Consider the following 57,671-nt stretch of genomic DNA (forward strand, 5'->3'; position numbering starts at 1 on the left):
ATATTACCACAATCATTCAAAAGTACAATTCTGTCAGACGAAATGGTTGAAAGCATGCTCAAGAAATGGCAAAGGAATCCTATGCTGATTCCTTTCATATCTAAAGTCACTATAAATATATCGGTAGGAGCGGCTCAAGAGAGATTAGATAAAGCTACTATACTATTAGAACGGTTAACCAATAGAAAACCAAGCATAAGGAGAGCAAAGAAAACAATAAAGAGTTTTGGTATAAGTAAGAAACAGCCTATAGCTGCAGTAGTAACTCTACGAGGGACTGAGGCCTATAGATTCTTACGTGATGCACTTATAGCAATAAATAATACTCTTAGCGAGAAAAGTTTTGATCCTTATGGAAATGTTGCATTTGGAATAAAAGAACATTTATTGTTTCCTGGTTCAAGATATGATCCAAACATAGGTATATTTGGTATGGATGTAGCAGTCACAATTGAACGAAAAGGTTACAGAGTTGCCCGAAGAAGGTTGAAAAGAGGAATTATGCCTAGAAGGCATAGGGTAACAAAAGAAGAAGGAATGCTTCTTATGGAACTTTTATTTGGTGTAAAGATAACTAGAGCTTAGGTGATGCTCATGAGTAAGTTTAGACCTAAAGCTGAAAGAAGACATGGTAGAGGTACTCAAGTATGTAAGCGTTGTGGTAATAGTGATGCAGTTATACAAAAGTACAACATGTATCTATGTCGGCAATGCTTTAGAGAAGTAGCTCTAGCTATAGGATTTAGGAAATATAACTAATGTTTAGGCGAGACAACATGGTTGTACTTGATACTCTTGCAAATGCCCTTACAACACTAGTAAATGCTGAAATGAGAAGAAAAAGTGAGGCTATCATATGGCCCACATCAAAACTCATAATACGTGTATTAAGGGTTATGCAGAAATACGGCTATATCGGTGAATTCGAATACGTCGATGATGGTAGATGGGGCAAAATAGTCGTCCAGCTACTAGGTAGAATAAATAAAGCTGGTGCAATTAAGCCTAGATGGTCTGTTAGATATAGAGAATTGATGGAGATGCCGCAATGGTTGCAGAAATATCTACCTTCAAGAGACATTGGTATACTTATAATCTCGACATCACAAGGGGTTATATCTCATAGAGAAGCAATAGAACAGAAAATAGGAGGAGTATTACTTGCATATGTATACTAAATAAGATATTGGAGTAGAATACTGAGGTGAATGATATGAATAAAGTTGTACATCTTTGTGAGAAAATAACTATCCCCGATAATGTAAAGATCGAGATAAATGATAAAAAAGTGAGGATATCCGGACCTAAAGGTTCTATTGAGCGTGACTTCAGATATGCACACGGTATTATTATGAGAATTGAAGAAAATAAGATTGTTCTTGAGACCTTTTTTGCCAATAGTAGGAGAAAAGCTCTTCTATACTCTATAGCATCTCATATAGAGAACATGATCGTAGGTGTTACGAAGGGTTGGCGCTATAAATTAAAGATCGTTACATCTCACTTTCCAGCTACAGTTAAAGTCTCTAGTAATGAAGTTATAGTTGAAAACTTTCTCGGTGAGAGAAGCCCTAGAAAAGCCAAAATACTAGAAGGTGTTAAAGTCAAAGTTGATGGTAAAGATATTGTAGTTGAAGGATTAGATATCGAGAAGGTTTCACAAACAGCTGCAAACATAGAACTTGCCACACGTATTAAGGATAAGGATAGAAGAATTTTTGTCGACGGTATCTACATATATGAAAAAGGTGTTGCAGAATGAGTGCTGAAACAAGTCTGAAAGATATTCTCGATAAAAGAAAAAATATATTGAAGCAGTTGAGAGCTAGAAGAAAGAGTATTAAAAAAGCTGTAAGCATTAGAGTTGATAGACCTAAATTTCTACGAAACATATGGTGGAAGTTTAAGAAATTTGAGAATAACTTAAAGTGGAGGAAACCACGTGGCAAAGATAACCCAATGAGACTTTCATTAAAGGGGTACCCACCAGTAGTTAAATCTGGATATGGTACGCCACTAAGTTTTAGATACCTTCATCCATCAGGACTGGAACCTGTAGTAATAAGTAATTCTAAAGTCCTTCTTAATCTAGATCCAAAAAAGCATATAGTGTACATAGCATCATCTGTAAGCTTAAAAAAGAGACTGGAAATTATCTCGGTAGCTAAATCTAGAGGGTTTAAAATAGCAAATGCCTAGGTGAGTATCATGGATCTGAGCTATCAACGAAGATTAGCCGCAGAAATTCTAGGTGTTGGCGAGTCTCGAATAGCCTTCAACATGGAGCAAATAGATAAAATAGTGAACGCTACAACAAAGGATGATATAAGAAGCCTTATTAAGGACGGTATTATATATGCTGAACTCTCTAGGAGGAATAGCAGGGGTAGATGGAAAATCTTTCATGAGGCTAGAAAAGAAGGAAGACATAGAGGAGCAGGTAGAAGAAAAGGAAAGGCTGGGGCTAGAACCGATCATAAGTATAAATGGGTTTACAGAATCAGGAAGATAAGAGCTTTCCTAAAATGGTTAAGAGACAATAATATTATAGACAGTAGAACTTATAGAATACTTTATAGAAAGGCCAAAGGTGGTACATTCGATAGCTTATCTTCTCTTAAGAGGTATATGAAAGATCATGGTCTCCTTCCACAGAACTTTAAGTAATAATTTAGGTGTATAGACTATGGCTATAGGAGCTAATTACAAAGTTCCAAAGAGGAGGAGAAGAGAAGGTAAAACTGATTATTATAGACGCTACGAAATAATTAAAAGTAGAAAGATTAGAGCAGTTGTAAGGAAAACGAATAAATACATAATTGTACAGTTTGTTTATCCTACACCTATAGGTGATTACACTATCGCTTCAGCTCATAGCTATGAACTTGTTGAATTGTTTGGATGGAAAGCTGGAACAAAGAATACGCCAGCCGCATATCTAACAGGACTTTTAGCGGGACTTAGAGCCAAAAAACTTGGTATAGATTATGCTATACCTGACATAGGTCTTCATAGACCTGTAAAAGGCTCTAAAATATTTGCTGCAATAAAAGGTATAGAAGATGCGGACATTATGATAGATTGCTCGGAAGAGGTACTTCCATCAGAGGATAGAATTACTGGTAAAGTTATAGCGGACTATGCTAAGATGCTTAGTGAATCATCGCCAGAAAAGTTTCAGAGACAGTTCAGTGCTATCTTGAGAAATGGTTTGGATCCAAGAGAGTTGCCAATACATTTTGAAGCTCTTCGTAACAAAATTATGTCCATTTATGACCATATACAAGAATCAAGTATAGCAAAAGATTTGATTAAACAACTTACAATAGGTGTTGGATTATGAGTCTTGAGTCATGGATGCCTCGAACCTATATAGGAAGACTTGTGAAAGAGGGTAAGATAACATCCATAGATCAAATATTCGCTATGAATGCAATAATTATGGAGCCTGAAATAATTGATATGTTACTTCCTAACTTGAAGCAAGAGATACTTGATGTTGTGCTTGTACAGAAGATGACAGATGCTGGAAGAATTTCTAGGTTCAGAGTTGTCGTAGCTGTTGGTAATGAAAATGGGTATCTAGGGCTTGGCATAGGCAAGGCACGACAACTTAGAGCAGCAATAGAGAAAGCTATCATAGATGCTAAACTCAATATAGTGCCTGTTAGAAGAGGTTGCGGAAGCTGGGAATGTAGATGCAGTATACCTCATTCAGTTCCCTATAAAGTTGCAGGAAAGGCTGGCAGTGTTGAGATAGAATTCATACCAGCACCTTTAGGCACGGGTCTTGTTGCAGGTGAAATAGCTAAAAAACTTCTATCGTTAGCAGGTATAAAAGATGTATGGTGTTTTACTAGTGGTGAAACAAGAACTACATTAAACTTTGCTAAAGCAACCTATATAGCTCTCAGAAATACGAATGGATTTGTTACACCTCTCGACTGGGGTAAGAAGGTATGGGAGTAAATGTAGAGCCCTACAAGGTATATGCAATTATAAGAATTCGTGGTACAGTTGGAATACCCTATGATGTAGAATACACGCTAATGCTACTACGACTGATAAGGAAGTATAGCTGTGTCATATATCCGAAGACACCATCTATAGAAGGTATGCTTAATGTGGTTAAGGACTGGATAACATGGGGAGAAATAGATGAAAAAATCTTGATAGAACTTCTTAGGAAACGAGGTAGAGTTATAGGAAATAAGCCTTTGACAGATGAATACGTAAAACAAAATATAGGTTTAGAATCAATAGATACCTTAGCAAAAGCTATAATTGGGGGACAAATATTGTATCACCAACTTGAAGATAAAGGTATTAAACCAGTATTCAGGTTGCATCCCCCCAAGAAAGGTTTTAAAAGAAGTATAAGGAGACCCTACAAAGATGGCGGTGAGTTAGGGTATAGGGGAAAAGAAATAAACGAACTTCTTCTGAGGATGATATAAATGGTTGTTAGAAGTAAAAAAAAGAGTAGAAAGATGCATGGATACAGAAACCGTGGATGGGGTAGCATAGGACAGCATAGAAAATCTGGATCTAGAGGTGGAAGAGGCGCTGTTGGTATGCATAAACATAAATGGTCATGGACTATTAAATACTTTAGAGATTGGTATGGTAAAGAGGGATTTACACCCAGAAGCCCTGAACATATTGTGGAAACAAACATAATAAATCTAAAACAGCTCGATGAACTTGCAACAAAACTTATTACAAGTAATAAAGCCGTATACGAGAATGGGCAAATAATTGTTGATTTAAGTAGTATGGGTATTACAAAAATTGTTGGTACAGGCAAAATAAATCATCCAGTAAAGGTAATAGTCTACAAATCTTCAGAAAATGCTAAGAAAAAAATAATAAAGGCTGGAGGAACAGTAGTACAACTTTATGGAGATTCCTAGATTTATTGATATACTGATATATAATTAAATATATGTTAACCTAAGTCCATAATTCTTAACCAGTATAGAGTTCATTAAGTATGGTATTTATTATTATAAATATACCGGAATTAAGAATTCGTATTGCATAAACTTGCAATTTTGCACGAACTAGAAGAACGTGTTAGATAAAGGTTTTTGGACTCAGATTTGATGCTAAATATGGTGTAGCTAGATCTGGATAAACTAGATGTATAAGGGTAAGTTCAAGAGAATCTTTATCTAAGCACATATAATATCTATACACCTTCACAACGCACCCGGATGCATAATACCATCTGAGTCGAGTACTTGTTTAAGTTTTTAATCAAGCTCCCTATATTTTGGTATTATGCCAATTTCACCAGTTCTTCTATGGTTGTGTATGAAAATATTACAGAGAATTGCTAAGAGGAAATACTCGAAGGAAACTATATTGGCATAGGAGAATGAGTATAGAGATAGAGTAAGGAAGATGTTTAAAGAAATAAAGTCATATAGTGATACAAACAAGCTAAAAAACTTAAGTTAAGCCTAACCAACGCTTCTCACAACCTCGGCGTCTATCTAGGGTTTGTCTCTTTAATTATTCTAGGATCCGTTGGATGACCAGCTATCATTAATTCGAACATTGTGTAATGTCGGCTCTGTATTGGATAAACAATAGCCCCCTCTTGTATTTTGGATCAGCTTCGTCAGGATCTCCAAGCACAGGATCCGTTAGAATATAGTAGTGAAACTAGCTTATAATATCTCAGATATTCATATAATTGAGCTACAATCATTCCTGGAGTTATATGTCAACTAAATTGATTGAGATCTCAACTTACATCCAAATTTAAGATATGTAGCATCATCTCTAGAATAGGCTACAAGAAGTGCTGAATCTCCGCAACCAATTCTGGTCCCGAATCTTTGTTAAAATCTTTTTAACCATTTCAATTGCATCATAATCAATTAACTGTATATTTCGTATACTCATACTATCACAATCGTTCAAGAGCTGTATCCAGAAACTCGATAATATCTATGATCTATGATCTCTAGATTATACTCTGAAGCTACTTTACAAAATACTCCTACACAATATGGACCGATATAATAAGCTTCTTTACTCCTATACTAGTCGCTTCCTCGAGACGTCTTCTAGAGTTAAGAGCTAACTGTGGAAATGTAAATATAATACCTCCTCCTGAACCACAACAATATGTATTAAGCTTATTTCTAGGCATTTCTACTATTTCTGTTCCAACAGCCTCAAATAACTCACGAGGCTGATTCTGAATGTGAAAAGACATTAATGCATCGTGTAATGTTGCAAGGATCATTATATGAGACCTTAACCCTTAACTTCTTTAACCTGCCCTTTTAATCCTCTCGATAATAGGTTCTATGAACTCTAAGTAATGTGTTGCCTCAAATGAATAATTAAGATCTTCTTCAGATACCTTTTTCTTGAATGTTCTATAATCATGAGGATCTAGAAACACTACAGTCTTTATGCCCAGAATCTTCTAAAGCTTTAATATTTCGAGTTAGAAACTCCTCACCCCTACCACGTAGTCCTGCTCTAAACATTTTTAAGGTATCAGAATATAGTAAGATTAATTATAATGGTTTTCAGTAGAGGAAAACAATCTGATAATAATGTTGTAGGTATTGTTAAATATTCGTCATGATTAATAATATTTGTTGCAAAGGTTATAGCGATAAGAAGTCTTCTGGTCTTGGTGGTTCAGGTTTTAGTCCTTTTCTTTGTCTTATTTTTTTCACTATGTCTAGCAACATGGAATCTGGAACAGGTAACCATCCGCTAAACTCTGTGCCCCAAAATGCTTTACCGGCACTAGAGCTACGGAGTTCGTTAGCTAAATCAGCTGATTCTGCAACAGGTACTTCGCAAATCATTTTTACGATATTACCTACAGTGTGTATTACATTTAGTATCTTACCTCTTTTCCTTGTTATAACGCTAGAAACAGGTCCCATAAAGTCTAGTGGGAACTTTATTTCAATTTTTTGTATAGGTTCTAGTAAAGTTGGTCTCGACAATAATATCCCTGCAAATATAGGATTTCTTACTGCTGGATATATCTGTGCTGGACCTCTATGTGCAGGGTCTTCATGTATTAATGCATCATGTAACACAACCTTAATTCCTCTAACAGGTTCAGCAGCAAGTGGTCCCTCCCTCATGGCTAACCTAAATCCTTGGATAATAGTGTCTCTAACTTCTCTAAGATACTGTATACCTGACGTTTTATCTACGAATACGTTAATGTTTTCATCTATGGCCCATATTCTACGAGCTTCATCGTAATCCCAGTTGGCTTCGTCATGCAAGATTCTGGCACGTTTATGTGAATCCATATCCTCAGATACTGTGCCCTGCTGTATTAGTTGGAGTGTTTCGTTGTTTAAAGGTTCAACACTTATATAAAATCTATTATGCTTATTTGGCGATTTACCTTCAACAACTTGACTATTAGCGCGTATGGTCTCTCTGTACACTACTGTCGGAGGTGATGTATCCACCTCTAAATCAAATCTATCCTTGAGTAGCGTTAGAACAATTTCAAGATGTAAATGTCCCATACCTGACACAAGGTATTCTCCAGTTTCTTCATTAATTTTAACAACTAAATTAGGATCTTCAATACTCATTTTCCTTAAAGCATCAATAAGCTTCGTTATATCGGTCGTCTTCTTGGGCTCAATGGCCATAGTGACAACAGGTTCAGATACGTATCTTAATCTCTCAAACGGTGTTGTAATGTCTTTTATTTTGGGTTCTATTATTGTTTCTCCAGCTCTAGCTAGATCTGGACCCAAGACGGCTGCTACATTTCCTGCAGGAATCCTGTCTACTACCTCTCTATAGGGCCCCATGTATAGACTTACTTGAAGTATTTTTTGTGTAGTTCTTGCATTTAATAGATATGCTTCCTGACCATTGTATACTGTACCCGAAAATACTCTACCAGTTGCTACAAATCCTGCATGAGGATCCCATCTAATATCACATACAAAGAATATTAATGGCCCTTCTGGATCTGCTTCCATGAGCGCTTTACCCAATTCCGTATCGATCTCACCTTTCCAAATCTTTGGAATTCTATACTTTTGTGCTTCTTTAGGATTAGGAACGAATTTAACAACCATATCTAATAGTGCCTCATGTAGTGGCATCTTCTTCTTAAGTTCTTCCAAAACTTCTTTATCTCCAGATCTATAAGCTTCTATAAGATCATCTATCTTTACTCCTTTCTTTCTGCTCATTGGTACGGTTAACCCTATAGCATCTTTAGCGCACCCAAAGGCAACCATACCTTGTGCTGGATCTAAAATCCATTTCTTTTTAAATTCTGGATCGGCGTAAGTCTCAATCAATGAATTAACATCCTTTATGATTTCGATAAATCGTTGTTTAATTTCATCAGAACTCATACGCAACTCTTTAATAAGTCTATCAATTTTGTTTATGAACAACAGGGGTCTAACTCTTTCTTCTAGAGCTTGTCTCAATACTGTTTCAGTTTGTGTCATAACGCCTTCAACAGCATCTACAACAACTATAGCTCCATCAATCATTCTTAGACTTCTTGTGACCTTGCCCGTAAAATCGACGTGACCTGGTGTATCAACAAGATTTATTACGTAAGGCTTTCCTTCATATTCATGGTATAAACTTATATTAGCGGCTTTTACTGTCATTTGTCTTTTTTGCTCTATATCAAGGAAGTCCATGGCAAGCACTTGACCTGCTAGTCTTGATGAAATTATTCCAGCAGCTGCAAGAAGGCTATCTGTTGTTGTTGTCTTGCCGTGATCCACATGGGCTATGATACCTACATTTCTAACTTGTTCTACATTATTCATTATCTTGAGTATTTGTTCAACTGTTTTAACGTATCTCATTTTACCACCAACCTTACCTACATCACTATCCTCTAGCGTTTATTAATCTTGATGAATATATAAAAAGTACATCAGTAGTGCCTCAGCTAAAATTATGATACTTCTTTTGATCTCTTTGATCCATTCATTTCTAAATAATCAATTATTCTTTTTTTGTGCTCCGAACCAACTTTCTCTATGTAATCTTTGTATATAGCATGAATTATCTGATACAGTTCCCCAGCTTTCTTATCACTTAATCCTTCTATACGTGTAAGCTCTTGAATAGATGCGTTACAGAAATTATGTATAGATCCAAAGGTCTCTAGTACTCTCTGAGCTATTTTTGGGCCTATATATGGAAAGCATTGAATAATATACCTCTGCCACTCAGCCACGGTACTGATTTTAGGTTTATGGACTGTTGTTAAAGGCTTAACTGGTTTCGGTTTATGAAATGCTATACGTTTTATTACTTCAGCTGTTTCTTCCTCATTTCGTGTGGTTATAATGTAAGCCTCCATATCGAACAATATCGATATATAAGATCCTATAATAGCATTCCTATGTACATTTCTGTTTCTGATTTCTTTATGTATATCTCCCTCAATTATTAACAACGTTTTCTCGTAAATTTTTTTTAATCTGTTCAACTGATCAAAGAGCCTTCCATCGATTAGGGAGTTTAAGTAATCATTAGCACTCTTCCTTTCAATTCCTATATAATTAGAAATCACATAATCTCCAGCTTCAAGCATTTTAAATACTATTGTTAATCCTTTTGAAATTAGAATGTTTGGAACCCTAGAATTTTTCTCCCTTTCATCTACATAGATCGTTACCATGATTATTACACCTCAATACATCATCTCACTAAAGAACCTTACTTTCCACTAATTCTACAAACCTATTTCCAGCTAACTCATTGATAATTTCTATCACTTCTCTAAAGATTGTTGAAGCCTTTGGTACACCTATGACAACTGCACCAGCAGCTCTATGCCCTCCTCCTCCACCACCAAGTTTTTGTACTACTTTCTTAAGTATATCGTTATATACATCTATGATCTGTAGTACAGTATTATCATCACGAACTCTGTACACAACTCTAGTAGCTTTAATTTCTTCTTCTTCTGAAGCAACAATAGCTATGTCGTATCCTATATTTATCAATGCTGTAGCACAATCTGATTCATAGGCCCCCACTTCTGATATCGCCATATATAGATCCGTTGATCCTAGCGAGATTTTATATCCTCGATGTCTTAAAACACATTTTATTTTAGCCGTTTTTGTATAGTAAGGTTTTGTTAGTGTAATCAATTGTTGTGTTTTTTGATAATCAGCACCAAATTCTAGAAGTTTAGCCACACATTCAAATGTTTCAGCAGATGCTCTAAGAAATCTCCTGGTATCCCAAATTATTCCTGCTAAAATCATTTCCAGTAGATCTTTAGGTAATGATAGATTAAAGAAACTGAGTATGCGAAAAATAATCTCTGATGTAGATGAAGCTTTAGAGTCTATAAAGGTTAGCATGTGCTGGTCTTCTGTTAGATTGAGTCCATAATTATGAAAATCATGGTGATCTATTACAATAATATATCCACATCTATTAAAATATTCAGCTAAGATTTTTACCTGCTCAATAGATGCAACATCAACTAGAAAACATAGGCTGTTCTTATATAATACTTCATTGGCAACATCTATCCTTTTTTTAATTAGTAATATAGGTACACCATATTTACCACATATTTCAGCTATTTTCTTACTTTCCATACCTATACCTTCGGGAATAAGTACCTTTACTACCGCGCTGTTATTCATGTACTTAATCGCATATGCTAATGTGCATGCTGCTGCTAGTGCATCAGGGTCGGCATTTGCATGAGGAACTATAGCTACGTTGGTGTTATTTGTTATCATTCTCTTTATACTTTCTAAATCTTGATAGGTATGTCCTAACTTTTGTAAAGGCATAATTAAGTACCCTATCTAGTATACTTTCTAGATTCGTGTGGGGTGGTATGTAAGCTTCAACTTCTAGATCTACTGAAATATTAATAACCTTATCAGCTATTTCGGTGCCAATAGTTACTACTAAATTAATTAATCTTTGATTCAAGATCTTCATTAATTCATTTCTTATACAATGCTCAATGAGTTCTGCTAACTCTACTAAATTGTCTTGAGTAATACGTTCAGTATCTATATTCAATTCCTCTACATATCTATACAATTGTTTCATAGATAAAACCTAGCTCTCAGAGAAAAACTGTATACATTACAAAGTCTTTTTATACGATGAAGACATATACTGACTTAACTTGGTTTGAATTTCTGATAATTGTTGACGTAATAGAGATTCTTGTCTATTTAATGTCTTTATTCTCAGCTCCAACAATTCTTTTCTTTCATTAAGCTCCTTTTCAGCATTTTCCTTAGTCACCCTTATTAAGAGATGTCCAGCCAATTTATAGATATCAGTGTTATCTGACACATTCTTTAATACTTCAAGAGCCCGTTCCACCTCTCTCAATTCTTGTTCTAATACACTTTTTTCAGCTATTAATTGATTTAACTGAGCCTGTATTTGTTGATATTTTATTGCTTGTTGTTGTACCTCTGGAGGTAATCTTTCGGCCATGCTATAATACCCAAATACTACTACAGTTTAGCACTTATTATAAGTATCCATGAAAATAAATTATAGTACTTTTTACTATTTCTAGATACAGCAATATCCTAGGTTGCAGCTTGTAACTAAACTTAATAACAAGAACATAACATCCTAGTATCTTAAAAGCGAAAAACTCAATAAATCCAATCATTTGTTATTTTATTTAATTAAGCATAGAAGTACATGATTATAGAAAGTTCATAATATATTATTTTTAAATGATCAAACAATAAGTTACTGCTAGACTTTTGATTACCAGCTTTTATTGATAATTTAATCCAAACCCAATGAATCTAGTTCTGCAGGAGAAATATTGTACAAATATATCGTTGAATGCTGGTCCAGAGATTTATGGGTAGAATAAGAAGATGTCTTGTCTTGAGTTAGTGCTTAGAATGTTAGTCAAGGAATTTATTTTCCTTAAAGTCATACACACCATACTAATTGTTAAGCATAAATGTAGATGTACTATAAAGCCAACCTGATAATTTTTAATAAAATAGTTTATAGACCATAATCATAATACAAAACTACCTTAACCTTATTTCTACAAGAAACGTGAAGAGAGGTGTAATGTTTATTCTTTTTGATAACCTAATAAGCATTTTCATGGAAATATATTTTGTGTTAATATTGGCTACATGAAATATTTGAATCATAGAATATAATATTAATAGAAGCGTAAATTTTATGAAGATTTATCAATTCTATTTCAAGATTATTGTTTGCACACTTGTTGACAACTTGATAGAACCAAGCATAATGAATTCTGGAGAATTGACATAATCATATTATAGAATATTATTTTGATGATAATAGTTACTGACTATTTTAACTGTATAAAGTAGGGTATGTATTAAATACATTACTGAATTAACTACAGCTCTAAGCTGACTTAACGACTCAGAACATATTGTTATCATCAAACATCGATCTTCTTCATTAATGTCTACTCCAACATATGTTTTTGAACCACCTATAGGGTTAATTAGTTCTACATATAGACTTTCAACAACTGTACGGAATAGTGATTGGTCATTGTTATTAAAACACATAGTTATTGAGGCTTTGTGAATATTTTTGCATTGCATATTCTGATCACTGGACCGAGAACCCTTTCCTCCATATTTTTAAACATTATTTCATAAAAAGGTCTCCTGGAATTTTTCGATACTCTCTTTATGTCTATGGTTATTGTATCGCTACTGCAGATAGATACACCATTTCTTAAATCGTTACAGACTTTTACATTAAACCCTATTAAAAGACATTCAACTATCGACTCATTATCAATGTTGCTTAAAGCATTAATATTAACAACAATTCTCTTTGGTTTAAATTGCTGTACACTATTCTTATATACAGATCTTGGTATTGAATAACCACAAATATACAATGTACAGAACTTGGTTAATTTTAATTCTGGTTTGATTTCATTCACGATATATACGTCTATATATCCAGGATTTCCTTTTTTATTTCGTACTACCAGAAGTTTATCGGAACCTACATCTAATGCTTGAAGAGCTAGCATGTTAAATGATAGCTTTCCTCTTGATATTCTAATAGAATTTGGTAAAATCATTAGGAGACTCTTTATAAAACGTCGTGTAGTAGGTGTAGGGCGTCTTGATGAAGTAATTATTACCTTTGCCACCAAGTTACATCCTATTAAATGATCTCTAGGTATTCATTAGCTTTTTAGAGACCAGGGAGTGTATGCCGCTCCTGCCCATACAGTTTTACATTTTGGGCATTGCCATATACCAAATGCTAAACGTTCCATTACAACATTATTTGAGCAATATGGACATTGATAGACATTATATCTACGCTCCATTATCTCTCTCCATTTCTTTCTCAAACTTGAACCATATCTAGCTCCAAACCTTCCTGCTATACCAATACTTTTTGTTCTACCCATAGTTATATCACTTGATGTAGGATTAAGTTAGTTACGTTGTTTAGTATTCAATAACTAATGTGCCACCTTATAAGGTTAACTTCACATCTCTAGATTTCTTTAGAATACTGAAAAGTTCATCAGATTTTGTCAAAGCTATGGAGATAGCTTCATCTAGCTCTTTCTCTGAAAGAGCTCCGAGACCCATTTTTTGTAATCCTACAATATTTTTCTCTTCATCAATAGCTATAGCGAGTCTATAAGTTGTTAACGATTCTTCTTCAGCAGTAGGATCCACGACTAAGGCTTCGCCTATCTTACTTATAGTTACAGTTACAACATGTTTATTTATAGGCATACTACTGTGCTTCTTAGACTTATCTATCTTGACTAGACCTTGTACCTCATCAACTTCGTAATAAGGTATATAGGTATTCAATAAAGCTGCCATAGAAGCTAGCATAGAGGCATCAACTAAATTACCATCATAGTCAAGTATGTATATGTCGAGCCATATAATCCACACTTTCTTTCCAGGAATTATACATAGTTTATCGAGAGCTACCGCCCTAGACTCCCTCAACGACCTATCGATAATTCTGGCCAGCTCTATCGCATTCTCGTCTGGAGGACCTGGTTCAAATGAAGGTGAAGCTGCTGGGATGTATTCAGCATTTACTATTATAGCTCCCTCGTTAGGTGTATCTGGATAAGGTTGCCCTACCTCAAGTTTTACTCCAACAAGTACCTGTGTGTTCCCTAGTTTTACTAGTGCTGAACCTTCAGCTTTGGGTGAAATACCATATGTAATCTCAATAGATCTATAGCTTGTTAAAGATCTTTTGTCTATGTGGAAGCCTCGCGATATAACACTTAGTATCGCACTATACTTTATTTTTGGAATTACAGGTTGTTCTGGTGTCTTAGACATAGATCACTCACCTAATTCAATATACTTTTTCCTGAGAGCTTCTTTTTGAAGCTCATAGATTTTATTAATACCCTTTATAGCAAGCAATAAAGCTTCTCTGAATTCTGTAGCTGACAGAACTCCGTTCAATTGTATCATTGTTATTCTATTTAATGAAGGCATAATAGCTATAGGCATATCAGCCTCACCATACATATCTTCGAGCTCATTTAAGTCCAATACTATTACACCATCGATTTTGCCTACAGCTATTGCTGTAACTAAGTCAACTATAGGTATTCCAGCATCAGCTATCGCTAATGATGCAGCAGTTATCCCTGCGGTTCTCGTACCTCCATCAGCGTTTATGACCTCAATGAAGATATCTACGGCTGTTCGTGGATAATAGCTCGATAATATTGCAGGTTCTAAAGCTTCTCTAATCACTTTCGATAATTCTATTTCTCTTCTGCTTGGTGCAGGACTTTTTCTTTCAGATGTCGAGAACGAAAGCATCCTGTACCTACATCTTATTATCGCTCTATCTGCAAGTTCCTCATGTCTTGGAACTACTTCTCTAGGTCCATAAACTGCTGCTAGTATTTTCGTATTTCCTAACTCGATGTAAGCGGAGCCATCAGCGTTTTTTAGTACCCCTACCTCAATTCTCAATGGACGTATTTCATCTGGTTTTCTACCATCAATTCTATTTCCATCCTCACCTATTAACTTAGGTTTGTTCAACTTCATGTCTAATTAGACCTCTTTTCACTTTTTCCTCTATAATAAATGATCTTATTCTCTCGGTTAGTCCAGGTATATGTGCCTCTTGTTCGATCTTTTTTATTGCTAGTATAGCTATATACTCGTATTCTGGATCAGGACATTTGAGTAAAATCCTTCCATTATTTCCAATAACTATATTGCATTTGGTTTGCTCTTCCAACATCATTAACATTGACTTTTTCTTACCTATGACTCTTGCAACTTTCGATGGTTCTATTTCAACCAGAGAACCTTCTATAACTTTACCTAAGTCTTTATCCTGAGTTGTTAGTATTGGGTTTCTAGATCTGTCAAATTGTGCTATTTTTGCTAGAATTACATCTCCTACATCTAAATACTTACGAATGTTGTCCGATGCAGGACTAAAAGACCTACCTAAGTAATCTGCTGCATTAAGAATGGCATAATATGGCGCATTAATATCGATTATCCATGAAGATAGTGCTACATCTCTAACAATACCAATGATAATATCTTCTTCTTTTGGTAGATATCTGCCTTTCAATGGAATTAATCTAATCTTCTTTTTATTTTCAGATTCCTCTATATCAAGTAATGAAATCACCGTAGTAATCAATCTATTATCTTCTTTATATAGGTAGTGGCCTTGCTCTATTTCTCCTTCAATAGCAATTATGTCCCCAGGTACAACTATGAAACGTTTTGATGAAATTTGAGACATTGAGCCTTTAGACAATAGTTACCACCTTAATATTTGCAGATCCTTTTGTCAACCTATTTATTTGATCTATTACTTCATTCTGCATACCGGCTGGTATTTCCATTTCAACGGATAGTGATCCATCTTGTAGCCATACAGATTTCTTTACTTCTCCAAGTTTCATTATCTGACCCACTACCTTATTAGCATACTCGGTTGGTATAGTTACACCTATTAAGGCTTTGGCTATTCTTATGGGTAATACTTTTGATATTGCCTTAACTATGTTTGGAACTTGTTCTTCAATGGATTTGTATAAATCTATAGCAACTTTAACCTCTTCCAGAGCCTTTTCAATTCTAGAAGGTGGTATTGGTGTCTTGGTTTTTGGATCTATTGCGGATTTCGATATATGGTACACTATTTGTTTCTTCTTCATTTCAATCATTTGTTTTCTTTGTTCTGAAGTAAGTTGTAGCTCTCCCTCTTTCAAAATCCTCTCTGAAATTTTATATACATCAGTTGTATCAAAGGTTTTTACGAGTTCTTCAGGAGATGCTTTAAGCCCTTTTCTAACATCTTTATATACGTAATCACTAATGACTATGTCCGTTATCGGTATACTTTTACCTTCTCTAAACAGGTAAGCTTTCACCGGATCAACTAATATCTCGAATTTCTCTCCTTTCACATTCAACCTGGCAATAACATATTCTTTTTTGCTCAAACATTGACACCTGCTTTTTCAAGCAGCATTCCTATCTCCTCTGAAGTAAGTTTTCTAAATGTTTTAGTATCTATATCTGTATAACCTATCTCAACTTTATCTATGGTTAATGGCTCTTGGAGAGCCGCCCTTAGAGCTCTTAGACCCAGGATAATTATTTCATCCATAGATAGCTTCGTGTGATAGTATTTTTCGATATAGCTGAGAGCCGTTTGTTCCCCTGCTCCTGCAACTGTAGCATAGTATTTAAAGTATAGCCCACTAGGTTCCGTCTTTATTAACTCTACATCACCTCTATCAATACCTCCAAATATAATTGATACTCCAAATGGTCTTACGCCCCCTTGTTGTGTGTAAAGCTGTTTTATATCACATATGGTTCTTGCAAGTAATTCAATATCTATAGCTTCGTCAAATGTGAGTCTGTGTCTTACAGCAATCAATCTTGCATAATCTATCAGTACTCTACCATCATGACCTAACCCAGAGAATGTAGCACCCACGTGAGTATCAACTATGAATACCTTTTCAAGATCTAGAACATCGTGCAAAGGTGCTACCTTTCTTTTTTCAGCAATAAGCACAACTCCGTGCTCTGATTTTATACCAAGTGAGGTCCAGCCTCTCCTGACAGCTTCAGCAGCATATTCGACCTGGTATAGCTTGCCATCTGGTGAAAATATTGTTAAAGCTCTATCATACCCCATTGCGGCAGGCATGAATGACATGAACTTCACACCTTCTGAGACTTACCATAATGTCTAACACAGTAAAAAGCAGTATTGAACTTAAGAATTTTGTTGAGGAAATGAATTATCAGCGGGTAGTCTTCACCAAATCATTATTGTCATATTAGCCGAGGGACTCATCATTTTAAGACTAATACTTTTTTAGCTATTTATAAACTTTTGTTATAAGGAGAGCTAATATTTAGAGTAATTAAATAAGAAGAGTGAAAGTTTCGGCCGAGTTCGTAACGTTTTTAGCTAGGTTAGCAAAGTACAGAATTAAGGTGCTTAGAATAGTGGGTATAAGTATATGAATAGTAATGATGTTATAGTAAGTGTTTTCAAGAAAATTAGTGTCTTTAAGAATATAGAGACCTTGTATCCTGAATATATTCCTGAAAATCTACCTCGTAGAGAGATCCAACTAAGGCAACTTGCTGAAATTTTTAAACCTATGATGATATCTCCCGGAGGTGTATTCGTAAGGACAATGATAGTAGGGGGAGTAGGTGTAGGTAAGACAGCCATGGCAAAAGTTTTTGGTAGAGAAATCAGGAAATTTGCATCAGAAAGAGGATTCGACTTACGCTATGTTCATATTAATTGTCATAGAGATAGAACTTTATACGAAGTGGTTTCTGAAATAATTAGGCAAATAGGTGCGCCAATACCAATAAGAGGTCTATCACCAAGAGAAATGATGCTAGCGCTTTTGAATTATATAGAGAAGCATGATATCTATCTTCTCGTTACTTTAGATGAATTTGATTACTTTATATCAACAGAAGGTAATGATGCTGTGTATTTTTTAATAAGGGTATATGACGAATATTCTGATACTAAAAAAAGGATAAACTATATATTCATTTCACGGAATATATCATCATTAAGCAAGTTAGATCCTACAACGGAAAGCTACATACTTAGACACATGGTTAAGCTGGATCCCTACACGTCTGGTGAACTTTTTGATATACTGAGTTACAGAAGAGATTTAGCGTTCTATGAAGGAACAATAGACGATGAATTGTTGAAATTCATAGCCGATAGCAAAGGTGTTGATAAAGGTGGTGAAGGTAATGCGAGATCTGCTCTTGAAGCATTATTGTTGGCAGGGCAAGCAGCTGATCATGAAGGTGTTCAGAAAGTTACCATAGAACATGTAAGAAAAGCTTTAGGCATTGTTCACTCAGAAATTGTACGCATCTCAGATGATATAAACTTTCTACAACTTCATGAACTTTTATTATTAAAGGCAATCATAAGGAGCCTAAAGAAGAAGAAGACAGTCTTTGTTAAAATCGGTGAGGTTGAAGATGAATATAGCTACATATGCCAATTATTTGGTGTTAAACCTCGCAGACATACACAAGTTTATGAATATGTTAATACTCTTAAACATATGGGAATAATTGAAGCTAAAGTTTCTAGCAAGGGTTTCAGGGGACGAACAACACTAATATCGATAGCCGTTCCATTAAATGAACTTGAAATGAAAGTTGATGAAGCCATCAATACAAAGAAAGAACTTGCGGATACTTCTTAATCATACTACTCCTTCCTTTTAAATATTCTTTACCAATAATGGGGCAAATAGATGAAAATGTTTATTGATGAATTAACCCATTATAATATGTTGAAAAATAGGGTTTCAATTGTTGGAAAACCCTGTATATGGGCTGTATTATCCGTGCTTATAGAAACAGAAAACAACACACTTAATATTACAGCACTAATATCTAAATTGAACAGCAATTATACCACTATATCTAAATGTATAGATCATATGAAAAGACTTCAGCTTATTGAGGAAATAAAAATAGGGAAACTAAGGCTAATAAGGCTGACAAATAATGATATGGCAAAGCTTATGATTAATATTATAAAAAGTCTTGATGAACTTTCAACTATTTCTTCGTAAATGATAGAAGATCTCTTGAGATTTTTTCTGACTTTTTTGTTTTTTCTTCATCATTTCTCTGCTTCTTATTATTTAATTCGCTTAATGATCCGTTCTCTATTTTCTTCTTGATTTGACGATACTGCTCTAACACTTGTTGTTTATATGGCCCTGCTAGAAACTCTATGATTTTTTCTGAAAATCCCATACTATATGCTATTTTTGCTGCAAATAAAGTATTAGAAGCGAACATTGATCTTAGAAATGGTATTACTTCGTTTTTTGCTGTTGATATTGATATGTGCAATCTTATGGCTATAATTTTAGCTAGATCATCAAATATCTCGCGAACCTCCTTTAACTTAGATAGGAGTGTAATCCTTTGAGGAAAGGAGTATTTGGTCCATTTGTATTTGTCTTTAGGGTTGTTCTTAGCAGAAAAAGCTATACCAGCTGTCATTAAGTCTATAGCATATGAAAGTAGATCCCAATCGCCTGTTCTGATAATCCTTCCCATATATACATCAGCTCTACTTAAAGCCTCATAAGCTCTTGAAAGATCTTCTGTATTCTGATACTGATAGGGGATATTCTCTTCAAGCCATAATTTAAGTTGTTCATAATCAAGTTGTGACTGATTTAGTGCCATTTTGGCTTGCCATGAAAAGTTCGCAGAAAATATCATACGTAGTGTTTCAAAAGGGTCACGTTCCTTATCACGTGGTCTAAGCAGTAACTTAACCATATCAACAGTTATTCTGTTTTGACCTTCACCTACTGCTTGTAAATCATTTATTGCTGCACGCATATCACCCTCAGATCTATCTACTATATAATCTAGTGCATCTTCTTCACATTCAAGACCCTCATTTACGCATATTTTTTGTAGAAACTTTTTCATATCAGTTTTTGATAGTTTTTTGAATTGAATCATTTCACAATGTTCTCTTAGTTCCCTTAGTTTTGGATCCCAAGGATTATTAGCTATCATTATTATAGGAATAGATGAAGATTCTATGAGAGCTTTTACTGCTTCGAGACCTCCTACATCATCTTTTACAGCTATACCGTCTATTTCGTCTAATAATACTAGCTTGTTTTTGTATCCTTTTAGTGACTTTGTCAAAGATGTTTTTGTAGCTATCTTTTCTATATCGGTTTTTCTTCTATTATCACTAGCATTTAGTTCAACTAATTCATATCCTAGATCATTGGCTATAGCTTCGATAAGCGATGTCTTTCCAACACCTGGAGGACCATATAATAGAAGAGCTTTTTTATCTACATTAGGCCATTTCTTTATCCACTCCAAGATCTTCTTCTTAGCTTCATCCTGATCAACTACGTCATTAATGCTTTTAGGTCTGTACTTTATAGTCCAAGGAACCTTTCTATTCATATTCCGTACCTATGTCTACCTTATGCTTGTTCTTTGACCTAAGAGTGCCATCCTAGCTAAAAGCGCTGTCAACTGTATTTCTTCATCAGAACCTTCTATTACCCTAAAATGTATTTCGCCGATAAAGTCTGCCAATGTTATCCTTACGTCTTCTGGTATCTTTAGATCAGCCGAAAATATCTCTCGGTGCATCTGTCTTAAAACATCATTACCGCTTAATCCGTAAATTATCATTAAATTCCTAAGTTTATCTCTAGCTTCTATAAATTTACCAGATAGAGCTAAATTTATGATATCCCTTATTTCTTTGGGATGTGCTAGTCCAACGACCTTGTATACCGATGATACTGTAACTTCACCTAATGCAACTGCACCTTGTAGAATATTTATTGCTTTTCTCATATCACCTTCGCTAACTTCATATATAACCTCAAGACCGTCATCTTTACATGAAACATTTTCTTTGCTACATATCCATTTAAGTCTGTATACCACGTCCTCTTTCTTTAATGGCAAAAATCTGAAGGAAGCACATCGAGACTGTATCGGGTCTATTATCTTGGTAGGGTAGTTCGCTATGAGTATAAATCTCGTTGTTTCAACATACATTTCCATAATTCTCCTCAAGGCTTGCTGTGCATCAGCTGTCATGTTATCAGCTTCATCAAGTATAACTATTTTGAATGGAATTTCTCCGGGAAGCCTGCTTCGTGCAAATTCTTTCACCTTACTTCTTATTACAGTAATCCCTCTTTCATCGCTTGCATTTAGTTCTAACACATATTTTCGCCATTCATCACCATAGAGGTCGTGAGCTAATGCTAATGCTGCTGTAGTCTTTCCCGTTCCTGGAGGACCAGCAAAAAGGAGATGCGGCATATTTCTTTCTTCAACGAATTTCAGTAGTCTTCTGACAACTTCTTCTTGATTCACTATATCTCTTAATGATCTAGGTCTATATTTTTCAACCCATAAAAGTTCTTCTAATGTTTTTTGACTCATTTGATTTTTCCCTCATCCACTACACTATATTATTCTTGACTGCTTCAAAAAGTAATAATCTTTTAGATTTAAACATAAAACGTTAAAAAGTTTCAAATATCTAATCAAATTGACCTAGATACGAGATAGCTAACTGCATTTAAACTGTTAAAGCTTACAAACCTTACTGTGAGAAGGAGACAGCAAAATGATACTGAGATTATTGAAGTTAATGTATGAATTGCAACCTGTAAAAACTACAATGCTAAAGAGCTGCAAAAAAATTCCGGTAATTGATAGCTCGTTACAAAAAGGGTCTCAAGTACCACTTCCAAGAGTGTTAGCAAAGATCTTAGAAAACAACGGATTAGCCGAAATAACTGAAGGTATAATGTCACAACAAGACTTGGCAAGAGCTAGATTCTCGCATATGCAGCAAAAAGGTTCATTGCTAAAAATAGATGATTTCTTCTATGTAAAGGCTAAGGAAAGCATAAGAATGATTATGGCTAAGGCAAAGACAGAGGGCGATATAGTTACACTAAGAACTTCAGAAAAGATGCGCGAAGATTTTACAGATATAGCTAATGTAAGGCTCTCGGGAATACTTAGAGCGTTACAATTAGGTGGAATAGATATTATTGAAAAGAACTGTACCATAGAAGAGAAAATACTTATAAATATTATACATAATATCTATAAACAATGGATTAAAGAGTTCGTAGAACTTAATGATAGGTGAAAGTTATGGAAGAATTAGATAGAGCCGTTTCTTCACACATTATTGATTATCTATCTATGATTGAAGAATTCATTAAGTATTATAAAGATGGTGATGGAAAACCTAAATATGTGAATTCTTTAAAGAGAATTTTAGTAGAAAACAAATCTAGTATTGAGGTTAGCTTTACTGATATACTTAGTTTCTCTACAGAACTTGCAGATTACATTTCTAGAAATCCTGAACAATCACTAAACAAACTTAGTGAGATTTTTAGAAAAATAATTGAATTAGAAATACCAGAATATCTAGACAAGATACATTACATTGTGCCCAGACTTGTAGATATACCTTCATCATTAGTAGTGAAGATAAGAGATTTACGAAGCGTATATATAGGAAAACTGATAGCCATTGAAGGTATCGTAGTTAGAGCTACACCGCCAATTCAGAAGATAGTGAAAGCCATATTTAGACATGAATGTGGTAACGAGGTTGTGGAGCAGGTTATTGGAGAAGTAATTGAAAAACCAATACAATGTCCATATTGCAGAAAAACTGGTGGTAGTTGGAGATTAATTGTAGAAAAATCACAGTATAGAGATTTTCAACGTCTTGTTATTCAAGAACGCCCAGAAGAGATGCCCGCAGGTAGAATGCCTAGATCTATTGAAGTTGATGTATATGATGATCTTGTCGATGTAGCACGACCTGGTGATAGGGTAACAGTTATTGGTATACCAAAGATAAGGACTCCAGAGAGCAAAAGAACGAGAAGTATCTATGCCATGTTCATAGATGCCAACAATATAATAGTATCTCAGAGAATGTTAGAAGAGATAGAGATAACGAAAGAAGATGAAGAGAAGATTCTATATTTGGCACATGATCCGTTAATCAGAAGAAAAATTATAGCATCTATAGCTCCAGCCATATATGGTATGTGGGATATTAAGGAGGCTATAGCGTTAATGCTTTTCGGTGGTAATCTAAAACAGTTGAAAGATGGTACACGAATTAGGGGCGATATTCATGTTCTGGTAATAGGTGATCCTGGCACAGCAAAATCTCAATTACTTCAATATGTTGCACGTATTGCTCCAAGAGCAATATATACAACAGGTAAAGGGGCTACAGCTGCAGGACTTACAGCAGCAGTTATTAGAGATAAACAGACAGGAGAGTTTTATCTTGAAGCTGGTGCCTTGGTAATAGCTGACGGTGGTGTTGCGTGTATTGATGAAATAGATAAAATGAGGGAAGAAGATAGAGTTGCAATACATGAAGCAATGGAACAGCAAACGATATCTATAGCTAAAGCGGGTATTGTAGCTAGATTGAACTCTCGTACTTCTGTATTGGCTGCAGGTAACCCACGATACGGTAGGTATCTGCCGAATAGATCGATATCAGATAATGTTAACTTACCTCCAACAATACTCTCAAGATTTGACTTGATATTCGTTATTAAGGATATACCAACCGCAAATAGGGACCTAAAACTTGCAAGACATATAACTGTTACACATAGCGAATATGAAGAAATAAAACCATTAATAGATGTAGAACTATTGAGGAAGTATATAGCTTATGCGAGAAAATATGTGAGACCTGAATTAACAGAAGAAGCTAGGAGAATTATAGAGAACTTCTTTGTTGAAATGAGGAAGAAGAGTTTAGAGGTACCGGAATCACCTATAGCTATAACAGCTAGACAACTTGAAGCACTAATACGATTAGCTGAAGCTCATGCTAAAATGGCTTTAAAACACGAGGTAACAGAAGAAGATGCAGCTGAAGCCATAAGACTTATGAAGAGTATGCTTGAAAGTGTTGGAATTGATGTAGAGAGGGGAGAAGTCGACATAGATGTCATAATGACCGGGCAACCCAAATCTCAGAGAGAGAGAATGTTAATAGTAGAAGAAATAATAAGAGATCTATCAAAATCCGATGGATGCGCCAAAATACGTGATATAGTTGTAAAGGCTAAGGAGAGAAACATTGATGAAAGACTTGTTGAGGAGACTTTAAGTAGAATGCGTAGAGAAGGTATAGTTTATAAAGCTAGGGAAGAATGTTATGCGCTCACTTTATGATCTTACACATGATCAAGAACGTTTTTAACGTTTCTCTAAGGCTTATATATATTGGTTAAAATCATATCTCAAGTTATAACATTATGTACTTCAAAAAACAATGGTGTACAATAAATGAGTATATGTCGTAAGTACGTAGTAAAAGTTGGTGATAAAGAAATAAATTTAGATGAAAAAATTGTTAAAATATTGAATACCTATGTACGAACAGAAACAAGCCTAGAAAAGTTAGCGGAAGAACTTGGATTAGATGATTGGGACGAAGCCTACGAATTCATAAAGAAGGTGCCAGCATGGATTATGTGGACTCCTTCAATTTTATGGAAAAAAGAGATGGAAAAATGCTCTTCAGCTGCTGAAATAAAGATCGTAAAGATATAACTGGCTATATAATTTTGACATAATAAAAATTAATATCCTAATTTTTTGGTGACTAACTTTAGGAATCAACCTGTGTGGGGCCGTCGTCTAGCCTGGCTAGGATGCCAGCCTGGGGTGTTTCCCGCCCGGATCGCTGGTGGTCCCGGGTTCAAATCCCGGCGGCCCCACTATCTATCCTTAGATACTGTTCTAATATTACGAATAGTCTATTCTAAATGATATTACTAAATTGCTTTTCAGCAATATAGTAATTAGTGTACCCCGGGTCTCACCGTCAATTTGATTTTAAAAATCTGAATGAAGTATTTCATCCATAACTTAATTTGGGTATTATCTGAGTATTACTTGGGTCCAGGTATAAATATCAAACCCCTCTTAATCTTCTTAAGAGAAGTTTCGGTGTGGTCTCTCATGCCAGTAGTCTATAGATGTACAAAATGTGGTGCAATTATATACACCTTTTTGAGGGCCGGACAGGATTATTATGGAGTTCCTTCACCTTCAGAGCTTATTGTACGAATAGCTAGTACATGTCCTAGTTGTGGTAAAATTCTAGAAAAAATGGTCGATATATCAAGAATTGAGATCAAGATCTTCAAGTAATCTCATAATTTTTTTGATGGAGCTTCCTTCCAGAAACTCCTTCAGCCATTTCTTGAAATCAGGATCCACTATCTGCAGGGTTTCTCTGTTTCCTAGGTCTAGGAGCTTTGTTGGTCTCAAGCTTGTTGGCGAAGATCTCGAGACTGTATCCATGATTATCTTCTCTATGTTTGTGTCGATCATTCTGAAGGTATAGAGCCTTCCATCGTCGTCGATCCAGGAAACCATCCCTGTGCTCTTGTTCTTGACCAGAAACTCTAGAGCGTTATGGGTATCATATGCATAGGGACCCCTATGTAATGCGTACCTCTTGTTGCAGAAGATTACCTCTACAACTGTTATAGCCTTCGTTAAGGCTCTATTGATCCACGAATCCACCCGCACCGATTCGCCTATTCCCTGGGACCTAAGGGTATTCGCTATAGTTTTGCGTAACCTATTCAACTGACCCCACACAACATCTGGAATGGGCTTCACCACATCGAACTCTAGTCCGTATAGACAGCTTCTGTAGCTCTCTAAATGTATACGGACAACATCTTCGGCAGGAACACCGCTACACACCTCTATCTCACTGGCCCGGAAGAACATACGCGATGGACTCTCTATGAACAGCCTCGCTAGGAGCTTAAATAAGGCAAAGTTCTTCAACGATAAAGCAGACGCGGCATTCCTGTTGGAGTCCACGGGATCTACTACGACCAGCACATCGTTTCTGAACCTCTTTAGACACTCCCCCTGGGTTCTATAATGGTTTTCTATATCTATGCATGTTCTGTAGGCTCTCCAACTGGTACAGCTCTTCAACAGGTTGAGGAATGTGCCGTACGCTATTACTAGCAGCTCCACCAGGTAGCCCGAAAAACCCTTGGTAGAGGCTTCAGCTCCATAGAGACTCCACTGCTTGAGGAAATACTTCAGAACCCTCACCTCATCTCTCTGCTCCATAGAGAGACGGTTCCTAACGTATTCAGTGTGAAACGGGGTTCTATCAACAGCGCTAACTATCTTGCTGGGGCTCTCAATCCTAAAAGCAGGTACTATATTCACCTCCACATCATCAACATACAGTGTAACATATGGATGAGAAGTGTAGTTCAGTGTATACTTGTAGTCTCTGAAACAGCCTATAACGGCGGGAACTAGGACCCCCTTGAACCACTCATAACCTGTACCGCTACGTGGCTGAAACAGCAGGAACACATCGATGTCTGATTGACCCCTGAGAAAGGTGTCCTTAGCTAAAGATCCCTGCAACGTTACCACCATCTCTCTATCCAAGCACCGTGACAAACATATCTCCAGTATAAACTTTATGCGTTCGTATATCTCCATAAGCCTCCTTCTCTCCTGATCAGAGGGTCTTATTTCCTCAGCAACCTCGCGGATAATACTGTTCACATCGGGCATTATTATATCATGCATCATTATATCATCTTACCTTAGACTAACGATAAATACGTCGCGATATATAGGTCCCTGAGGTCTGAGTATACTTTGTTTTAACTTAATTTTAGTAACAGATGATACTCCAAACAAATAATCATTATAGTGCTTATAGAAATCGTAAAATGACTCTATATTTCTAAGACTTTTTACACGTGCTAATGTGATATGTGGATGGAACTCTTGTTCATCTTTATGAATATCATATAATTTATTCTTTGATATTTCATGATCAATTATTTTCCTTATCTGATATAATTCTTCAACACCTTTTCCAATACCAACCCAAATCACTCTAGGATTAACAATTGATGGAAAGGCTCCTAGACCTCTGATCTCAATTTCAAATCTATTAATTGTCTGACTAAAGCTTGATAACATTTCCTTTACGACTTCAAAACTATTCTGCGATATACCGCCCAGAAATCTTAATGTTAAGTGTATATTTTCATCTTCAACTGGTTTTATATCTAGACCTCTTATCGATAGTTCTTCTTTAACCTTTATAATCTCTCTAAGTACTTCATCATTCTCGATTTCTATAGCTATAAAGCATCTAATACTCATAAAGATCACAATAAGTCTTCAGTATTTTCACCAATTCACTTATCCGTGAAGTTAATTTTATTGTTTGTGTCTTAATAAAGCTTAAAATTTCTAGACACTTAAATGCATTGTAGACCTCTACCTATGTTAACTCCAGCGACTGTAGGAGGTAACCAAGGTATGGTATGCAAGAATGAGGTAAAAGTTAAAGATCCTACATCCCATACGGTGATCACAATAGCTCCTAATAAAGTATACGTAATTAGAAATCACAGAGGTAAGGAAATTAAGATAGGGTTGTTCATAAGCCCTAGAACATCTAAATACTTCAGGGCTTTACTACCCTATACATATTCATGTGAATAATTTTAATTAAATCATGAAAATGGTATTTGATAGTAGAAGACTGTGCAACTGATTCTTTAATGTTAAAATAAGCTTCCATATGTAAGTTCATTTTATCTAATCTTTAATATAGTCATGATTCCAATCTTTCATTGACTTAGACATACATCTACCTTTATCATATTTATCATTTCTATTTTTGTCCAATCAATTAAATGAACTGTATTCTTGACATCGATTATCCTCTAAACGGTATGTGACATCATTATCACTGGACCTCTACAATTATCTTTTATTTACAATACGAACAATTGCTGTTTAATTTCATGTTCTTGACTTTAAACGAACTTCATTATTTTATTTTAGAGAATTTAATATGAACTATATATTATTAAATTAAGGTCAAGATGCCTATAGCTTTTAGTGTTGCTGATGTCTCATAAGGTACATTAGAACAATTACACTACTTAAAGATTGAAATAATGTTATATTTGAGTTTCCTTTGTTATCTTGCTTTACGTAATGTAACTATATGACTTTATTTTATTATTTTTGAAGAATTTAAATTATTACTAAAACATCTTTGTATACTTAATTTACTAAAACTAATCGATTAGTATGTCTAAGGTGGATAAATGTGTATTAACATACTTTAATGATTATAGTACTATACTAACGTGGGTTACCAATAGTAGATATAGCTACTTTGAATTATAAATGTTATAAAGTAATTATACAATCATATATTTGAGGTAAGCATTATCTCTCATATATTTAAACAATAGCACAGTAAAGTAATTATGGTAATACTAAAGTGTTCAGCATAAAATATGCCGTCCTACACATAGAGACTTATTTATTCTTGAAGGTTTTCTTCTGGCGGTAATGGTGCTTCCCTCATCCTTTCCTCAACTTCTTCAGCGAGCTCTGAAAGCAATATTTTAATTTCCTTAACCATAGGTTTGGCAAGCTTCTTTATACCTCTATGACCAGGCATATACACGGCTCTAACGATATTTGCTTCTTCAAGTCTTCTTACATGGGTACTGATATTTGCTTTGCTTTGATTAAGTTTTTCAGCTAAATCTTCTATTCCTACATCTTCCTTAAATATCAGTCCAAGAATTCTTAGTCTTGTCAAAGACGCCAAAGCACTTGCTACTTTCTCTATAAACTCTTCGCCAGCTACATACATGGTATCTCCTTCAATCCATATGCCTCGTTTAATCTTTGGAACATTCTTTTCATTTGAGCTCATAGTTTCATGCCCAAAATACACTATACTATTTGCTTTATATAGTTTATGTGTTATAAAAGTTGTACATCTTTTTATCTTGTCATCAGTAATACATTAAAAGTTCATTATCCACAAATTTACTATCTTGTTTTTATTCATCTCATAATGTATGTTATGTATTATTTTATTTTAAGATATTGGAGATTACTTTATTAGCTTCGTATTTGTAAATCAATTAAGCCATTCTTGAGGAAGTTTAAGTTGTTCTACGATATACTTACTAGCTCTATTCCACCATTCTTTTACAGAGTTCTCTCGATCTGTGTTGAATTTAGAGATCCAGTTAACGGAGTTCGTTTCGAGAGCGAGCGTTACGAATATATCTTTAACCTTCTCACTTTCAATATATCTTGGTTTAGCACCAGATCTTATGTTGTATAAAGCCATCTTGATGTACAGCTCGTTTGCGTACTTATCAAGGTCTATATCTATTCCTAAGAGCTTATAGAGATCAGACGCATTCTTTTCGAACCAGCCTCTGTGAAATCTACACAATCCCGTATTTTCAATTATCATTTCCTTTAGTATCCTTATTGCTACTGTTTTGGCAAATTCTTCTGGTTCAGAGAATGTTGGTGTGTAATTAGTCAAGTACTTTCCTGCAATAACTAGAGGTAACACAACACCCGGAGACCAGTAAAACGTTGGCGTCATATACCCATCCTCACCATAGGGTACATACACTACAATGTCTTCAAATCTGGTACGAATCTTTTCAACTCTATCTTTAAACATGTTATCTAATTCTTTAGCTGCAGCTCTAATACCTTTTTCCGCAACAAGTTTCAATACATCTGTTTTCTTTTCTAATATATTCAAGATAATCTTTTCAGCTAACCTAATATTCTTTGACCACAAGCTGATATTTAATGCTGAAGGGTCTAGTGAAGGAATATCATCAATGCCTACCTCTTCCGGCTTTAGTAGTCCTTTGTATACAGCTTCAAGAAGCCATGCAACGATATGACCTAGTGTTATTAGGTCATATCCAAGTTGATCGCCTATGTCTACTGCTTTTGTCACTAGCTCTAGATCTAAAACACCTATGAAAGGTCCTAAAGCGTTGAAAGGTTCGTAGTCAACTTTCTTACCTCTCCATATCTTTTTACATGCTGCGGGACATGGTTCACCACACGTTTCCCAAGATTTACTTTTTACAAAAGTTTCTTCAACAAATGGTAACCAGAAATTCTCTAACAACATATCAACTAATTTTTTCTTTATATGCTTAGGTACGTACATAGTGTTATAGTTGAATAACGGTAGGAGCTCTCTATAATGAGGATAATTTACACCAAACGTTCCTCCAGCGCCAATAGATTGATCATACCGATACTTTACTGTAGATTTAGTTACAGTAGAGACAAAATCCGTTCCTGTAATCTTTTTATATAATTCGTTCAAATTAGATATATTATTTAATTCTTCAGGTAACTTAGGTTTCCAGGTTCCACCAGCTATTATAGCAACAACATTATGAGCCTGAGCTAGAACAGAACCTCCACCACCTCTAGCAGCATAATCTTCTCTTCCATGTATCAACAACTTCTTGCTAGGATCTATATCGACAGATACTATAGCACCATATACAGTCCTTAATGCAGCTGGACCTACTACTATGGGTCTAGCATTTAGTGTTTGTATAGTTTCTAGGTACCTATCTAATAGATAACGTATAAGCGCAAAAGCTCCAATATATCCTTCGTATCCTCTGTATATTCTTTCAAGCTCCTCTAGTTCAATATAATCTAACTTAACTTTTACGATACCCTCGGTATTTCCTTCTATTGTAATAACTATGGGCTTTGAACCCATACCCTCTATTGAAACTGCATGAACTCCGCATCCAATAAACTTATACGCTACCCCACCCATAGCGGAGAAGTGTATTCCTTTACTTTCAGGGCTCCTAAATAACGCTATAAGTCTATGTGAACCAAATAGCTTACCTCCAGCAAATGGACCTGCCCCTAAAATTAAGGCATTATTAGGGCTGAATACGTCATATTTCCATGATTCAAGTTCTTCATGTATCTTCAAGCCTACATCTATAGGACCTAATACTTCGCTAATATTGTACTCCTTTATAGTGTAGCTTCCACTACTAACATTTATCCTAGCAACTCTGTACATAAATTCCATACCCAATGCCTAAAGCTAAGAGAAGAATATATTCGTTACTATTATAATTATTATAATGAGTGAACCTATATCTAATAATCAATACATTGTGTGTACATCAGAATCTAGTCTTGTAGAATATGACCTAATAAAATCATTTACGCATTTATATCTTGTAGAATATTGCAAGATAGATATAAAAGATAGCTGCACATAATAATCAAGGAGATTATGTGTGAAAATCAAAGAGGCAATAAATAGGATCATCTGGAAACATAGAGATTCTCTGGAGGAATTTCTAATAGTGATAATTGATAGAATGACGACAACTGGATACAGATATATACCGTTTAGTTGTATAAAGAATGCGGACAACAACTACATATATGTAAGTAACGAAGTCAATGAATTCATAGCTATTCCAATTCACAGAGTTATTAGAATAGAGAAAAAGAATGGTGAAATAGTATGGAAGAGATGATCCTAGCCATTATGAATTACCTAATGTTGTTTTCCTTACTAATCCTCAGAGCTAAAAACCATACTATATAGAGTAATGAATTATACGAACATACCTTATACGAACATAGTCAGAGTATAGAACATTGCTGCCGCTAAGAACATAACAATAAAAACGTAATTAGCAACACAGTAATGAGCCCATTAATGACTAATAATGTTCTTAACCCTGTAATAGTAAAAAGCAGTAGGGAAATAATCAATGATAATAACATTAGGAAAAGTGATGATAGTGTATGTTGTGGTAAGATATTATTAGGATTAGATAGAGAATTCATGTATCCATAAAGATACGATAGATGTAATACATACATAAAGGCTAAGAATGAGATATTGCCTGAATTGACGAATATATACGCCATGATTGGAGGAAGAGTTACTTGGAGAGGAAATCTTTTCAAGAATGTAAAGAGAGTTAGCAATGACAATATAAGTATTAATGCTGCATTCTCCAATCTAAAGTCATAAATATGGTTAACATATACTGATAACAATAACATAAAGCTTGAGGCATCTGAAATGGTCGTTATAGATTTTTTGGACATTATAGAATCTAATTTTGTAGATAGTGCTTGTAGAACTAATGGTAACGCAAGTATAAACATACTTGTTTTAATCAAGCTAAAACCTATATCCTTTGCCAGCTTTATTAGGATATAATTGTACATTACTGATATCGTGAAAAGGTGTATCTTCAACATCCTTAGAATGACTACTCTATCATTATTTAAGGAAAAGAAGTTAACAATGAAACTATATATCTTTGTGTACATGTAACTAACAAACATGATAAAGATCTTTAAATAAACATTCGTTTCTATGAGTAAGCAAAATGTTGTTGTTAACGCTATGATAGATGATAAACGTATGTTGCGATTTTGTATCAATCTATTCAAAGTTATTCACTATTATAGTTTTCAGCGTTTACTTCTATAGGGCTTGGTAAAATACTTAGGAAACTTGAACCTATGTTATTCTTGTTCACTACGACAACTACAACAAGAGAATCACCTACATCTACCGTGTATGCATAACCACTATTTACCGATTTATAGATATCATATTCCTCACTCCGCATATTTTTATCACCTTTACTACTTTTGTCCTTGAATGCCATACGATTTCTTAGCTTGAGATTCAAAGCTAGAATAGCCATCGATGAAGTAAGAAATGTTGTAGCTATTAATGTTGTAAATAATAGTTCCATTGGACTTCCCAATATTATTGTACAAAAGTATTATGTAAATAAGGAAAGGGGCGACATATTAGGGTATAGCGGGAAGAGTACCAGAGTATAACATATAGGCCTTTAAATTCTTGGATTACTTAAATATAAGGTGATCTAATAAGGATTAGCATTGCGTGTTACTGTTTCTAATGAATGAAAGGATGTTCCTATGCATCTAGTGGAGATATCTGGAATACTTTCGCCGATCTTCAAACATTCTTAGCCATGATAAATAGTTTCTCAAGAACAATAGAGTAAAAATGCATTATCCATGTAAAGTATAAATATTATCTTATCAAAATTGTTCAAAATTGTTACTGACATCCTAATCATTATTGAATAACACTGAATTTGAATATTAAGCATACTGTTTAAAGTATTCAACATACTTTAACTTTTTATTTGTGTACATATAACGTAACTATCACCTTAGGTTCAGAGAGTAAGAGAACATGACTAAGTACATCTTTATAACAGGAGGTGTTTTGAGCGGAGTTGGTAAAGGTGTTACATCAGCATCAATAGCTATGTTACTTCAGTCTATGGGATATAATGTGACTGCCATAAAAATAGATCCGTATATTAATGTTGATGCCGGAACTATGAATCCTTATGCTCATGGAGAGGTTTTTGTAACAGATGACGGAGGTGAAACAGATCTAGACATAGGTCATTATGAAAGATTCTTAGGTAAAAATCTCAGTAAGAAAAACAATATAACGACGGGGCAAGTGTACCTTTCTGTTATAACTAAGGAGAGAAAAGGTGTATACCTAGGTTCAACAGTACAGATAATTCCACATATAACTAATGAGATAAAGAATTCAATCATGGAGGTAACTAGAGAACAGGCTGCTGATATAGCACTTGTTGAAATTGGCGGTACTGTTGGTGATATCGAGGGCTTGCCATTTCTTGAGGCTATAAGGCAAATGAGGTTAGAAAATGGATATAGAAACACATTCTTCATTCACGTGGCACTAGTGCCAACACTAAGGACTACTGGAGAACAAAAGACTAAACCTATTCAACACAGTGTTCAAGAGTTACGAAGAATAGGAATACAACCTGATATGATTGTTGCCAGATGTGAGAAGCCGTTGAGTGATGAAGCTCGGAGAAAAATAGCCCTCTACGGTAATGTCCCTGAAGAATATGTCATATCTAATCATGATGTGGAAACAATATACGAAGTCCCCTTAATATTGTATAGGCAACGAGTTCCGTTACTTATAGCCCAAAGACTTGAACTACTGTATAGAGAACCGGATATATCGTTATGGTTAGACTTTGTGGAAAAACTTAAGAAAGCTGATATAAAATTACGTATAGCAATGATGGGTAAATATACTAAGTTACAAGATAGCTATATAAGTATAATTGAAGCTATTAAGCATTCTTCTGCACATTTAGGCATAAAACCAGTATTTCATTGGATAGAATCTTCAGAACTTGAAAACCATGACAATTATAGTGTGGAAGAACTTATAGGAAAAGTGGATTGTGCAGTAATACTTCCAGGATTTGGTAAAAGAGGTAGTATGGGTAAGATCAAGGCCATAAAATATTTAAGAGAAAATAACATACCAACATTAGGTATATGCTTTGGTTTCCAGTTAATGGTAGTTGAATTCGCTAGAAACATACTTAATCTACATGATGCTGATAGTAGCGAGCTTAATCCATTAACTCCTCACCCTGTCATAGATCTGTTACCTATGCAACGTAATATAGATTTTCTAGGAGGAACTATGCGTTTGGGTTCTAAGCCTATTAGGCTTATAAAAGGGACGAAAGTTTTTGAAGCCTACGGAAGAGATATTGTAGTAGAGAGACATAGACATAGATATGGTGTCAACAATAAGTACGTTGAATTGCTTGAAAAGAATGGATTCATAATTAGTGGCATAAGTAGTGATGAGGAGATCATAGAGTTTATGGAGCTGAAGAATCATAATTTCTTTATAGGTACTCAGGCTCATCCTGAATTTCGAAGCAAACCTCTAGAGCCATCACCTATCTACATGTATTTCTTGAAAACGACATTATCAAATAAAGAGCGTTAATTTAAGTTAATAATTATAATTAATTTAATCTTGATCAAATAATGTAACCTTAATTTTTTAGTTTAAGTAAAACTTTTGTGTCCCCCTAACTACATTAGCGGGTGGGCATAAAGAGTTTCATAAGGATGATGAAGCTTACAAGGAGTGAAAAATGAACGTAGAACCCGCGACTGAAGGTAATGGCATAACTTATAGTAAAATTCTAAAAGAAATTAAAATAGAGAACATAAATAGAGATGTAAATGAACTCGCTAGAAAATATGGTTATTTGCCTTACATTGTGCAGAGATATATAGATATGATTGGTTTTGAAGAAACAATAGAATTGCTTGATACTTTCGAAAATTATGAATATAGGCCAGCAATTCTGTGTAACATATTGAGAACTAAATGCGACATACTAATTGAAAGACTGAAAATGTTAGGCTATTCTATAACTACAATCAATTGGTGTAGCAACGGTTTTCTAGTAACAAAAGATATTAAAAAACCTTCGTTGGGTTCGCTCCATGAATATCTAAAGGGTTTTTACTATGTCTATAGAGATCAAGCATCATTAATACCGCCTCTAGTACTACACCCTAAACCAGGTTCTAAAACTTTAGATATGTGTGCTGCACCAGGAGGCAAGAGTATACATATGCTGATTTTGATGAAAGATAAAGGGTTGCTTGTAGCAAATGATGTATCAAAACATAGAATTAGATCTCTAATAGCAAACATGTTTAGAATGGGATTTAAATCGTATATGATTACACTAGAGAATGGAATTCGAATTCCTAAAAAGATTGAGAGGGATTTCGATTATGTGCTTCTTGATGCTCCATGCAGTGCCGAAGGAGCTATAATGTTTGATAAATCAAGAAAAATGAAAACGACACAAGAAAATTTAGCTAAGTTAGTATTTCGTGAAATTATGTTGTTAAAATCTGCAATAAATTTGACTAAACCCGGAGGTAGAATAGTTTATACAACATGTAGTATAGCACCCGAAGAAAATGAATATGTTATTACTAAAGTTATCGACGTTATGAAAGATAAGGTTATTATTGAAGAGGCGAATATAGGTATAGGATCAGATGGAATAAATTGGTACAGAGGTATGAAATTTTATGATGATGTAAGGAAGTGCATAAGAATATGGCCACATAAACATAAAATGGAAGGATATTTTGTCTGCATCCTTAGAAAAAATACATAAAGCATATTGATAGAGCAAATTATTAGAATATTTTACAAGATTTAAATACCGTGTATATCAACAATGATTTTAAAGTGTGAGTAATAATGAAGTATGATGTAATTGTGGTTGGAGCAGGGGTTGCAGGACTTTTTGCATCGTTTACATTAGCTAAGAATGGATTTAAAGTAGCTTTTGTGGACATAAAGAACGAGAACAACATTGGCGATAAAGTATGTGGAGATGCTATAGGTGAACATCATTTTGTGGAATTGGGATTAGATCCACCTAAGATGTACGATGAAGCAACTAATGTTTATCGTGGTGTAAGGCTAGTCTCGCCCGATGAACAACATATGATGGATGTACATGGTAAAGGATATTCTCTAAATAGACAAAAGTTTGGGTATAGACTGTATACAATGGCTGTAAATGCCGGTGCTGAACCATATCTTGAACATTATTTCATAAACCCTCTTATTGAAGGATCTTGGGTCAAGGGTGTTTTAATTAAAGACAAGTCGGGTAATACAAAGGTTATGAGGGCTAGTATTGTTATTGATGCTACAGGTGTACCAGCAGCCGTAAGAAGTAAACTACCTAAAGAGTGGTGGGTCTCGGAACCTATACCTAAAGAAGATTTCAATATTACCTACAGAGAGATAATAGAAGGTGATATCAGAGATCTAGAAGAGGATTTAGCGTACATATACATAAATACTGACATAGCTCCTGGAGGTTATTGGTGGTTGTTTCCAAAAGGAGGAGGTATGTATAATGTAGGCTTGGGTGTCCAGTGGAGAAATGGTGCTCGAAATCCAAAGCAGAACTATGACAAATACATAAGACCTAGAATACAAAGATCTGTAACTAAGATATTGAATTCCGGAGGTGGATTAGTACCTACACGTAGGCCTATACCTTGTATGGTATGGAGTGGATTTGTTGCTATAGGTGATGCTGCAGCTACAGCCAATCCTGTACATGGAGGAGGTATAGGATCTGCAATGATTAGTGCACACACTGCAGCAAAAGTAGTAACAAAAGTGTTATCCCAAGGAGAGCCCGCCATGGATAATCTATGGGAGTATCATATAGAGTACCATAAATCATACGGAGCTAAACAAGCTTCCCTAGATATACTCAGAATATTTATTCAACATCTAAGCAATAACGATTTCAATTTCATATTTAAGTCAAAACTGGTTATTGGTGATGAAGTATACAACATTGGTTATAAGGGAGAGTTATCAGTTTCCATACTTAATCGTCTGAAAATGTTTGTATCGCTAGTCTCTAAACCGTCTTTCTTAACAAAACTCTACAAATTAAAGCAATACATGGATCAAGCCTATGCACTATATCTATCGTATCCTTCGTCACCTATAGAGTATCTAAAGTGGAGATCGAGAGAGATAGAACTATTTAGTGACTTTAGGAAATGGATACAATCTATATAGACATATAACGTAAGTTGGTAGGGGAATTGAAAGCTCTCCTTGTGGTACTATAAGGTAGATACTATGTCGAGGTATTCGAGAATTCTGAAATCATGGTTCTCACTTATTAGAATAGGTAACGCGATCGCCTTAGGTTATGCCGCTATTGTCGGATATGTACTAGGTATTCCAAGACACATTGATGCTTTAGTAACGATCAAGCTTTTTACAGTAGCATTTCTTATTGGTAGCGGAAGCAATGCCATAAACGATTACTATGATAGATATATTGATCAGCTAAATAAACCCTGGAGACCTATACCTTCTGGATTAATAGATGCTACTACAGCATATGTCGTAGCTATAGCCCTTCTAGCTATAGGTGTAGCGCTCTCTTTCTCAGTGTCATTATTGAACACACTAATAGCGTTAGTTGCATCCATACTTTCTTACCTCTATTCACAAAGATTGAAAAAGATTATACTCTTAGGTAATATTATTGTGGCTTTCTTGACAAGTCTTGCAATAATCTATGGAGGGTCGGCATCAAACATCACAATTCATGTATGTATAGCTAGTCTGTATGCATTTCTATTAAACATTGGAAGAGAATTTCTCAAAGGAATAGAAGATGTAGAAGGTGATAAGAAATATGGGGTGAAAACCTTAGCTACAGTGCTAGGTTCAAAAAACGCGTTCATTATTTCTATGAGCATCTTTCTTAGCTTAATCATGTTAAGCTTTATACCATACTTCGATTCCAGATTTAATTACTCTATCATGTACTTGATCATTACCGTAACTGGAGTAGATACCATAATAGTAATAGCCCTGATAAAGGCTTCGTCGTTGAACCCTAAAGATGCGTTAAAAGCAACAAAACTACTCAAGATCGCTGTCTTCTGCGGAATATCTGTATTCTTTTTTGAGGCTTTAAGAATCATCTACGGTATATCAATCTAAACGTTCGAAATCTATTCCTCTAATCGCATCAACATACAATGCATAAACATACAAAAGATCGGAAAGTCTATTTAAGTAGACATAGATGTTCCTGTTAATCAAACCGTTTCTCAATAAAGCAACAGCTCTACGCTCAACAGATCTACATAAAGTTCTAGCAAAATGGAGCAATGAAGACTCTAGACTACTTCCAGGCACAACAAAACAATGATTAACATTGACTATTTTGCTAAACGTAATAATTTCTTTTTCGACATCCTCAACATACTTACTAAAGAGATCACTATATCTATGATCTCCTGCTGCTATTCCTGCTACCTTCATTAAAGTTAACTGTATACTCTTAATTTTTGTTGCTATTTCTCTTAAGGCTTCGTTTTCACTTATAGTAGATCTTATGATACCGAGAAAGGATACAAGCTCATCTACACTTCCTATGAATTCTATTATGTATGAATCTTTAGGAATGCGAGCACCTATGATGTCTGTATATCCGTTGTCTCCTCTATGAACAATCTTCATTCCGTATCCCACTTGTAATATATTTTGAAGTCTAATTTATCTTTCTCATTTAACCGTTGATAATCAACTCAGTTTACATTTTTAGCTGTACCTCTATGAGGGTGTATCAGTTTATTAGTCGTGTGATAGATAAAATAACGTGATCGATATCATCAAATAATGTTTAAATAGATAATGATGAATGGTGACGGAGAGGACCACAAGGGATGATAGCAAGACGCCTAACTGAACATATAGTATTTAAAATTTGGGTAAAGATAATAATGTATAAAGCTTTGTCCTGGCGAATGGTTATGAAATGTCTAGCAATTAAGATAGTGAGTTTTAAAAATATTGGAGAGAAAACTTTAGAAATATGCTCAGAAAGTAGAGAAGTTTCAACTATTTTGAATATTATTAAAAAACAAATAGACATTGAGATGGTTCAAGAGGAGTTAATGGTTGTATGTGATAATAAACAACTTTACCTAGATGAAGAGGTTCCGGAAGAATGCAAGGTATTAATGTTGTTTCCATTAGCACTTGGTGGAACCATATAGATATGATGTTGTGCTCTAGTCTGAGGGATGATGAATTCGAACCTCACTGATTATATATTCATATACTTCATCAGATGAGGATATTCTATATCAACTGTTATCTATAACCAAGCTTATTTTGTCAAAAATTGCTATTCGTTTTATTAAATTAATCCATAGTCTATCATTACTTATAGAGCCTTTTTCTGAAAAATTGTTTATAGGACTTATAATCAATAGCTTTTTAACTTTTATAATATCTCTAGAACCATTGTATAAATATGGCAAAAATTGTGTTGAAGGCAATGGTATCCATAAATAGTAAAAACAGTTAAGATATTGTTCTAATACTGTAACATATGATGATAAAAATTCTATTATTAGAACATTCGAATTACAATTATCACCTATTGATATGAATTTAAATCGTCTATCGTAGTCTATAGATATTCTACAATTACTATTAAACTCACTAAATGGATCTGAACAAAGGAAAGGATTGTATGTACTAATTACCTCATAATTTCTAATATATCTTAACGTATTTTCAATTATCTCTTTTCTACTCCATATACCTAGTAGGATGTTCATACCATCTATTGAAATGATGCCTTCATGGTGAGCTAATTGTGAGAAGCAGATATGTGCATGTTTATTAACATCTGATTTATTTATTATTATTGTAGGTATGTATTTTGCTGATACGTGGGGCATAGACATAGGATCGTAAACAAATATTAAGTCAAGGTCTTTCTTTGAAACTAGATTGAATCTCTGTAACCATATCTTTGAATCCTTTATAAATGATGCAAAGTCTAAAGGATCAGTTAATGTGGGTCTTCTGAGTAGCAATAGTGCTCCACCAGGTAACAGAATGTAATCATTAAAGTAATTTTTAATGGTATGATAATTACAGGATATAGGTAGCATAATTGTTTTAGATGTTGTATCCTTCATAAACATTCTGTAAGCCTTTTGAAAGTATCTAACAATATTATTGAGTTCATCTCCATAATTTATCACAAAAACCTTACGTAACAACTTTGAGGGAACCTTAATCAATTTGGCTAGTAGCACATTTGATGCCATATATAGTAGTCGATAGAACATAAATTGCCCTAAATATAAGAATAAATATATAGTGATGAAACGGCTGTGAACTGAAACAATAATGAAGAACCGTGTTTAATCTGAAGTTGTATAATAGTCTTTGGAGACTTACTAAAGGATTACGATCAACCTGATAATGTTTATAGATTATAAAGCTGATGTCGAGATAAAAGTAGATAAAGATTATTTATTCTAAATAACACTTGCATAAAGATAGATAACTCGTGTGGTAATACTATGAGTGTAGAAATAGATATGGCTGATCATAAACCTCTAGGTAATACTGGTGAAAAAGTTCCAGCCATAGGACTAGGTACTAAGGGTATACAGAATTATAGATGGGCTGAAGAAGCCCTTTTCCACGCACTTAATCTTGGATTAAGACTTATTGAAACATCAGATCAATATGGGGAAGGTCTTGCTGAAGAAGTTATTGGAAGAACAATCAAGAAATTTAAGCGTGATGAAATATTTATTGTGCTTAGAATTGATTCATATCGACTTTCAGATATAGAGAATGCTATAAAAGTTTTATCTAATAGCTTAAAACGTATGTCTATTTCCTATGTAGATATCCTGTTAGTTGATGGACCTGGCGATGTTGTACCAATAGATTTGCAGATGAATGTTTTAGAGAATATCGCTCAAAAGGGTTTGACAAGATATATAGGATTAAGCGGATTTAAAGTTAAGGACATCTTAAAGGCTCTTGAAGCTCTCTCAAAGTATAGTATCGTAATGATTCAAAATAAGTATAGTATTTTAGATAAGCGTGTAGAAAAAGACATTCTGAAAATAGCTACCGAAAATAAAATGACTTTACAAGCATGCTCACCTCTTGAAAGGGGTTCCGTGAAGCGTAATCCAATGATTATTCATGTGGCAAATAAATACGGTAAAACACCTATACAGGTTGCCCTTAATTATATTATTTCAAAACCATACGTAACCGCTATACCTAAATCCGAGAGAAAAACACATATAGACGAAATTGCTGGAGCCCTTGGGTGGAGATTGGGTAGTGAAGATATAAAGTTTCTAGAGAAACTTTAGAATTAGGTACATGATTTGATGAAGGTATATATCCATGGGATATGAAGTTAGAGATTCTCAGGCTGGTATATGGGGATTCTATCCAATAAACAAGGATAAGTTAATAAAAGAAATAGAAAAGGCATTTGTAGATAGAGAGCTGGGACCTGGCGAGCTACCTAAAAGGTATATCAATGAGGTTAATGTTGTAGGAGGTGTAGTGCCTCATGCAGGGTACCAATATTCTGGTGCATGTGCCAGTTGGTTTTACAAGAAATTAGCTGAAAATGAACCTAAAATAGATACAGTCATAATTCTAGGTACAAATCATAGTGGATTTGGAGGACATATAACCACAACAACTTACTTTAGTAGATGGTCAACTCCTCTAGGTGACATAGAAGTCGATATTGAGCTAATAAAAACACTTAAAGAAAATTATAAAGAGCTAACCGATGATCCACTAGCCCATATAAGAGAACATTCTATCGAAGTACAGCTACCGTTTCTCCAATATATTTACAAAGACTTTAGATTAGTACCAATTGTAGTAAGAGAGATAGATTACGAAGAAGCACAATTATTTGCAAAAGCACTATATGAAACTATCGTTAAAAGCAATAAGAGATGTATAGTTATAGCATCATCTGATTTTACGCATCATGGAGCGATATATAATTATATACTATTTACAAGTAACGTAGGTAATAAAGTTAGAGAACTCGATATGATGTTCATTGATAGAATAATTAATCTAGATACTAAAGGTTTCTTAGAGCTTATTCAAAAATATGATGCAACAATATGTGGTTATGGAGCTATAGCAATAATTATTGAGTACGTTAAACTGTTAAATGGAAAGGCTGAGTTACTAAAGTATTACCATTCAGGAGATGTCACGAGTGATGAAGACATAATTGTGGGATATGCCGCAATAGTGTTTCAGAAAGAGCGTTACAAATAATTAATTATGGTTACCTACCACTATAACATCTATTTGTATAAATTTTCAGATTCAAAAAGTCAATATAGCGGTCTATATCTAGTATGAAATCACGAAATTTGTATAATGAAACTATAGGTACACCTTTAAATACTTTAATTTGTAAATCGTGTAGTGTTACAATAACAGGAAGAATGTTCATTACATGTCTAAGCTTGCTAAGTTTAAGACAGACCCATTCACAATTTCTTAAATATTTTTCAATCCTCTTTATATGATTATCTATTATATCTTCTAGATTCGTATAGAAACTAGACATTCTTTTCCAATGCTTACATTCAATAAATAAAGATAAATTTATAGAGTGATTTAACGCTATTATGTCTATTTGAAATCTTTCAACTCTATCATGTCTATAATTTAAATATGTATCCCAGCCGAATTCTATAAGTAATCTAGTTATGAATTCCTCAAATTCGTGCCATTCTATATACATACTTAATCTACTTGGATCGATACCATACAAGGGTAGATATGTTAAGAATTCGACAGCATCTACGAGTTTTATGTTGTTACCTATCTTTTCCATTATACCTCTCTCAATACATGATTCAATTAGAGAATTAACTTTATCTCTCTCTTTGTATTCTACTAAATTAATAAATTCAATTTCTATATTTCTATCCCTTGTTAATCGTTCAAGAAACTCATATAGAGATGTTCGACCCATTATTATCACAATTTTGCATAGTTGAGTACATAACTCACGTCATTTAGATAACTACCTATAACACTCATGAGTGCTGACACTGTTCTTAGGATAGATCTTGACATCATTTCACCTTGCTCCTTGTGGTCAAAATAATTTCTCCATGATACACAGGCTTTAAGAACATCATGATACCCCTACTTTTGTCTTCACTCGATTCTTCTATATGAAGGATTTAAACCACCTCCTATTCAAAATGATTTCTTTACTATATAATATTAATCTACTTATAGTGTCCGAGAATTATATTATCTATAATGTTATGTACATTCATATCTTCATTTAATTATATACTTAACTGACAATATGCATTACTGATTAATTCAGTTGATAGCTAGCCAAGTATTATTATAAATGTGTTTATGTTTTATTATCTTGCTCGTACATACGTTAATATGTGATACCATAAACAATATCAGTTAATTACAAGCTTCTATACTAACGATACACCATCCTTACATAGTCCCTTACTTATTACTCTGGCCCCTAAGGATTCAGCAACTGAAGCTAGTTCATCTAGTTCGCTTGTTGATCGCGCTAAAGCTAAAAAGGCACCTCCACTTCCTGCACCACTGGTTTTTGCACCTATAGCTCCGGCATTTCGTAACACATGAAGCAATGTGTCATGTGTCATATCTACTATACCTAGGGATTGAAGGATACCATGATTTATGTTCATAAGCACACCTAAGGTTTCTATGTCATGGTTCAGAAAAGCTTTTCTAGCGTTTTCTACAATAGTCTTGATAATGTTCAATAACTCATTAAATACATTTTCATCTTTTTCTTTGAGTTTTCTGACTTTACGAACCAATTCGACTGTTGTGTTTTTTCGATTAGTATAGCCAACAATTATTGGCATCCAATTGTCAGTATCTATGAGCTCTGCCTTAGGTACATTAGGTTCGATGTATCTTAGTCCACCCAATGTAATCGTGTACGTGTCCATGGGGCTAGCCGCCCCTTGTACTGTTTTTTCTACGTTCCAAGCCATTTTAGCTATATCTTGTCGATGATTCTCTAGATTCTCTATGTAGCCATTTAGAGCAAGACATACAACAATCGTACCAACGGATGTGGCTGCAGAAGTCCCTAATCCTATTCCAGTGGGTAGAGGACTATCTATGATTAAACTGTATCCCCTATTTCTTGTAGTACCAAGTTCTTGTTCACATAGATCTATCGATGTTAAAATGTAATTGAGTAATTTTTTAACGATCACAGTATCAGATTGTAACTGTATTTCTTCTCTATCGCGATGTATGGTTATATTGCTGAGAGGTGTTGATAATTTGTTACTAAAAGTAATAGAAACGACTTCTTCTGATAATGTCTTACCCTTTATGTTCATGTATACAGGGATTGTTGAGGCTATGGCTGGAACACCATAGATGACCGCATGTTCGCCAAATAACGTGATCTTTGTTGGTACTTTAACTGTAACCTCATCCATTATGTTGCACCTTCAGAGGAGGTTCATATCATCATGAAATCAGTGTGGGCAACAGACCATCATCTGCTATGATTCTGCAATGTATTTCCGGTTAATTATTCTATAGGTCTGAGGTAATATAGTGTAGGCCTCTGAGTTAATAGTAATGGTAATGCTGGTGGAACCATCGGATATCCTGCCGTATCTTTTAAGAGCATAGATATAAGTTCGTCTAGCGTCATGATCTTCTGTACACTATCTCGTCTAATACGAACATTTACAGTATTTGTACTAACTTCCCTATCACCCACAACTATGACATAAGGTATCCACTCAATTCCAGATTCACGTATTTTCTTACCCAAACTCTCATCACGATCATCTATATCGACACGAAATCCATACCTCAATAATTCACGGGCTATGTTATAGGAATATTCAAAATGTTCTTTCTTAACAGGTATAATTCTTACTTGAATAGGTGAAAGCCATGTTGGTAGCACCGGAACTTGACCTTTATTCTCGGCCTGAGCTATTGCGTCAAAGACCATGTATATGTATCTCTCTAAGGAACCAAGTAGAGCCGTATGAATAATTACTGGATATAATTTTTCCCCATTTTCATTTGTGTAATATATGTTGAAGCGTTTGGCATTTCCTACGTCTATCTGCCATGTAGCTATTTCTCTAGGCCTATTCATTTCATCTATAATTATGTATTCAACATTTATAACCCAATAGTATATATTAGCTGGATAAATTACTAGCAAAACAGGTTTTCCCTCTCTCCTGACTAGTTCTTGGATATAATCACGATAGTTGTTAAAGAAATCTTCAGTCACATTATATATAGCTAGATACTCTCTACCAACTTTTCTAGCTTCTTCAGCTATCTTGTCTCTAACTATATGAACAACCTTTTTTGCTTCCTCAATATCTCTTGTAAGAATATGTAAATCAGGCATATGAAATTTTCTCAATCTAAATCCTAAAACAAGTTCTCCTCTTTGTTCATATCGATAACTATCCGCTACTTCAAACATGCCCAAAGGTAAATCTTTATAACTTAATGTCCAGTCTTTTAGTATAGAGAACTGTTGATAACATGCAGCAAATCTCAGGATTAAGATTTCGTTGTCCATTTCAATTTCATACATTCTTTCTCCGAAGAGTTCTGCATGCTGTTTTACGGGTTCAGCTCGCAGACTAAACATATTGGTTCCTCTAACCCTGAAAATAGGTATACCTAATGATGTTGCTGCAATCCATGAATACATTGAAACAGCATCAAGAATTACTGTAGCATGCGGTTGATATCTCATGTGCCCTTTATCCGATATCTCTTCCCATTCGAATCCAAATTTTCTCAAATACTTACTAATTCTGCCCTCTCCCCCTTCAAGCTCCTTTCCGAAAACCTCTTTGTCTACTAATATCTTGAATTCTTTTTCTTTGTCCTTGAATAGATACTCTTCAGGATTGTATATCATTCCACTAGGCGCCATTATATAGAATTTCTTTTCTATAACTTTCTTCTGTATAACTTGGTCCACTTCAATACGTCTTGATAGCTCACTCAATGGATGGCCATAACAATGAATCAAAAACTCCTTGTACCATCCAAATGGAGCTTTATATACATGTACCTCTCTTTTTAGCAAGGATCTATAGAGATTATTAAGTATCTCTCGAGCTTTATACGGAGATGCCAATGAATGGGATAAATGAGCATAGGGGTAGAGAAGTACAGCATCAGCTTTAACTTTCTTATACACATCCAGAATCTCTTCACACGCTTTTTCTACAATAGCTTCTGGAGCCTTTTCGTCATTAGATTCAATGCTTGTAAAGACTACTAATACATTATTAAGTTCTTTACCGTGAATTACGTCATCTGTAATATCATCTGCTTCGTCTACAGCTTTACTAACAATATTGTACATAAACGTTTTTGCGTGAATAAATAATAATCGCATTGTTTCACCTAATCTATAGATTAAATCCTTGTTCATAACTACATAGTACTAGAGGTGATTATAAAGTTTATACTTTACAGAACCTCACTTAGATGTAGTTTATTCGATATATCTATTATGGTATTAGCCAAAACTTTCTGCTAGGTGCAGTAGACTATATTAGGTCTTTTACCCAATATCACTAACTTAGCGGAGAGTGAAATTATATGACTGAACAGAAGATTAAAAGTCTTGAAGATTTAGGTATCTCTAGTACCATACTGAAGAAATTGCAAGAGGTAGGTATAACTACTTTAGAAGCACTATCAGTAGCAAATGCTCAAGAACTCAGTCAAAATTTAGCAATACCCTTGCCAACAGTTCAAAGACTCATTTCACAAGCAAGAGCTGCTCTGGGATTAAGCTTTAAAACAGCATTAGAGCTAAAGAAGGAAAGAATTGGTCTTCCAAAAATAACTACTAGTAGCAGTAACCTTGATAGTCTACTTGGAGGAGGTATTGAAGTAAAAACAATCACTGAACTCTTTGGAGAATTTGGTAGTGGCAAAACCCAGTTGTGCCATCAATTGGCAGTAAATGTCCAACTTCCTATAGAAAAAGGAGGTTTAAATAAGAAGGCTATATATATAGATAGTGAAGGCACTTTTAGATGGGAACGAGTAGAGGCTATGGCAAAAGCTCTAGGCTTAAACCCTGACGCTGTTATGGAGGGAATATTGTATATAAGAGCCGTTAATAGTGATCACCAGATGGCAATAATAGAGGAATTAAAGGAAATGATACCGAAGGAAAACATAGGTCTAGTCATAGTAGACTCTATAACCGGGCACTTTAGAGCTGAATATCCGGGAAGAGAAAACCTAGCTATAAGACAACAAAAACTAAATAAACATCTACATCAGCTTATGTCATTGGCAGAATTGTATGATGTTGCCGTAATCATCACGAACCAAGTCATGGCAAGACCCGATATATTTTATGGTGATCCTACTGTTGCTATTGGTGGACATGTACTATATCACGCACCTGGTATAAGGGTACAACTTAAAAAGAGTCGAGGAAACAGAAGAATTGCTAGAATTGTTGATGCGCCACACCTTCCAGAAATTGAAACAGTGTTTGTGATTACAGAGGCAGGTATTAGAGATCCAGAGTAGAAGCAAATTGATGCATTCTTCGATAGTTGTACTCAAACTAACATCTGCTCTAAACTTATTCAACTCCTAAATTTAGATATAAGGTAGTGAGACGTAAATGAGCTTTATTGGAGATTTAGATATAGTTGTTATTGGTATTATCTTGAAATGCATAGTGGCTTATGTAACATATAGCTATGCAGCTTTTAGTGATTGGATTAAACGCGAGATCAACCCTTTAATATGGATACCTCCAATAGTATTTGGAGTGGTAATAAACTTAATATCGATTAAGAGCATTGAAAATTACACGAATATTGTCTATGTCAGTTTTACAGAACTTCATCTGTATTTATCTATTACATTATCTATCATGATGATACTATTATTGAGTGTTCTATCATTTGTATTAGGATTACTTGGAGGAGCCGATGTATTATGTACCATAGCGTTTGTATCTATGTATCCAAGTAATATAGAATTGATTGTTTTAGCTCAGAATACCAAATACTTGATTAATTCGAATATTTTACTATTAGTGCTCTTTCTACCACCAATAATTATTATATTCATATTGTACTCGCTTATTGTATTCATATATATGGTTTATAATACTGTTTACAACATAATACATGTAAAGGAATTGAAGAAATACAAAATGACTTTACGGAAAATGTTACATTACATACTTTTCGGGAAAATAGTTAAAGTAGAGGACCTTCAGGCTAAACGTTTCTACTATCCTATATACATACCAAACGTTATAGAAAGATTAACATTTAATGTAGAAGAAGATGATGCTTATTGGAGCAATGTCTTGAAAAAATTGCCGCCAGATACAACTATTGTAGTTACATGGGGAATACCTATGGTTACGTTGATTTCTATAGCAATATTTCTTTATGTTACGTCTCATTTAGCTTTATTGATAATATAGATATATATAAGCTAGTGATCACATCTAAATCATGAAACTAATGTATAGAGAGATAGGGTGGTACGAAATGGATGTGTTATGGGCTCCTTGGCGTAGAAATTACATAGTCTCATTATCAAAAAATAATGAATGTATCTTCTGTAAAGCTGTGCAAGGTGATGATAGGCATAACTATGTTATCTACAGAACTAAGTACGCTATTGCAATGCTTAATCGGTATCCTTACAATAATGGTCATACAATGGTGGCTCCAATAAGACATACACCAAGCCTGGAGCTATTGTCTGATGAAGAGCTCTTAGATATTATAAAGACGGTAAACATCGTCATATTAGCTATCAGACAGAACTATAATCCAGATGGTATTAATATTGGAGCGAATATAGGCAAAGCTGCAGGAGCAGGAATCGAAGGTCATTTACATATACACGTTGTTCCCAGATGGTATGGAGATACAAACTTTATGCCGGTTATAGCTAACACTAAAGTTATACCTGAAAGTCTTGATGAAACTTGGCGTAAATTAAAAGGATATATAGACAAATTCATCAAATAATTCATAGAGATCTCTTACCGATACTAAAATACTAATGCAATTTTCAGATAAGAGCCCTTCATCATTACGATCAGATTTGCTACATCTCATCATGATGCTCAAAAATACGATATTGATATATTAGATGACAGTATTATATGTTTTAAATTATATGTTTTAATAATTAAGTGTTTCTAACTGATAGAAATACTTATACTGAATTCTTTATATCAAAGATGTGCATATAATGTACCGACGATACTGACATTATTATGATTGTAATTGTTCGATTTCCTGATGCATGAGAGGATATTGAGATCTATCCTTAAATTCTTCGGTAAACTTTATATTTTGTCAATAGATTCTTACTAAGTACGAGTGGAGTAATATGATTATGATTATTGTTGATAGAGATAGAATTGAATCTGTAGCCCAAATGTTTAAGTCCATAGGTATCGAAAATGTGTCGACTTTTGAAAATATAGACCCTCAATATCTATCGATTATGAAGGCTATAGCTATGTGCAAATCTGATAATCTTATTTACGCTTTCTATATTAATGCCTTAGTTACATACAAATTAAAAACCAAAGGTGAGTATTTTTGGAAAAAATTTACAGAATTCATTGTAGAAAACTGTGATAAGTTAAAAGATGTTCAGCAACTTCTAAACTTAATAAAAGAATTCACATATAGATACAATAATTATGCTTATGAGAACAAACTCAAAAGAATAATGAAGATAGGTAATTGTCTTGATGTTTTAGATTATACCACTAGTACACATTATCTAGAGTTAGCTAGAAAAACATCTGAGTGCTTAAAAATATCATACAAGTACAAGACAGTTGTATTTTCGATAAAAATTGTTTATTACTTTCATAAAGCTCAAGGCATGAGATCCATATTGCCTTTTGAGTTACCTATACCAGTAGATAGAAGAGTGACGTACATATCTTTCACATCAGGTATGATAGATGTTGTGCACCAAACTCTAAATAAAGACATGGTATCGTTAATAATGAAAAAAGCTGATGTTATAAGAGACGCCTGGAATAGTGTTGCAACTATTTCTCATATACCCCCCTTACATATTGATGCCGTCCTATGGTACCTCGGTAAATACGGTTATATTAATAACAGACGGAGTATCATAGAGGAGGTTCAAAAAAACCTTTATATAATTGATAAGAAAATCGTTGAAAAACTTGTAAATGAATTGTATTTTAGACTACCAGAGTAAACAATAATTTAGTCATAATTAGATAGAATTTATCAAGATCCTTATCTTTATAACTATTTCTAAGGATTGGGTATCTAGGTAATAGTGTGCTATAACTACGATATTTCTTAGAGCATTAACTAACTCTAACTATGGTATCTATAATGTGAGTAATATCCTTCAATACTTGTTTTAACTATATTTCCTTTTCTTACTTAATATTAAACAAGAATATATCAGCTAATCCTATTTCTCACTCATTAACTAGGTACATGATCTGCATTGTACATTACGAATCAAAGTTGATGAAATCTAATAAAGTTGTAGAATATACTATTTATTGGTGCAAATAATCTATGGCTGTAATCAGAATACGGCCTATGGATGCTTTGATTATTGTTGATATGCAAAATGACTTTATGCCTGGGGGAGCTTTACCCGTACCTAATGCTCTCGAAATCATACCTATAATAAATAGTTATATAGATATGTTTAAAAAGAATAAAGCAGTATTTGTTGCAACACGTGATTGGCACCCACCAAACCACATTTCATTTAAATCTCGAGGAGGACCTTGGCCTCCACATTGTATTCAAGGAACCAGGGGAGCAGAGTTTCATCCAGATCTAGCATTGCCTCAAGACGTAATAGTTGTATCTAAAGCTTATGACGAGAATATAGAAGCTTATAGCGGATTTGAAGGAACAAATCTTGATCAGATGCTTAAATTAAGAGAAATAAAAAGAGTATTTATCTGTGGTGTTGCTACAGATTATTGTGTGAAAGCGACGGCACTAGATGCACTTAGACTGAGATACCAGGTCTTTCTCTTAATGGATGCTGTTAGAGGAGTGGATATCCCAAGAGGATCTACTGCTAGAGCTATTGAGGAACTTTTGAACGAAGGCGCAATACTGATAACAGTAAACGATTTTGAAATGAATAGATGAAGATATTATTTGCCTAGTAGAGAACTTGTGAGAGCTATTCTATATGCGGTCTCTACATTATTTACTATAGCTAGTAGTACGGTGCTGGGTATTATCGAAATCAGTCTAGCTATAAATCTTGGTGAGAATGCTGTAGAGCTCTTTAAATCTATTTCATGGTCATTATATATAAGTTTGAAAATCCTCATAGTTATACCCTTAAGGTATCTTACCTCTTTTAGGTTATCATCCTTAGATTCGTTAAGCCATAAGATAAATTCAACTATGTTTAAGACCTGATTATCATCTATTTTTAATTCTCTGAGAGACTTGTCATTAAAATTTTCAATGATTTTTAAAGCTACATCTATGTATGTTCTTATGTTGCTTGGCATTATACGAACAATGTTTCTCTCGCTAGGTGATAGAACAATTTTATGAGCTAAAGCTGAAGACACTAGAATCAGTAAATTCTCATTAGATGTCAAGTCTATGGCTGGAATGTGGGTCCAAAAATTGTTGCTAAACTTTCTATACAAGAAATAACTCTTTATAACAGCATATATCTTTTGTTCATGAATATATATTGTAGTATATGGAATAAGTGGAACTTTAGGTATCCCATCTTCACGGTCTTTAATTGCTATTGGTAATAATACGTCATGAAGAGCTATATAGTATCTACTATTTAGTGATGAGAGATCTAAGATCTTCTGCTCAACGATATAAGAACTGATCAATATATTCATAGAGTCCAAGATATTCAAGAAACGTGTAACTTCATCAATTTTCATTATTAGGCTCCCAAGATAATCCTATGATCGTGACCTCCGTAAATCATTTAGCTTAAAAATATAATATCCTTATATGACGTCATCCCCTTATAATCATTGAACATCTCGATAAAACTACATATATCTTGACCTTATGAATGGCTAATATGGAGTCATTGTGATTAGCTAACGTCTTGTCAGATCATTAATACATTTGATGAAATATTACGACTTTCTGTTAATATAGTTAGGTTTTTAAGGTAGTATTACATTAGATTAGCGGTTAAGACTAATGTATACTAGCAACATTAACGATGTAAACGATGAATTAAATGAAATACTAAATAGAATTGTATCAGGAATAACATCCAATGCTTCTAAAATTAGAACAGTTGAAAAAAGCTGCTGCAAAGCTCATTTAAACAAAGGGACTATTTCTGTACGCACGTATGACGAATTTCTACAGGCAGTGGATGTATGCAAAGTAGCCTTCGTCCTCATCACCACGACAGTATGTCCTTATTGTCAATTATTTAAGTCTATATTTGCTAAGGTTGCTAAAGTCTATTCAGATAGAGCTGTATTTATTGAAGCTAATGCGGACTATGTGCCCGAGATTGCCATGGTCTTTCACGTATATTCTACTCCAACAACATTAGTACTACATAATGGTAAGTTAGTGGATACTGTTATTGGTTACATTCCTTATAACAACTTTGAAAACTATGTTCGAGAAACACTATATAGCATAGGATGTATAAGTAGTTAAAAAGTCTTAGGCAATTTCTATTATTTCTCTACCTGAGGCTATAGGTATCCCTATGAGCATCATGGCATTGATAAGGCTTTTCCTAGGAAGCCTACTGATCCTATGAACATATTCCAACGGTGCAGGATAGCCAGAAGAAGACCACTTCTTCAAGCATGAAGCTACATACTTTATATCTTCTTCATGTACCTCACGTGGGAATGAAATTTGGTAAACAGGTGCATTATCTCTTAATCTCATATATGTAACAGTAACGCTGTTAACATCAATGTATCTGACATCAATAATTTTTGATAGAGCATTTGTTTTAATCTTTATAGGCTCTAGAAATCCAGATCTATAGTAGGGATAGATTCTATACAATCTTGTAAGTTCTAAGACATACATATCAGAATATAAACTTTGTGTATAGAATCCTGCATTTGATGATTTTGCTAAGAAAACGCTATGTTTCTTTTTGCTTAACTCATTAATACACATACTCTTTCTATTTTCTATCGATTCTAGACTATATGTATCTTTGATGCTCTCTATAGTTGTCTCCGCTTCCTTGCTTATCTTAGTTGCTGCAAAAGAAATGAACGATCCATCAATAAGCACGGCATCAACTAATTGTGTGTTCATAATATCTACAATGCTCTCTACTTCAAGCATATACGCATAGCTCGTTAAAGCTTTCTTGAAAATTGATTTCCTAATCACATAGCTTTTCTTCGTAGGTTTAGCACTAATTAATCCCACATCCGAGAACATTTTGTAAGCTAATCTCTTTACAGTATTATCTTGGATTGTGTAAACTGCTGCCATTCCTTGGATGGCATATATATGTCCTATTCTCGATTCTATAAGTAAGAAACTTGAATCAGCTACTGCACAACTACATTCTCTCTCTTCTTCTACTACATACCATCTATATTTCTTTAAAACCTGTTCCGTAGAACCTTTTTCTTTGTCGAATCTGTCTCTAATATTCTTAAGGAGTAGAGGTAGCCTTTGCTCTAATTCTGGAAATATTGTCTCCAATGGTTTCACCATAATATCATCAAATTCAAATCATTGCAACATATGTTGTGCCAAACATCTTCAAATTTACCGGGGCGGTTGGATTCTGATCTACCGGTATTACCCTCATTGCAACATTTCTCCTCTTTATTTTATGTACAGTTAACATATCAATTGCTATACTATAGATGTTCGCATTAATTGGTATAGCAACCATATCCAAACCTGCTACACACACTAAGGAATAATTTATCAGATCCCGAAGTCTTATATCACTATTTTTGATCCGTTCATTTAATATAGAATCTTCTGCTACAGGTAACATAACCTCATTGAAACCTATACTACGAAGCTTAAGCCTCTCTATAATTCTATTTATCAATTTATTTAAGCTATATATAGCGTTTATGGTTCCCGGATGCCCAATTCTATTTCTTATGAGTTTTTCTATCAATCCTGCAACACTTTCATCCATCCATGGAGATAGTGATAAATCAACCCCGATGAACGGCACATCAGAACACTTAGAAAGACACATAGCTTTACCATTAGACTCCTCTATAAATCTAAACAATTCTAACACATTGTTATTAAAAAGAGCTTTCTCGACTAAATCTACATACATTAATGAAATACTCAATCCATGTACATTACTAAAATTACATGTTGCAGGGAAATACGGGGTTTCAATCCATGTACCGAAAATTAATGCAAATCTCGTGTAAACGTTATAATCAATATCAATGCTCCGTCTAAGATACACGCTATCAACAACTTTTTCAATACACATATCATTATCGCATCTTGTAGACATATAGAGCTTCGGGTATGTAGTTAATAATGGAACTATACTATTGATACATTCTCTATGTTCTTCGATACCTAAACCTACCATTATATCATCATCTAACACATTAAATAAATCTTGTGACAATCTGTATAGATCTCTACAATCTGTAGCTGGAGGAAGTATTAAACGTAATGTCCAAGGCTTCATACCGCAAATACTTAAACATTCGGAAATCTTGTCCACGATTTTAGTTATAGACTCAGTAACGTTCTCATTACCATTAAGAGGTGTATGTAATGCTAAAGCCCTTACTTGGGCCATGCCACACCACTACAATAAATATTACTAAGACTTTTTGCTAACTCCGAGGTATTATATTTTGATTGTGAATAAAGTATTTTGGTTTACTAATTAAATACCATTTAGTGACCCCCTACTCCGAGATTACAGCAGAAATAACGTAATCTTAGTATAGATATAGGTAAGACAAGTATACTGAAGTACTGTATCATCCTTTGCATCACTCTAAGCCTGATGCCTAAGGGTTTTGAAAGGATCTTGCCTTAATGTATCTACCAACGTAATAGAAGAACATACCAGAACCGTGTAGAGGTATATTGATTTTTGTAAAATTCCATCCCCAAATATCTGCAGAATCTTCTTTCACATAGTATTCAAGTACCTCAAATACATGGAAACGTGACTCTCCTACATCAACTATGTCAAGAACTTTAGCCTCGATCCAGCCTATGGCATTCTTAAGTATAGGCACCGATACTTTCTTAGCTTTCTCTAACTCTATTTTAAAGTACTTCACCTTGTCTACATTAGCTCCTGAAATAGTTCCTAAGCTGTAGACCGTATCGACTTGATCTATAGACGGAATATTTATTGTAACTTCTTTGTGGTATTCTAGACAGCGATACGTATATGTTTCTTTACCTATTGCTGCTCCTACTGTTGGAGGTTCCTCAGATATCGGTGCAATCCATGAAACAGGCATAATATTTACGCGATCATTGGGACATAAGGAGACTAGCAGGACTACAGGTCTTGGATGAAGTAGATAGTAGAACTTCCTGGGTCTAGGCACACGAATACCCCTCATACTCTCTATAGTCAATTACATCAAATCCTAACATGTAAAGTACTTCTGTAAGTTTTTTGCGCAGATTCCCCTGCATAACGATATGATGGTTATTGGGAACAATATTAGGTAGATATTCAGTACTGTGACTAAATTCTAGAACCATTTGCGCTCTGCATGCCGAATAACCTAAAGTACCAGATGCTACAACGTTAGCTGTAGCAATTGATGCTACAGTAAAGTCTCTATCTATTGAAAGAAGAGTTACAAACTCACCAATATACTCTCCGGTTACCGCATAGGGTTTTCCAGATTCATAGTGAGCTACACTTCTGACATTTTTAGCGATATCTAATGCTATGGTACAGTGAGCTAAAACACATCTATTAGATGAAACATCAACTACATTGACCATCCATCCACTTCTTCCAGTCAATAATCGTGACAACATGAGGCCTAATAAAGCCGGAAGATCTGCTTCACATCCAGCTATAATGCCCTCAGAATTAAGTAACGATAGAGGTATACAGGGCGTTATACCCTTTTTTAATATAAATGGAAAACAATCAATAGCTACAGCATCAAGCTTATCATTAACTACAAAATTCTTTAAGACTAGATAGAGCCTTGCTACTTCATCCATATACTCACCTGGTCCCTCCACATCTATAACTCCTGTGATACGTTTCTTTACTTCATTAACGTCGCTTTCACTATAACGATTCATTTCTTCCAAAACCTGTTCAAAAGGTTTTATATGAATTGATGCATTAAACCTAAATTCAAAAGTTTCTTCAATTTCATTTTTAGTATCTCTATCAACCAGAAGACCTACTCTAGAACCTATTACGGTAGCCACAGATTTGGCTACACTCATCATGTCTCTGATGATCAACATACATTCAGTACTATTCATGTTAGAACAGTGATAAACAAGACTCGTAATACCTCTTCTTTCCATTTTACTTCTAGCTGAAACTGCTGAGGCCAAACTATTGTGCTGAGAATGTGAAAACATTATAATTCTTTCAAAGTTACCACCGTCACTAAAGCTCTCTATAAGACTACTCGTACCTCCGGTTAGGGTTATCGCTATAGGTAGGAACCCTGAGTATTTCTTACCTACGCGTATAGCCTCTTCTGGATCCGTAATGATCTCTTTATGAATCTCTACACCGTATACAGCTATATGATTCTTAATTATATCGTAAAGACCTACATAGTATTCCTTTCCATGTATTTCTGACGCAAAAGGTACAACAACTATCGGTATCATAGGTTTATACCTATAGTTTTTAGAAATAGAATAAATATTAAAGTTATCGTTAAACACAGCTATTCAATGAAAATTCTACAGCCCTTTTCATCACATACCTCTCTAATATTTCTACCCTCAAATAAAAGCTTCCTCAGTTTCGAAACAACTTCTTTTGGTTTCTTGAAATCGAGATCTATATAAAGAGATCCGCTATCTGTTTCCTCTTCATGATTTTCTTCAAAGTATCTTTTCATTCTGTCAAAAGTACCGTTAACAAATATTTCAAGCTTATCTAAGGTGTCTACACCGATTTCTCTTTCAATGTATATAGGGGTGCTGTTTTCAGATATTATGGCTATAACCTGCGGAGTTTCCAAAACTAGGTATAGTATGAACGTGTCTACTGCATCACCATCAAAACATTCATAGAAGAAATGTGTACATTGAACTATTATGAACTCTTTAATGTTA

62 protein-coding genes and 1 tRNA gene (1 of these 63 only partly in view) are annotated in these 57,671 nt (G+C 34.5%); 32 read left to right on the forward strand and 31 right to left on the reverse strand.

Features of this window, described 5'->3' with window-relative positions; translation table 11 throughout:
• Positions 1-42: 42 nt before the first annotated feature.
• Genes QXK50_05195 through QXK50_05240 form a run of 10 tightly spaced genes read left to right on the forward strand, consistent with a single transcriptional unit; the run spans position 43 to position 4,913 of the window.
• On the forward strand, positions 43-585 hold the full coding sequence (locus QXK50_05195) for a 50S ribosomal protein L5 (GenBank protein ID MEM2008559.1): 543 nt from the start codon (positions 43-45) through the stop codon (positions 583-585).
• A 9-nt stretch (positions 586-594) separates the two neighbouring features.
• Positions 595-759 carry a 30S ribosomal protein S14 gene (locus QXK50_05200; GenBank protein MEM2008560.1) on the forward strand — a complete coding sequence of 55 codons (165 nt, stop codon included), beginning with the start codon at positions 595-597 and terminating at the stop codon, positions 757-759.
• Between the two features lie 17 nt (positions 760-776).
• On the forward strand, positions 777-1,178 hold the full coding sequence (locus QXK50_05205; GenBank protein MEM2008561.1) for a 30S ribosomal protein S8: 402 nt from the start codon (positions 777-779) through the stop codon (positions 1,176-1,178).
• A gap of 35 nt (positions 1,179-1,213) precedes the next feature.
• Positions 1,214-1,762: a 50S ribosomal protein L6 gene (locus QXK50_05210; GenBank protein MEM2008562.1), complete on the forward strand. Its 549-nt coding sequence runs from the start codon at positions 1,214-1,216 to the stop codon at positions 1,760-1,762.
• A complete protein-coding gene (locus tag QXK50_05215) occupies positions 1,759-2,199 on the forward strand; it encodes a 50S ribosomal protein L32e (protein MEM2008563.1) in 441 nt (146 codons plus the stop codon). Before QXK50_05210 ends, QXK50_05215 begins: the two co-directional genes overlap by 4 nt.
• Before the next feature lie 9 nt (positions 2,200-2,208).
• Positions 2,209-2,667 (forward strand): 50S ribosomal protein L19e, encoded by a 459-nt coding sequence (locus tag QXK50_05220; protein ID MEM2008564.1) that lies wholly within the window; start codon positions 2,209-2,211, stop codon positions 2,665-2,667.
• 19 nt (positions 2,668-2,686) lie between these two features.
• Positions 2,687-3,343 carry a 50S ribosomal protein L18 gene (locus QXK50_05225; protein MEM2008565.1) on the forward strand — a complete coding sequence of 219 codons (657 nt, stop codon included), beginning with the start codon at positions 2,687-2,689 and terminating at the stop codon, positions 3,341-3,343.
• Positions 3,340-3,969: a 30S ribosomal protein S5 gene (locus QXK50_05230; protein MEM2008566.1), complete on the forward strand. Its 630-nt coding sequence runs from the start codon at positions 3,340-3,342 to the stop codon at positions 3,967-3,969. The genes QXK50_05225 and QXK50_05230 overlap by 4 nt, the downstream gene beginning before the upstream one ends.
• Complete coding sequence (locus QXK50_05235) at positions 3,960-4,457, forward strand: 50S ribosomal protein L30 (protein ID MEM2008567.1); 498 nt, start codon at positions 3,960-3,962, stop codon at positions 4,455-4,457. The genes QXK50_05230 and QXK50_05235 overlap by 10 nt, the downstream gene beginning before the upstream one ends.
• Positions 4,458-4,913 (forward strand): uL15m family ribosomal protein, encoded by a 456-nt coding sequence (locus tag QXK50_05240; protein MEM2008568.1) that lies wholly within the window; start codon positions 4,458-4,460, stop codon positions 4,911-4,913.
• Between the two features lie 1,097 nt (positions 4,914-6,010).
• On the opposite strand, the gene QXK50_05245 is transcribed toward QXK50_05240, so the two are convergent.
• The 13 genes from QXK50_05245 to psmA form a co-directional block, all read right to left on the reverse strand.
• Positions 6,011-6,259, reverse strand: a complete 249-nt coding sequence (locus QXK50_05245) for a (Fe-S)-binding protein (protein ID MEM2008569.1) — start codon at positions 6,257-6,259, stop codon at positions 6,011-6,013.
• Between the two features lie 373 nt (positions 6,260-6,632).
• Complete coding sequence (locus tag QXK50_05250; protein MEM2008570.1) at positions 6,633-8,849, reverse strand: elongation factor EF-2; 2,217 nt, start codon at positions 8,847-8,849, stop codon at positions 6,633-6,635.
• 92 nt (positions 8,850-8,941) lie between these two features.
• The gene (locus QXK50_05255) at positions 8,942-9,673 is read right to left on the reverse strand and encodes an ERCC4 domain-containing protein (GenBank protein MEM2008571.1); all 732 of its coding nucleotides are present in this window, start codon (positions 9,671-9,673) and stop codon (positions 8,942-8,944) included.
• 28 nt (positions 9,674-9,701) lie between these two features.
• On the reverse strand, positions 9,702-10,811 hold the full coding sequence (locus QXK50_05260; GenBank protein MEM2008572.1) for a DHH family phosphoesterase: 1,110 nt from the start codon (positions 10,809-10,811) through the stop codon (positions 9,702-9,704).
• A complete protein-coding gene (locus tag QXK50_05265) occupies positions 10,744-11,079 on the reverse strand; it encodes a hypothetical protein (GenBank protein ID MEM2008573.1) in 336 nt (111 codons plus the stop codon). The genes QXK50_05260 and QXK50_05265 overlap by 68 nt, the downstream gene beginning before the upstream one ends.
• 36 nt (positions 11,080-11,115) lie before the next feature.
• A complete protein-coding gene (locus QXK50_05270) occupies positions 11,116-11,478 on the reverse strand; it encodes a prefoldin subunit beta (GenBank protein ID MEM2008574.1) in 363 nt (120 codons plus the stop codon).
• 1,090 nt (positions 11,479-12,568) lie between these two features.
• Positions 12,569-13,168, reverse strand: a complete 600-nt coding sequence (locus QXK50_05275; protein ID MEM2008575.1) for a hypothetical protein — start codon at positions 13,166-13,168, stop codon at positions 12,569-12,571.
• A gap of 36 nt (positions 13,169-13,204) precedes the next feature.
• Positions 13,205-13,435 (reverse strand): 50S ribosomal protein L37ae, encoded by a 231-nt coding sequence (locus QXK50_05280; GenBank protein MEM2008576.1) that lies wholly within the window; start codon positions 13,433-13,435, stop codon positions 13,205-13,207.
• A 67-nt stretch (positions 13,436-13,502) separates the two neighbouring features.
• On the reverse strand, positions 13,503-14,345 hold the full coding sequence (rrp42, locus tag QXK50_05285; GenBank protein ID MEM2008577.1) for an exosome complex protein Rrp42: 843 nt from the start codon (positions 14,343-14,345) through the stop codon (positions 13,503-13,505).
• Positions 14,346-14,348: 3 nt separating this feature from the next.
• Positions 14,349-15,074, reverse strand: a complete 726-nt coding sequence (gene rrp41, locus QXK50_05290; GenBank protein ID MEM2008578.1) for an exosome complex exonuclease Rrp41 — start codon at positions 15,072-15,074, stop codon at positions 14,349-14,351.
• Complete coding sequence (rrp4, locus tag QXK50_05295) at positions 15,055-15,807, reverse strand: exosome complex RNA-binding protein Rrp4 (protein MEM2008579.1); 753 nt, start codon at positions 15,805-15,807, stop codon at positions 15,055-15,057. Before rrp4 ends, rrp41 begins: the two co-directional genes overlap by 20 nt.
• Entirely contained in the window at positions 15,800-16,498 is a 699-nt protein-coding gene (locus QXK50_05300; GenBank protein MEM2008580.1) for a ribosome assembly factor SBDS, read from the reverse strand. Before QXK50_05300 ends, rrp4 begins: the two co-directional genes overlap by 8 nt.
• Positions 16,495-17,226 carry an archaeal proteasome endopeptidase complex subunit alpha gene (gene psmA, locus QXK50_05305; protein MEM2008581.1) on the reverse strand — a complete coding sequence of 244 codons (732 nt, stop codon included), beginning with the start codon at positions 17,224-17,226 and terminating at the stop codon, positions 16,495-16,497. Before psmA ends, QXK50_05300 begins: the two co-directional genes overlap by 4 nt.
• A gap of 310 nt (positions 17,227-17,536) precedes the next feature.
• Here psmA and QXK50_05310 point away from each other — a divergent pair, with 310 nt between their 5' ends.
• Together QXK50_05310 and QXK50_05315 are read left to right on the forward strand one after the other, a co-directional pair.
• Positions 17,537-18,772, forward strand: coding sequence for an ORC1-type DNA replication protein (locus QXK50_05310; GenBank protein ID MEM2008582.1), 1,236 nt, complete (start codon positions 17,537-17,539; stop codon positions 18,770-18,772).
• 51 nt (positions 18,773-18,823) lie between these two features.
• The gene (locus QXK50_05315; GenBank protein MEM2008583.1) at positions 18,824-19,147 is read left to right on the forward strand and encodes a hypothetical protein; all 324 of its coding nucleotides are present in this window, start codon (positions 18,824-18,826) and stop codon (positions 19,145-19,147) included.
• Here the strand turns inward: QXK50_05315 and QXK50_05320 are convergent.
• Entirely contained in the window at positions 19,134-20,525 is a 1,392-nt protein-coding gene (locus QXK50_05320; protein MEM2008584.1) for a replication factor C large subunit, read from the reverse strand. The genes QXK50_05315 and QXK50_05320 overlap by 14 nt on opposite strands.
• A gap of 15 nt (positions 20,526-20,540) precedes the next feature.
• Positions 20,541-21,527 carry a replication factor C small subunit gene (locus tag QXK50_05325; GenBank protein MEM2008585.1) on the reverse strand — a complete coding sequence of 329 codons (987 nt, stop codon included), beginning with the start codon at positions 21,525-21,527 and terminating at the stop codon, positions 20,541-20,543.
• Between the two features lie 187 nt (positions 21,528-21,714).
• Here QXK50_05325 and QXK50_05330 point away from each other — a divergent pair, with 187 nt between their 5' ends.
• The 5 genes from QXK50_05330 to QXK50_05350 all read left to right on the forward strand — a co-directional run bounded on the left by QXK50_05330 (position 21,715) and on the right by QXK50_05350 (position 25,310).
• Positions 21,715-22,248 (forward strand): hypothetical protein, encoded by a 534-nt coding sequence (locus QXK50_05330; protein ID MEM2008586.1) that lies wholly within the window; start codon positions 21,715-21,717, stop codon positions 22,246-22,248.
• A 5-nt stretch (positions 22,249-22,253) separates the two neighbouring features.
• A complete protein-coding gene (locus QXK50_05335) occupies positions 22,254-24,326 on the forward strand; it encodes a minichromosome maintenance protein MCM (protein ID MEM2008587.1) in 2,073 nt (690 codons plus the stop codon).
• A gap of 114 nt (positions 24,327-24,440) precedes the next feature.
• Positions 24,441-24,707 (forward strand): hypothetical protein, encoded by a 267-nt coding sequence (locus tag QXK50_05340; protein ID MEM2008588.1) that lies wholly within the window; start codon positions 24,441-24,443, stop codon positions 24,705-24,707.
• Between the two features lie 76 nt (positions 24,708-24,783).
• Positions 24,784-24,874 (forward strand) — tRNA-Pro (locus QXK50_05345).
• A 244-nt stretch (positions 24,875-25,118) separates the two neighbouring features.
• Complete coding sequence (locus tag QXK50_05350) at positions 25,119-25,310, forward strand: hypothetical protein (protein ID MEM2008589.1); 192 nt, start codon at positions 25,119-25,121, stop codon at positions 25,308-25,310.
• Here QXK50_05350 and cca read toward each other — a convergent pair.
• Together cca and thpR are read right to left on the reverse strand one after the other, a co-directional pair.
• Positions 25,281-26,738 (reverse strand): CCA tRNA nucleotidyltransferase, encoded by a 1,458-nt coding sequence (gene cca, locus QXK50_05355; protein MEM2008590.1) that lies wholly within the window; start codon positions 26,736-26,738, stop codon positions 25,281-25,283. The genes QXK50_05350 and cca overlap by 30 nt on opposite strands.
• A gap of 9 nt (positions 26,739-26,747) precedes the next feature.
• The gene (thpR, locus tag QXK50_05360; GenBank protein MEM2008591.1) at positions 26,748-27,323 is read right to left on the reverse strand and encodes an RNA 2',3'-cyclic phosphodiesterase; all 576 of its coding nucleotides are present in this window, start codon (positions 27,321-27,323) and stop codon (positions 26,748-26,750) included.
• 159 nt (positions 27,324-27,482) lie between these two features.
• Here thpR and QXK50_05365 point away from each other — a divergent pair, with 159 nt between their 5' ends.
• Positions 27,483-27,668: a chromatin protein Cren7 gene (locus QXK50_05365; GenBank protein ID MEM2008592.1), complete on the forward strand. Its 186-nt coding sequence runs from the start codon at positions 27,483-27,485 to the stop codon at positions 27,666-27,668.
• A gap of 835 nt (positions 27,669-28,503) precedes the next feature.
• On the opposite strand, the gene QXK50_05370 is transcribed toward QXK50_05365, so the two are convergent.
• Both QXK50_05370 and QXK50_05375 read right to left on the reverse strand, forming a co-directional pair.
• Complete coding sequence (locus QXK50_05370; GenBank protein ID MEM2008593.1) at positions 28,504-28,905, reverse strand: winged helix-turn-helix domain-containing protein; 402 nt, start codon at positions 28,903-28,905, stop codon at positions 28,504-28,506.
• A gap of 210 nt (positions 28,906-29,115) precedes the next feature.
• Complete coding sequence (locus QXK50_05375) at positions 29,116-31,077, reverse strand: aldehyde ferredoxin oxidoreductase N-terminal domain-containing protein (GenBank protein ID MEM2008594.1); 1,962 nt, start codon at positions 31,075-31,077, stop codon at positions 29,116-29,118.
• A 223-nt stretch (positions 31,078-31,300) separates the two neighbouring features.
• On the opposite strand from QXK50_05375, the gene QXK50_05380 reads away from it, so the two are divergent.
• Positions 31,301-31,546 carry an RNA repair domain-containing protein gene (locus QXK50_05380; protein ID MEM2008595.1) on the forward strand — a complete coding sequence of 82 codons (246 nt, stop codon included), beginning with the start codon at positions 31,301-31,303 and terminating at the stop codon, positions 31,544-31,546.
• A gap of 936 nt (positions 31,547-32,482) precedes the next feature.
• On the opposite strand, the gene QXK50_05385 is transcribed toward QXK50_05380, so the two are convergent.
• A complete protein-coding gene (locus QXK50_05385) occupies positions 32,483-32,791 on the reverse strand; it encodes a hypothetical protein (GenBank protein MEM2008596.1) in 309 nt (102 codons plus the stop codon).
• Between the two features lie 473 nt (positions 32,792-33,264).
• On the opposite strand from QXK50_05385, the gene QXK50_05390 reads away from it, so the two are divergent.
• From QXK50_05390 to QXK50_05405, 4 genes are all read left to right on the forward strand, one after another.
• Entirely contained in the window at positions 33,265-34,878 is a 1,614-nt protein-coding gene (locus QXK50_05390; protein ID MEM2008597.1) for a CTP synthase, read from the forward strand.
• 151 nt (positions 34,879-35,029) lie between these two features.
• A complete protein-coding gene (locus tag QXK50_05395) occupies positions 35,030-36,079 on the forward strand; it encodes an RsmB/NOP family class I SAM-dependent RNA methyltransferase (GenBank protein MEM2008598.1) in 1,050 nt (349 codons plus the stop codon).
• Between the two features lie 86 nt (positions 36,080-36,165).
• Complete coding sequence (locus tag QXK50_05400) at positions 36,166-37,518, forward strand: NAD(P)/FAD-dependent oxidoreductase (protein MEM2008599.1); 1,353 nt, start codon at positions 36,166-36,168, stop codon at positions 37,516-37,518.
• A gap of 63 nt (positions 37,519-37,581) precedes the next feature.
• Positions 37,582-38,460, forward strand: coding sequence for a geranylgeranylglycerol-phosphate geranylgeranyltransferase (locus QXK50_05405; GenBank protein ID MEM2008600.1), 879 nt, complete (start codon positions 37,582-37,584; stop codon positions 38,458-38,460).
• Here QXK50_05405 and QXK50_05410 read toward each other — a convergent pair.
• The gene (locus QXK50_05410; protein MEM2008601.1) at positions 38,452-38,982 is read right to left on the reverse strand and encodes a cob(I)yrinic acid a,c-diamide adenosyltransferase; all 531 of its coding nucleotides are present in this window, start codon (positions 38,980-38,982) and stop codon (positions 38,452-38,454) included. The two genes, QXK50_05405 and QXK50_05410, sit on opposite strands and share 9 nt — an antisense overlap.
• A gap of 293 nt (positions 38,983-39,275) precedes the next feature.
• Here QXK50_05410 and QXK50_05415 point away from each other — a divergent pair, with 293 nt between their 5' ends.
• Entirely contained in the window at positions 39,276-39,521 is a 246-nt protein-coding gene (locus tag QXK50_05415) for a hypothetical protein (GenBank protein MEM2008602.1), read from the forward strand.
• 90 nt (positions 39,522-39,611) lie between these two features.
• Here the strand turns inward: QXK50_05415 and QXK50_05420 are convergent, their stop codons facing one another.
• Positions 39,612-40,610 carry a hypothetical protein gene (locus tag QXK50_05420; protein ID MEM2008603.1) on the reverse strand — a complete coding sequence of 333 codons (999 nt, stop codon included), beginning with the start codon at positions 40,608-40,610 and terminating at the stop codon, positions 39,612-39,614.
• Positions 40,611-40,847: 237 nt separating this feature from the next.
• On the opposite strand from QXK50_05420, the gene QXK50_05425 reads away from it, so the two are divergent.
• Together QXK50_05425 and amrB are read left to right on the forward strand one after the other, a co-directional pair.
• Positions 40,848-41,663, forward strand: coding sequence for an aldo/keto reductase (locus tag QXK50_05425; protein MEM2008604.1), 816 nt, complete (start codon positions 40,848-40,850; stop codon positions 41,661-41,663).
• Between the two features lie 34 nt (positions 41,664-41,697).
• Entirely contained in the window at positions 41,698-42,606 is a 909-nt protein-coding gene (amrB, locus tag QXK50_05430) for an AmmeMemoRadiSam system protein B (GenBank protein MEM2008605.1), read from the forward strand.
• A gap of 10 nt (positions 42,607-42,616) precedes the next feature.
• Here the strand turns inward: amrB and QXK50_05435 are convergent, their stop codons facing one another.
• The 3 genes from QXK50_05435 to QXK50_05445 all read right to left on the reverse strand — a co-directional run bounded on the left by QXK50_05435 (position 42,617) and on the right by QXK50_05445 (position 46,762).
• A complete protein-coding gene (locus tag QXK50_05435; protein ID MEM2008606.1) occupies positions 42,617-43,315 on the reverse strand; it encodes a hypothetical protein in 699 nt (232 codons plus the stop codon).
• A gap of 472 nt (positions 43,316-43,787) precedes the next feature.
• Complete coding sequence (mvk, locus tag QXK50_05440; protein MEM2008607.1) at positions 43,788-44,807, reverse strand: mevalonate kinase; 1,020 nt, start codon at positions 44,805-44,807, stop codon at positions 43,788-43,790.
• Positions 44,808-44,902: 95 nt separating this feature from the next.
• A complete protein-coding gene (locus tag QXK50_05445; protein ID MEM2008608.1) occupies positions 44,903-46,762 on the reverse strand; it encodes a threonine--tRNA ligase in 1,860 nt (619 codons plus the stop codon).
• Between the two features lie 206 nt (positions 46,763-46,968).
• Between QXK50_05445 and radA the strand changes: the two genes are divergently transcribed.
• The 5 genes from radA (at position 46,969) to QXK50_05470 (ending at position 51,542) form a co-directional block, all read left to right on the forward strand.
• The gene (gene radA / locus QXK50_05450) at positions 46,969-47,919 is read left to right on the forward strand and encodes a DNA repair and recombination protein RadA (GenBank protein MEM2008609.1); all 951 of its coding nucleotides are present in this window, start codon (positions 46,969-46,971) and stop codon (positions 47,917-47,919) included.
• 97 nt (positions 47,920-48,016) lie between these two features.
• Positions 48,017-48,835, forward strand: a complete 819-nt coding sequence (locus QXK50_05455) for a hypothetical protein (protein MEM2008610.1) — start codon at positions 48,017-48,019, stop codon at positions 48,833-48,835.
• A gap of 67 nt (positions 48,836-48,902) precedes the next feature.
• The gene (locus QXK50_05460; protein MEM2008611.1) at positions 48,903-49,391 is read left to right on the forward strand and encodes an HIT domain-containing protein; all 489 of its coding nucleotides are present in this window, start codon (positions 48,903-48,905) and stop codon (positions 49,389-49,391) included.
• Positions 49,392-49,758: 367 nt separating this feature from the next.
• The gene (locus tag QXK50_05465) at positions 49,759-50,613 is read left to right on the forward strand and encodes an N-glycosylase/DNA lyase (GenBank protein ID MEM2008612.1); all 855 of its coding nucleotides are present in this window, start codon (positions 49,759-49,761) and stop codon (positions 50,611-50,613) included.
• 335 nt (positions 50,614-50,948) lie between these two features.
• Positions 50,949-51,542 (forward strand): nicotinamidase, encoded by a 594-nt coding sequence (locus tag QXK50_05470; protein ID MEM2008613.1) that lies wholly within the window; start codon positions 50,949-50,951, stop codon positions 51,540-51,542.
• Between the two features lie 5 nt (positions 51,543-51,547).
• Here QXK50_05470 and QXK50_05475 read toward each other — a convergent pair whose 3' ends face one another.
• A complete protein-coding gene (locus QXK50_05475; protein ID MEM2008614.1) occupies positions 51,548-52,315 on the reverse strand; it encodes a hypothetical protein in 768 nt (255 codons plus the stop codon).
• A gap of 271 nt (positions 52,316-52,586) precedes the next feature.
• Here QXK50_05475 and QXK50_05480 point away from each other — a divergent pair, with 271 nt between their 5' ends.
• On the forward strand, positions 52,587-53,063 hold the full coding sequence (locus tag QXK50_05480; GenBank protein ID MEM2008615.1) for a thioredoxin family protein: 477 nt from the start codon (positions 52,587-52,589) through the stop codon (positions 53,061-53,063).
• Positions 53,064-53,069: 6 nt separating this feature from the next.
• Here QXK50_05480 and QXK50_05485 read toward each other — a convergent pair whose 3' ends face one another.
• The 5 genes from QXK50_05485 to QXK50_05505 all read right to left on the reverse strand — a co-directional run.
• Positions 53,070-54,086 (reverse strand): DNA double-strand break repair nuclease NurA, encoded by a 1,017-nt coding sequence (locus tag QXK50_05485; GenBank protein ID MEM2008616.1) that lies wholly within the window; start codon positions 54,084-54,086, stop codon positions 53,070-53,072.
• Between the two features lie 25 nt (positions 54,087-54,111).
• Entirely contained in the window at positions 54,112-55,176 is a 1,065-nt protein-coding gene (locus QXK50_05490) for a DUF711 family protein (GenBank protein MEM2008617.1), read from the reverse strand.
• Between the two features lie 217 nt (positions 55,177-55,393).
• Entirely contained in the window at positions 55,394-55,948 is a 555-nt protein-coding gene (locus QXK50_05495; protein ID MEM2008618.1) for a flavin reductase family protein, read from the reverse strand.
• Positions 55,941-57,218, reverse strand: coding sequence for a hypothetical protein (locus tag QXK50_05500; protein MEM2008619.1), 1,278 nt, complete (start codon positions 57,216-57,218; stop codon positions 55,941-55,943). Before QXK50_05500 ends, QXK50_05495 begins: the two co-directional genes overlap by 8 nt.
• A gap of 59 nt (positions 57,219-57,277) precedes the next feature.
• Positions 57,278-57,671, reverse strand: the 3' portion of a protein-coding gene (locus QXK50_05505; protein ID MEM2008620.1) for a hypothetical protein. The gene runs 209 nt beyond the window's last position; only the last 394 of its 603 coding nucleotides appear in the window; its start codon lies off the right edge, out of view; the stop codon is at positions 57,278-57,280.

The sequence above is a fragment of the Ignisphaera sp. genome (genome assembly GCA_038831005.1).
Taxonomy (GTDB): domain Archaea; phylum Thermoproteota; class Thermoprotei_A; order Sulfolobales; family Ignisphaeraceae; genus Ignisphaera.

Bases quoted from the DNA above. Each gene is read 5' to 3' on its own strand.
- QXK50_05435 (MEM2008606.1), bottom strand. From the start codon at position 43,315: ATGGGTCGAACATCTCTATATGAGTTTCTTGAACGATTAACAAGGGAT.
- QXK50_05265 (MEM2008573.1), bottom strand. From the start codon at position 11,079: ATGAAACAATTGTATAGATATGTAGAGGAATTGAATATAGATACTGAA.
- QXK50_05335 (MEM2008587.1), top strand. From the start codon at position 22,254: ATGGAAGAATTAGATAGAGCCGTTTCTTCACACATTATTGATTATCTA.
- QXK50_05475 (MEM2008614.1), bottom strand. From the start codon at position 52,315: ATGAAAATTGATGAAGTTACACGTTTCTTGAATATCTTGGACTCTATG.
- rrp42 (MEM2008577.1), bottom strand. From the start codon at position 14,345: ATGTCTAAGACACCAGAACAACCTGTAATTCCAAAAATAAAGTATAGT.
- QXK50_05310 (MEM2008582.1), top strand. From the start codon at position 17,537: ATGAATAGTAATGATGTTATAGTAAGTGTTTTCAAGAAAATTAGTGTC.
- QXK50_05225 (MEM2008565.1), top strand. From the start codon at position 2,687: ATGGCTATAGGAGCTAATTACAAAGTTCCAAAGAGGAGGAGAAGAGAA.
- QXK50_05370 (MEM2008593.1), bottom strand. From the start codon at position 28,905: ATGAGCTCAAATGAAAAGAATGTTCCAAAGATTAAACGAGGCATATGG.
- amrB (MEM2008605.1), top strand. From the start codon at position 41,698: ATGGGATATGAAGTTAGAGATTCTCAGGCTGGTATATGGGGATTCTAT.
- cca (MEM2008590.1), bottom strand. From the start codon at position 26,738: ATGATGCATGATATAATAATGCCCGATGTGAACAGTATTATCCGCGAG.
- QXK50_05400 (MEM2008599.1), top strand. From the start codon at position 36,166: ATGAAGTATGATGTAATTGTGGTTGGAGCAGGGGTTGCAGGACTTTTT.
- QXK50_05260 (MEM2008572.1), bottom strand. From the start codon at position 10,811: ATGCCTTTACAAAAGTTAGGACATACCTATCAAGATTTAGAAAGTATA.
- QXK50_05390 (MEM2008597.1), top strand. From the start codon at position 33,265: ATGACTAAGTACATCTTTATAACAGGAGGTGTTTTGAGCGGAGTTGGT.
- QXK50_05200 (MEM2008560.1), top strand. From the start codon at position 595: ATGAGTAAGTTTAGACCTAAAGCTGAAAGAAGACATGGTAGAGGTACT.
- QXK50_05500 (MEM2008619.1), bottom strand. From the start codon at position 57,218: ATGATACCGATAGTTGTTGTACCTTTTGCGTCAGAAATACATGGAAAG.
- radA (MEM2008609.1), top strand. From the start codon at position 46,969: ATGACTGAACAGAAGATTAAAAGTCTTGAAGATTTAGGTATCTCTAGT.
- QXK50_05215 (MEM2008563.1), top strand. From the start codon at position 1,759: ATGAGTGCTGAAACAAGTCTGAAAGATATTCTCGATAAAAGAAAAAAT.
- QXK50_05325 (MEM2008585.1), bottom strand. From the start codon at position 21,527: ATGAGTCAAAAAACATTAGAAGAACTTTTATGGGTTGAAAAATATAGA.
- QXK50_05410 (MEM2008601.1), bottom strand. From the start codon at position 38,982: ATGAAGATTGTTCATAGAGGAGACAACGGATATACAGACATCATAGGT.
- QXK50_05490 (MEM2008617.1), bottom strand. From the start codon at position 55,176: ATGGCCCAAGTAAGGGCTTTAGCATTACATACACCTCTTAATGGTAAT.
- QXK50_05385 (MEM2008596.1), bottom strand. From the start codon at position 32,791: ATGGAACTATTATTTACAACATTAATAGCTACAACATTTCTTACTTCA.
- QXK50_05415 (MEM2008602.1), top strand. From the start codon at position 39,276: ATGAAATGTCTAGCAATTAAGATAGTGAGTTTTAAAAATATTGGAGAG.
- QXK50_05425 (MEM2008604.1), top strand. From the start codon at position 40,848: ATGAGTGTAGAAATAGATATGGCTGATCATAAACCTCTAGGTAATACT.
- QXK50_05195 (MEM2008559.1), top strand. From the start codon at position 43: ATGGTTGAAAGCATGCTCAAGAAATGGCAAAGGAATCCTATGCTGATT.
- QXK50_05365 (MEM2008592.1), top strand. From the start codon at position 27,483: ATGGTATGCAAGAATGAGGTAAAAGTTAAAGATCCTACATCCCATACG.
- QXK50_05210 (MEM2008562.1), top strand. From the start codon at position 1,214: ATGAATAAAGTTGTACATCTTTGTGAGAAAATAACTATCCCCGATAAT.
- QXK50_05395 (MEM2008598.1), top strand. From the start codon at position 35,030: ATGAACGTAGAACCCGCGACTGAAGGTAATGGCATAACTTATAGTAAA.
- thpR (MEM2008591.1), bottom strand. From the start codon at position 27,323: ATGAGTATTAGATGCTTTATAGCTATAGAAATCGAGAATGATGAAGTA.
- QXK50_05340 (MEM2008588.1), top strand. From the start codon at position 24,441: ATGAGTATATGTCGTAAGTACGTAGTAAAAGTTGGTGATAAAGAAATA.
- QXK50_05405 (MEM2008600.1), top strand. From the start codon at position 37,582: ATGTCGAGGTATTCGAGAATTCTGAAATCATGGTTCTCACTTATTAGA.
- mvk (MEM2008607.1), bottom strand. From the start codon at position 44,807: ATGGATGAGGTTACAGTTAAAGTACCAACAAAGATCACGTTATTTGGC.
- QXK50_05420 (MEM2008603.1), bottom strand. From the start codon at position 40,610: ATGTTCTATCGACTACTATATATGGCATCAAATGTGCTACTAGCCAAA.
- QXK50_05235 (MEM2008567.1), top strand. From the start codon at position 3,960: ATGGGAGTAAATGTAGAGCCCTACAAGGTATATGCAATTATAAGAATT.
- QXK50_05445 (MEM2008608.1), bottom strand. From the start codon at position 46,762: ATGCGATTATTATTTATTCACGCAAAAACGTTTATGTACAATATTGTT.
- QXK50_05330 (MEM2008586.1), top strand. From the start codon at position 21,715: ATGATACTGAGATTATTGAAGTTAATGTATGAATTGCAACCTGTAAAA.
- QXK50_05470 (MEM2008613.1), top strand. From the start codon at position 50,949: ATGGCTGTAATCAGAATACGGCCTATGGATGCTTTGATTATTGTTGAT.
- QXK50_05230 (MEM2008566.1), top strand. From the start codon at position 3,340: ATGAGTCTTGAGTCATGGATGCCTCGAACCTATATAGGAAGACTTGTG.
- QXK50_05315 (MEM2008583.1), top strand. From the start codon at position 18,824: ATGAAAATGTTTATTGATGAATTAACCCATTATAATATGTTGAAAAAT.
- psmA (MEM2008581.1), bottom strand. From the start codon at position 17,226: ATGTCATTCATGCCTGCCGCAATGGGGTATGATAGAGCTTTAACAATA.
- QXK50_05250 (MEM2008570.1), bottom strand. From the start codon at position 8,849: ATGAGATACGTTAAAACAGTTGAACAAATACTCAAGATAATGAATAAT.
- QXK50_05220 (MEM2008564.1), top strand. From the start codon at position 2,209: ATGGATCTGAGCTATCAACGAAGATTAGCCGCAGAAATTCTAGGTGTT.
- QXK50_05460 (MEM2008611.1), top strand. From the start codon at position 48,903: ATGGATGTGTTATGGGCTCCTTGGCGTAGAAATTACATAGTCTCATTA.
- QXK50_05245 (MEM2008569.1), bottom strand. From the start codon at position 6,259: ATGATCCTTGCAACATTACACGATGCATTAATGTCTTTTCACATTCAG.
- QXK50_05205 (MEM2008561.1), top strand. From the start codon at position 777: ATGGTTGTACTTGATACTCTTGCAAATGCCCTTACAACACTAGTAAAT.
- QXK50_05270 (MEM2008574.1), bottom strand. From the start codon at position 11,478: ATGGCCGAAAGATTACCTCCAGAGGTACAACAACAAGCAATAAAATAT.
- QXK50_05320 (MEM2008584.1), bottom strand. From the start codon at position 20,525: ATGAATAGAAAGGTTCCTTGGACTATAAAGTACAGACCTAAAAGCATT.
- QXK50_05480 (MEM2008615.1), top strand. From the start codon at position 52,587: ATGTATACTAGCAACATTAACGATGTAAACGATGAATTAAATGAAATA.
- QXK50_05240 (MEM2008568.1), top strand. From the start codon at position 4,458: ATGGTTGTTAGAAGTAAAAAAAAGAGTAGAAAGATGCATGGATACAGA.
- QXK50_05375 (MEM2008594.1), bottom strand. From the start codon at position 31,077: ATGTACAGAGTTGCTAGGATAAATGTTAGTAGTGGAAGCTACACTATA.
- QXK50_05455 (MEM2008610.1), top strand. From the start codon at position 48,017: ATGAGCTTTATTGGAGATTTAGATATAGTTGTTATTGGTATTATCTTG.
- QXK50_05465 (MEM2008612.1), top strand. From the start codon at position 49,759: ATGATTATGATTATTGTTGATAGAGATAGAATTGAATCTGTAGCCCAA.
- QXK50_05255 (MEM2008571.1), bottom strand. From the start codon at position 9,673: ATGGTAACGATCTATGTAGATGAAAGGGAGAAAAATTCTAGGGTTCCA.
- rrp41 (MEM2008578.1), bottom strand. From the start codon at position 15,074: ATGAAGTTGAACAAACCTAAGTTAATAGGTGAGGATGGAAATAGAATT.
- QXK50_05350 (MEM2008589.1), top strand. From the start codon at position 25,119: ATGCCAGTAGTCTATAGATGTACAAAATGTGGTGCAATTATATACACC.
- QXK50_05280 (MEM2008576.1), bottom strand. From the start codon at position 13,435: ATGGGTAGAACAAAAAGTATTGGTATAGCAGGAAGGTTTGGAGCTAGA.